Annotated in this window: 51 protein-coding genes and 1 tRNA gene; 25 read left to right on the forward strand and 27 right to left on the reverse strand. The window is 67.9% G+C overall.

Going from position 1 to position 52,533, the window contains the following annotated elements; translation table 11 throughout:
- The 5 genes from V7Q39_RS03505 to V7Q39_RS03525 all read left to right on the forward strand — a co-directional run.
- On the forward strand, window positions 1–4,271 hold a 4,271-nt coding region (locus tag V7Q39_RS03505; RefSeq protein WP_333815015.1), incomplete at its 5' end, for a MupA/Atu3671 family FMN-dependent luciferase-like monooxygenase.
- A complete protein-coding gene (locus tag V7Q39_RS03510) occupies window positions 4,268–4,915 on the forward strand; it encodes a 4'-phosphopantetheinyl transferase family protein (RefSeq protein ID WP_333815017.1) in 648 nt (215 codons plus the stop codon). The genes V7Q39_RS03505 and V7Q39_RS03510, both read left to right, overlap by 4 nt.
- A gap of 2 nt (window positions 4,916–4,917) precedes the next feature.
- Window positions 4,918–5,862, forward strand: a complete 945-nt coding sequence (locus tag V7Q39_RS03515; RefSeq protein ID WP_333815080.1) for a hypothetical protein — start codon at window positions 4,918–4,920, stop codon at window positions 5,860–5,862.
- Window positions 5,863–6,029: 167 nt separating this feature from the next.
- Window positions 6,030–6,638 carry a polysaccharide biosynthesis/export family protein gene (locus tag V7Q39_RS03520; protein WP_333815018.1) on the forward strand — a complete coding sequence of 203 codons (609 nt, stop codon included), beginning with the start codon at window positions 6,030–6,032 and terminating at the stop codon, window positions 6,636–6,638.
- A gap of 6 nt (window positions 6,639–6,644) precedes the next feature.
- Window positions 6,645–7,988: an outer membrane beta-barrel protein gene (locus tag V7Q39_RS03525; protein ID WP_333815019.1), complete on the forward strand. Its 1,344-nt coding sequence runs from the start codon at window positions 6,645–6,647 to the stop codon at window positions 7,986–7,988.
- Between the two features lie 36 nt (window positions 7,989–8,024).
- Here V7Q39_RS03525 and V7Q39_RS03530 read toward each other — a convergent pair whose 3' ends face one another.
- Window positions 8,025–8,984 carry a glycosyltransferase family 2 protein gene (locus tag V7Q39_RS03530; RefSeq protein ID WP_333815021.1) on the reverse strand — a complete coding sequence of 320 codons (960 nt, stop codon included), beginning with the start codon at window positions 8,982–8,984 and terminating at the stop codon, window positions 8,025–8,027.
- Window positions 8,981–9,751, reverse strand: coding sequence for a WecB/TagA/CpsF family glycosyltransferase (locus V7Q39_RS03535; RefSeq protein ID WP_333815022.1), 771 nt, complete (start codon window positions 9,749–9,751; stop codon window positions 8,981–8,983). The genes V7Q39_RS03530 and V7Q39_RS03535 overlap by 4 nt, the downstream gene beginning before the upstream one ends.
- A gap of 179 nt (window positions 9,752–9,930) precedes the next feature.
- On the opposite strand from V7Q39_RS03535, the gene V7Q39_RS03540 reads away from it, so the two are divergent.
- The gene (locus tag V7Q39_RS03540; RefSeq protein ID WP_333815023.1) at window positions 9,931–10,821 is read left to right on the forward strand and encodes a glycosyltransferase family 2 protein; all 891 of its coding nucleotides are present in this window, start codon (window positions 9,931–9,933) and stop codon (window positions 10,819–10,821) included.
- A gap of 2 nt (window positions 10,822–10,823) precedes the next feature.
- On the forward strand, window positions 10,824–12,056 hold the full coding sequence (locus V7Q39_RS03545; RefSeq protein ID WP_333815024.1) for a glycosyltransferase: 1,233 nt from the start codon (window positions 10,824–10,826) through the stop codon (window positions 12,054–12,056).
- Between the two features lie 3 nt (window positions 12,057–12,059).
- Here V7Q39_RS03545 and V7Q39_RS03550 read toward each other — a convergent pair whose 3' ends face one another.
- Complete coding sequence (locus V7Q39_RS03550) at window positions 12,060–13,031, reverse strand: glycosyltransferase family 2 protein (RefSeq protein WP_333815025.1); 972 nt, start codon at window positions 13,029–13,031, stop codon at window positions 12,060–12,062.
- A 180-nt stretch (window positions 13,032–13,211) separates the two neighbouring features.
- On the opposite strand from V7Q39_RS03550, the gene V7Q39_RS03555 reads away from it, so the two are divergent.
- Both V7Q39_RS03555 and V7Q39_RS03560 read left to right on the forward strand, forming a co-directional pair.
- Entirely contained in the window at window positions 13,212–14,708 is a 1,497-nt protein-coding gene (locus tag V7Q39_RS03555) for a hypothetical protein (protein WP_333815026.1), read from the forward strand.
- The gene (locus V7Q39_RS03560; protein ID WP_333815028.1) at window positions 14,705–15,916 is read left to right on the forward strand and encodes a glycosyltransferase family 4 protein; all 1,212 of its coding nucleotides are present in this window, start codon (window positions 14,705–14,707) and stop codon (window positions 15,914–15,916) included. The genes V7Q39_RS03555 and V7Q39_RS03560 overlap by 4 nt, the downstream gene beginning before the upstream one ends.
- Before the next feature lie 7 nt (window positions 15,917–15,923).
- Here the strand turns inward: V7Q39_RS03560 and V7Q39_RS03565 are convergent, their stop codons facing one another.
- Together V7Q39_RS03565 and V7Q39_RS03570 are read right to left on the reverse strand one after the other, a co-directional pair.
- Window positions 15,924–16,763, reverse strand: coding sequence for a 2OG-Fe(II) oxygenase (locus tag V7Q39_RS03565; protein WP_333815029.1), 840 nt, complete (start codon window positions 16,761–16,763; stop codon window positions 15,924–15,926).
- 69 nt (window positions 16,764–16,832) lie between these two features.
- Window positions 16,833–18,653, reverse strand: coding sequence for an ABC transporter ATP-binding protein (locus V7Q39_RS03570; protein ID WP_333815030.1), 1,821 nt, complete (start codon window positions 18,651–18,653; stop codon window positions 16,833–16,835).
- Between the two features lie 443 nt (window positions 18,654–19,096).
- Here V7Q39_RS03570 and V7Q39_RS03575 point away from each other — a divergent pair, with 443 nt between their 5' ends.
- Window positions 19,097–19,297 carry a hypothetical protein gene (locus V7Q39_RS03575; RefSeq protein WP_333815032.1) on the forward strand — a complete coding sequence of 67 codons (201 nt, stop codon included), beginning with the start codon at window positions 19,097–19,099 and terminating at the stop codon, window positions 19,295–19,297.
- Window positions 19,298–19,707: 410 nt separating this feature from the next.
- Here V7Q39_RS03575 and V7Q39_RS03580 read toward each other — a convergent pair whose 3' ends face one another.
- From V7Q39_RS03580 to V7Q39_RS03595, 4 genes are all read right to left on the reverse strand, one after another.
- Window positions 19,708–20,331, reverse strand: coding sequence for a sugar transferase (locus tag V7Q39_RS03580; protein WP_333815033.1), 624 nt, complete (start codon window positions 20,329–20,331; stop codon window positions 19,708–19,710).
- A gap of 617 nt (window positions 20,332–20,948) precedes the next feature.
- On the reverse strand, window positions 20,949–21,527 hold the full coding sequence (locus tag V7Q39_RS03585) for an isopropylmalate isomerase (protein WP_333815034.1): 579 nt from the start codon (window positions 21,525–21,527) through the stop codon (window positions 20,949–20,951).
- A gap of 6 nt (window positions 21,528–21,533) precedes the next feature.
- Window positions 21,534–22,370: a hypothetical protein gene (locus V7Q39_RS03590; protein WP_333815035.1), complete on the reverse strand. Its 837-nt coding sequence runs from the start codon at window positions 22,368–22,370 to the stop codon at window positions 21,534–21,536.
- Window positions 22,367–23,803, reverse strand: coding sequence for a mannose-1-phosphate guanylyltransferase/mannose-6-phosphate isomerase (locus V7Q39_RS03595; RefSeq protein WP_333815037.1), 1,437 nt, complete (start codon window positions 23,801–23,803; stop codon window positions 22,367–22,369). Before V7Q39_RS03595 ends, V7Q39_RS03590 begins: the two co-directional genes overlap by 4 nt.
- Window positions 23,804–24,074: 271 nt before the next feature.
- Here V7Q39_RS03595 and hisB point away from each other — a divergent pair, with 271 nt between their 5' ends.
- From hisB to V7Q39_RS03610, 3 genes are all read left to right on the forward strand, one after another.
- On the forward strand, window positions 24,075–24,662 hold the full coding sequence (hisB, locus tag V7Q39_RS03600; protein ID WP_333815038.1) for an imidazoleglycerol-phosphate dehydratase HisB: 588 nt from the start codon (window positions 24,075–24,077) through the stop codon (window positions 24,660–24,662).
- Between the two features lie 71 nt (window positions 24,663–24,733).
- Complete coding sequence (gene hisH / locus V7Q39_RS03605) at window positions 24,734–25,372, forward strand: imidazole glycerol phosphate synthase subunit HisH (RefSeq protein ID WP_333815039.1); 639 nt, start codon at window positions 24,734–24,736, stop codon at window positions 25,370–25,372.
- Complete coding sequence (locus V7Q39_RS03610) at window positions 25,369–26,277, forward strand: glutaminase (RefSeq protein WP_333815040.1); 909 nt, start codon at window positions 25,369–25,371, stop codon at window positions 26,275–26,277. Before hisH ends, V7Q39_RS03610 begins: the two co-directional genes overlap by 4 nt.
- On the opposite strand, the gene V7Q39_RS03615 is transcribed toward V7Q39_RS03610, so the two are convergent.
- From V7Q39_RS03615 to V7Q39_RS03625, 3 genes are all read right to left on the reverse strand, one after another.
- A complete protein-coding gene (locus V7Q39_RS03615; protein ID WP_333815041.1) occupies window positions 26,274–26,684 on the reverse strand; it encodes a VOC family protein in 411 nt (136 codons plus the stop codon). The genes V7Q39_RS03610 and V7Q39_RS03615 overlap by 4 nt on opposite strands.
- Window positions 26,685–26,715: 31 nt before the next feature.
- Window positions 26,716–27,591 (reverse strand): DMT family transporter, encoded by an 876-nt coding sequence (locus V7Q39_RS03620; protein ID WP_333815042.1) that lies wholly within the window; start codon window positions 27,589–27,591, stop codon window positions 26,716–26,718.
- Between the two features lie 65 nt (window positions 27,592–27,656).
- Window positions 27,657–28,046 (reverse strand): DUF2147 domain-containing protein, encoded by a 390-nt coding sequence (locus V7Q39_RS03625; RefSeq protein WP_333815043.1) that lies wholly within the window; start codon window positions 28,044–28,046, stop codon window positions 27,657–27,659.
- A 141-nt stretch (window positions 28,047–28,187) separates the two neighbouring features.
- Here V7Q39_RS03625 and hisA point away from each other — a divergent pair, with 141 nt between their 5' ends.
- Window positions 28,188–28,907, forward strand: coding sequence for a 1-(5-phosphoribosyl)-5-[(5-phosphoribosylamino)methylideneamino]imidazole-4-carboxamide isomerase (gene hisA, locus V7Q39_RS03630; protein ID WP_333815044.1), 720 nt, complete (start codon window positions 28,188–28,190; stop codon window positions 28,905–28,907).
- Window positions 28,908–29,283: 376 nt separating this feature from the next.
- Here hisA and V7Q39_RS03635 read toward each other — a convergent pair whose 3' ends face one another.
- Window positions 29,284–29,895: an imm11 family protein gene (locus tag V7Q39_RS03635; protein WP_333815045.1), complete on the reverse strand. Its 612-nt coding sequence runs from the start codon at window positions 29,893–29,895 to the stop codon at window positions 29,284–29,286.
- A 229-nt stretch (window positions 29,896–30,124) separates the two neighbouring features.
- On the opposite strand from V7Q39_RS03635, the gene V7Q39_RS03640 reads away from it, so the two are divergent.
- The 3 genes from V7Q39_RS03640 to V7Q39_RS03650 all read left to right on the forward strand — a co-directional run bounded on the left by V7Q39_RS03640 (window position 30,125) and on the right by V7Q39_RS03650 (window position 31,765).
- Entirely contained in the window at window positions 30,125–30,559 is a 435-nt protein-coding gene (locus V7Q39_RS03640) for a DUF2867 domain-containing protein (protein WP_333815046.1), read from the forward strand.
- Between the two features lie 131 nt (window positions 30,560–30,690).
- On the forward strand, window positions 30,691–31,452 hold the full coding sequence (hisF, locus tag V7Q39_RS03645; protein WP_333815047.1) for an imidazole glycerol phosphate synthase subunit HisF: 762 nt from the start codon (window positions 30,691–30,693) through the stop codon (window positions 31,450–31,452).
- A gap of 7 nt (window positions 31,453–31,459) precedes the next feature.
- A complete protein-coding gene (locus V7Q39_RS03650; RefSeq protein ID WP_333815048.1) occupies window positions 31,460–31,765 on the forward strand; it encodes a phosphoribosyl-ATP diphosphatase in 306 nt (101 codons plus the stop codon).
- Window positions 31,766–31,827: 62 nt separating this feature from the next.
- Here V7Q39_RS03650 and V7Q39_RS03655 read toward each other — a convergent pair whose 3' ends face one another.
- Both V7Q39_RS03655 and rlmB read right to left on the reverse strand, forming a co-directional pair.
- A complete protein-coding gene (locus V7Q39_RS03655; protein ID WP_333815049.1) occupies window positions 31,828–32,235 on the reverse strand; it encodes a CoA-binding protein in 408 nt (135 codons plus the stop codon).
- Window positions 32,236–32,391: 156 nt separating this feature from the next.
- Entirely contained in the window at window positions 32,392–33,189 is a 798-nt protein-coding gene (gene rlmB, locus V7Q39_RS03660; RefSeq protein WP_333815051.1) for a 23S rRNA (guanosine(2251)-2'-O)-methyltransferase RlmB, read from the reverse strand.
- A 133-nt stretch (window positions 33,190–33,322) separates the two neighbouring features.
- Here rlmB and V7Q39_RS03665 point away from each other — a divergent pair.
- Window positions 33,323–33,406: transfer RNA gene (locus V7Q39_RS03665), tRNA-Tyr, on the forward strand.
- Window positions 33,407–33,552: 146 nt separating this feature from the next.
- Here V7Q39_RS03665 and map read toward each other — a convergent pair.
- Entirely contained in the window at window positions 33,553–34,305 is a 753-nt protein-coding gene (gene map, locus V7Q39_RS03670; RefSeq protein WP_333815053.1) for a type I methionyl aminopeptidase, read from the reverse strand.
- Window positions 34,306–34,413: 108 nt separating this feature from the next.
- On the opposite strand from map, the gene V7Q39_RS03675 reads away from it, so the two are divergent.
- Window positions 34,414–35,208, forward strand: coding sequence for a dimethylarginine dimethylaminohydrolase family protein (locus V7Q39_RS03675; protein WP_333815054.1), 795 nt, complete (start codon window positions 34,414–34,416; stop codon window positions 35,206–35,208).
- Complete coding sequence (locus tag V7Q39_RS03680; RefSeq protein ID WP_333815055.1) at window positions 35,205–36,179, forward strand: hypothetical protein; 975 nt, start codon at window positions 35,205–35,207, stop codon at window positions 36,177–36,179. The genes V7Q39_RS03675 and V7Q39_RS03680 overlap by 4 nt, the downstream gene beginning before the upstream one ends.
- Window positions 36,180–36,181: 2 nt before the next feature.
- Here the strand turns inward: V7Q39_RS03680 and V7Q39_RS03685 are convergent, their stop codons facing one another.
- The 3 genes from V7Q39_RS03685 to V7Q39_RS03695 form a co-directional block, all read right to left on the reverse strand.
- Entirely contained in the window at window positions 36,182–36,754 is a 573-nt protein-coding gene (locus V7Q39_RS03685; RefSeq protein WP_333815057.1) for a tyrosine-protein phosphatase, read from the reverse strand.
- An 87-nt stretch (window positions 36,755–36,841) separates the two neighbouring features.
- Window positions 36,842–37,441, reverse strand: a complete 600-nt coding sequence (locus V7Q39_RS03690; protein ID WP_333815059.1) for a LysE family translocator — start codon at window positions 37,439–37,441, stop codon at window positions 36,842–36,844.
- A 44-nt stretch (window positions 37,442–37,485) separates the two neighbouring features.
- The gene (locus tag V7Q39_RS03695) at window positions 37,486–38,865 is read right to left on the reverse strand and encodes an HWE histidine kinase domain-containing protein (protein WP_333815060.1); all 1,380 of its coding nucleotides are present in this window, start codon (window positions 38,863–38,865) and stop codon (window positions 37,486–37,488) included.
- 133 nt (window positions 38,866–38,998) lie between these two features.
- On the opposite strand from V7Q39_RS03695, the gene V7Q39_RS03700 reads away from it, so the two are divergent.
- Window positions 38,999–39,451, forward strand: coding sequence for an acyl-CoA thioesterase (locus V7Q39_RS03700; RefSeq protein ID WP_333815061.1), 453 nt, complete (start codon window positions 38,999–39,001; stop codon window positions 39,449–39,451).
- Window positions 39,448–40,458, forward strand: a complete 1,011-nt coding sequence (locus tag V7Q39_RS03705) for a GlxA family transcriptional regulator (RefSeq protein WP_333815062.1) — start codon at window positions 39,448–39,450, stop codon at window positions 40,456–40,458. The genes V7Q39_RS03700 and V7Q39_RS03705 overlap by 4 nt, the downstream gene beginning before the upstream one ends.
- Window positions 40,459–40,514: 56 nt before the next feature.
- Here V7Q39_RS03705 and V7Q39_RS03710 read toward each other — a convergent pair whose 3' ends face one another.
- The 4 genes from V7Q39_RS03710 to V7Q39_RS03725 form a co-directional block, all read right to left on the reverse strand.
- The gene (locus V7Q39_RS03710) at window positions 40,515–42,269 is read right to left on the reverse strand and encodes a monovalent cation:proton antiporter-2 (CPA2) family protein (protein WP_333815063.1); all 1,755 of its coding nucleotides are present in this window, start codon (window positions 42,267–42,269) and stop codon (window positions 40,515–40,517) included.
- Between the two features lie 142 nt (window positions 42,270–42,411).
- Window positions 42,412–42,723 (reverse strand): helix-turn-helix domain-containing protein, encoded by a 312-nt coding sequence (locus V7Q39_RS03715; RefSeq protein ID WP_333815064.1) that lies wholly within the window; start codon window positions 42,721–42,723, stop codon window positions 42,412–42,414.
- Complete coding sequence (locus tag V7Q39_RS03720; protein WP_333815066.1) at window positions 42,707–43,102, reverse strand: type II toxin-antitoxin system RelE/ParE family toxin; 396 nt, start codon at window positions 43,100–43,102, stop codon at window positions 42,707–42,709. Before V7Q39_RS03720 ends, V7Q39_RS03715 begins: the two co-directional genes overlap by 17 nt.
- A gap of 65 nt (window positions 43,103–43,167) precedes the next feature.
- Window positions 43,168–43,581: a VOC family protein gene (locus V7Q39_RS03725; RefSeq protein ID WP_333815068.1), complete on the reverse strand. Its 414-nt coding sequence runs from the start codon at window positions 43,579–43,581 to the stop codon at window positions 43,168–43,170.
- 224 nt (window positions 43,582–43,805) lie between these two features.
- Here V7Q39_RS03725 and V7Q39_RS03730 point away from each other — a divergent pair, with 224 nt between their 5' ends.
- Window positions 43,806–45,095, forward strand: a complete 1,290-nt coding sequence (locus V7Q39_RS03730) for an O-acetylhomoserine aminocarboxypropyltransferase/cysteine synthase family protein (RefSeq protein ID WP_333815069.1) — start codon at window positions 43,806–43,808, stop codon at window positions 45,093–45,095.
- Window positions 45,096–45,109: 14 nt separating this feature from the next.
- Here V7Q39_RS03730 and V7Q39_RS03735 read toward each other — a convergent pair whose 3' ends face one another.
- From V7Q39_RS03735 to V7Q39_RS03745, 3 genes are all read right to left on the reverse strand, one after another.
- Window positions 45,110–45,886: a hypothetical protein gene (locus V7Q39_RS03735; RefSeq protein WP_333815070.1), complete on the reverse strand. Its 777-nt coding sequence runs from the start codon at window positions 45,884–45,886 to the stop codon at window positions 45,110–45,112.
- Window positions 45,886–47,034 carry a hypothetical protein gene (locus tag V7Q39_RS03740; protein WP_333815071.1) on the reverse strand — a complete coding sequence of 383 codons (1,149 nt, stop codon included), beginning with the start codon at window positions 47,032–47,034 and terminating at the stop codon, window positions 45,886–45,888. The genes V7Q39_RS03735 and V7Q39_RS03740 overlap by 1 nt, the downstream gene beginning before the upstream one ends.
- 114 nt (window positions 47,035–47,148) lie before the next feature.
- Entirely contained in the window at window positions 47,149–47,841 is a 693-nt protein-coding gene (locus tag V7Q39_RS03745; protein ID WP_333815073.1) for an SIMPL domain-containing protein, read from the reverse strand.
- Between the two features lie 160 nt (window positions 47,842–48,001).
- Here V7Q39_RS03745 and V7Q39_RS03750 point away from each other — a divergent pair, with 160 nt between their 5' ends.
- Window positions 48,002–50,929 carry a hypothetical protein gene (locus V7Q39_RS03750; protein ID WP_333815074.1) on the forward strand — a complete coding sequence of 976 codons (2,928 nt, stop codon included), beginning with the start codon at window positions 48,002–48,004 and terminating at the stop codon, window positions 50,927–50,929.
- Window positions 50,930–51,082: 153 nt separating this feature from the next.
- On the opposite strand, the gene cobT is transcribed toward V7Q39_RS03750, so the two are convergent.
- Window positions 51,083–52,087 carry a nicotinate-nucleotide--dimethylbenzimidazole phosphoribosyltransferase gene (gene cobT, locus V7Q39_RS03755; RefSeq protein WP_333815076.1) on the reverse strand — a complete coding sequence of 335 codons (1,005 nt, stop codon included), beginning with the start codon at window positions 52,085–52,087 and terminating at the stop codon, window positions 51,083–51,085.
- A 79-nt stretch (window positions 52,088–52,166) separates the two neighbouring features.
- Here cobT and V7Q39_RS03760 point away from each other — a divergent pair.
- Window positions 52,167–52,533: adenosylcobinamide-GDP ribazoletransferase (locus V7Q39_RS03760; protein ID WP_333815078.1), on the forward strand; the 367-nt coding region annotated here is incomplete at its 3' end.

The following is a 52,533-nucleotide window of genomic DNA, read 5'->3' on the forward strand; positions in this document are numbered from 1 at the left end:
TCCACGACGGCCCCCTGCCCGGCTACGCGGGCCTGAACGCCCCGGTCTGGGCGCTTTTGAACGGCGAGACGAGCCATGCGATCACCTGGCATCTGATGACCGCCGGGATCGACGAGGGCGAGGTGCTGGCGACCCGCAGCTTCCCCATCGAGGCCGACGACACCGCCTTCTCCCTGAATGCCCGCTGCTTCGCCGCCGCCGTGGACAGCTTCCCCGAGGTGATCACCGCGATGGAGGCCGGCGGCCACCCGCGCCAGCCGCAGGCCCAGGGTGCGCGCAAGGTCTGGCGCCGGGCCGGCCGCCCCCGCGCGGGCGGGCTCCTGGACTTCACGCAACCGGCGGAAACACTCGCCCGGACCGTCAGAGCGCTTGACCACGGCGGCTATCGCAACCCCCTTGCTGTCGCCAAAGTCGCGGTGCTGGGCCAGCTCTGGGCCGTAGGCCGGGCCGAAGTCATCCCCGGCAACGGCGCTCCCGGAACGGTGCTGGGCCGTGAGCCTGACTACCTCGACGTTGCCTGCGCCACTGGTGCGGTGCGGCTTTCCGGCCTCACCTGCCTCAAGGGCCTGCCCATCGACACCGCCCGCGCCGGGGCGATGCTCGCCTCGCCCACCGAAGCCGAAGCCTCGGCGCTGGACGCCGCCCTCGCCCCTGTGGCCGAGGCCGAACCCCGCCTGCGCGGCCTTCTTCTGAAGCCCGACCCCGCGCTTATCTCCGCAGCTGCCACCGCCCCGGACTGGCAGCAAATCCCGCTCCCCGCCGCAGGAGCCACCTGGCTGGCCCTCGCCGCGCTCCGTGCCCTCGGCCGCAGCGGCGGCGACATCGCCTTCACGTCCGGCCAGGACTCCGCACCCGGCCATGTGCTGCCCTGGGTGCCCGTACGGCTTAACGCCTCCGGCCCCGCGATGGCTGCCGAGGCGCGTGTCGCCAAGGCGTTCGACGATGCCAAGGCTGCAACCGGCCTCGCCGCCGACCTCGCGCTCCGTGAACCCGCCCTCACCGCGCTCACCCCGTCCGGCCTTGCGGTCAGCGAAGGGTCTGGGCCGCTAGCCGGAACCGTGGTGACGCTTGCGGGCAACGCGCTCTGGCATGACGCCACCCAGCTTTTGCCCGCTGAAGCCGCGACCCTCGCCGCCCGGATCACCCGGCTCCTCTCCGAAATGGCCGCGCATCCCGATGCCGATCTCGCCGACCTCAACCCGCTCTCCCAAGCGGAAACCCAAGTCTATGCCAAAGCTCTGCAAGCCACCGCGCGCGACTACGATCGCAGCCTGACCATCCCGGCCGCAATCCTTGCCCAGGCGCAACGGACCCCGGACGCCGTGGCCGTCATCGCGGGCGAGACGAAGCTCACCTATGCCGACCTCGCCGCCCGCGCGGCCCGGATCGCCCATACCCTGCGCAGCATGAATGTCGCGCGCGGCACCCTCGTCGGTCTCGCCTGCCGCCGTTCGACAGACATGGTCGCAGGCGCGCTCGGCATCCAGCTGGCAGGCGCAGCCTATGTCCCGATGGACCCCGCCTACCCCGCCGACCGCCTCGCGCTTTACGCCGAGGATTCCGGTTGCCCCGTCATCGTCACCGAAAGCGCCGTCGCCGAAGCCCTGCCGCAAGGTCCGGCGCGCCTTGTGCTCGACACCGACCCGCGCCTCGCCGCCGCCCCCACAACCCCGCCGGCCGGCCCCGGCGCCGAGGATCCGGCCTATGTGATCTACACCTCCGGCTCCACCGGCAGGCCCAAGGGCGTCGTCGTCACCCACCGCAACGCATTGAACTTCTTCGCGGGCATGGACGATGTGCTCGGCACCGATCCCGGCACCTGGCTCGCCGTCACCTCACTTTCCTTCGACATCTCGATCCTGGAGCTGTTCTGGACGCTGACCAACGGCTTCACCGTCGTCCTCGCCGACGATGCCGCGCGGGTTCGGCCTTCGGGCGGGACATCCAGCGCAGCGGGCGTCAGCGCGCGGGGGATGGAGTTCAGCGTCTACTATTGGGGCAACGACGACCTGCCCGGCCCCGCGAAATACGAGCTTCTGCTTGAAGGCGCGAAATTTGCCGATTCCAACGGCTTCTGCGCCATCTGGACGCCCGAGCGCCACTTCCACGCCTTCGGCGGCCCCTATCCCAACCCCTCCGTCACCGGCGCGGCGGCGGCGGCGATCACGAAAAACATCGGTGTCCGCGCAGGCAGCATCGTCGCGCCGCTGCACCATCCCGCAAGGATCGCCGAGGAATGGGCGATCATCGACAACCTGACCAACGGGCGCGCGGGTCTTGCCTTCGCATCGGGCTGGCAGCCGGACGATTTCGTCCTGCGGCCCGAGAACACGCCCCCCGCCAACCGCCAGGCGCTGTTCGACGCCCTTGATCAGGTGCGACGGCTCTGGCGCGGCGAGGCGGTGGAGTTTCCGCGCAAGGACGGCACCCCCTTCGCCGTGAAAACCCAGCCTCGCCCGGTCTCGCCCGAAGTCCAGGTCTGGGTCACGACCGCGGGCAACCCCGAAACCTGGCGCGACGCGGGCAAGGCCGGGGCGAACGTGCTGACCCACCTTCTGGGCCAGTCCATCGCCGAGGTCGCCGACAAGGTGAAGCTCTACCGCGCCGCGCTGGCTGAGGCCGGGCATGACCCGAAGCGCCACAAGGTCACGCTGATGCTGCACACCTATCTGGCATCGGACCGTGAGGCCGCGCGGGACATCGCGCGCGAGCCGATGAAGGACTATCTGCGCTCGGCAGCAGCGCTGATCAAGCAATATGCCTGGGCCTTCCCGGCCTTCAAGAAGCCGCAGGGCATGGCGAACCCGATGGACATCGACCTCGGCTCGCTGGCACCGGACGAGCTGGAAGCGATCCTCGACTTCGCCTTCCTGCGCTACTTCGACGATTCGGGCCTCTTCGGCACCGTGGAAGATGCGGTGAAGCGGGTCGAAGAGCTGAAGGCCATCGACATCGACGAGATCGCCTGCCTGATCGACTATGGCATCCCGACGCCCGTGGTGCTGGAAGGCCTGAAGCCGGTGGCGGAGGTGCTGCGCATCACGAACGCGGGCGCAGAAGCCGATGCCACGATGGCGGGCCTGATCCAGCGCCATGGTGTCACGCACCTGCAATGCACCCCCTCGATGGCCCGGATGCTGGCCGAAGATGAAGGCGCCCGCGCGGCGCTGAAGGGCCTGAAGCGGATGCTCGTCGGCGGCGAGGCTCTGACGGGCCGTCTGGCGGGCGATCTTGCCGGCCTGATCGGCGCGCCTGTCCTGAACATGTATGGCCCGACCGAGACGACGATCTGGTCCTCGGTCGAGGCGACGACCGGCGCAGAGGGCGTGGTCAACATCGGTCAACCCATTGCAAACACGGCGCTTTATGTGCTGGACGATGCGCAGGCTCCGGTCGCCGATGGCGCAGCGGGAGAGCTGTGGATCGGCGGCGAGGGCGTTGCCCAGGGCTACTTCCAGCGCCCCGACCTGACCGCCGACCGTTTCCACCCCGATCCTTTCGCCGGGCACGGCCGGATGTATCGTACTGGTGACCTCGTCCGCCGCCGCCCGGATGGCAAGCTCGACTATCTCGGCCGCGCCGACTTCCAGGTCAAGATCCGCGGCCACCGGATCGAGCTGGGCGAGATCGAGACGGCGCTGGAAGCCGCAGCGGGCATCCGGCAGGCCGTCGTCATCGCCCGCGAGGATCAGCCCGGCGACGTGCGCCTTGTGGGTTATGTCACCGCCGACGGCCCGGTCGACGAAGCGGCTCTCAAGGTCAGTCTCGCGGCGCATCTGCCCGAGGTCATGGTCCCGGCCCATATCGTGAAGCTCGACGCCTTCCCGCTGACGCCGAACGGCAAGATCGACCGCAAGGCCCTGCCCGCGCCCTTCGCGTCAACCTCCGCTGCGGCGAAACCCGCGGTCGCGCTGGAAGGCGGGATCGAGGAGACCATCGCGGCGGTCTGGGCGAAGGTGCTGGGCGTGCCACAGGTCGGGCGGGCGGACAACTTCTTCACGCTCGGCGGCCATTCGCTTCTGGCGGTGCAGGCGCATCGCGAGATGAAGGCCGCGCTGAACTCCGACCGGCTGGCGATCACCGATATCTTCCGCTTCCCCGTGCTCTCGGCCCTTGCCGCACATCTGGGCAAATCCCTGCCTGCGGCATCGCCGATCGGCACCCCTGCAACCCCACCGGCCCCCGCGGCGGAAACAGCTCCGGACAGCCGGATGGATGCGATGGCCCGCCGCCGGGCGATGCGTGAAGCGCGGGAGAAGGCGCTGGGATGACCAGCGCGCCCGTCGCGGTCGAAGCGGCGCTTCGGTCGCTCTTCCCCGCCGGGGTCGCTGTCGCTGTCGAACCCATCGGCCCGGCCGGCGCCACCCAGCTCTGGCCCGAGGAGCAACCGGCGATGGCAGGTGCCGTCCCCGCCCGGCTGGCGGAATTCGTCGCCGGACGCAGCGCCGCGCGGCAGGTACTGGCCCAACTCGGCCACCCGCCGCAGGCCCTGCCGATGGGTCCGGACCGCGCCGCGATCTGGCCCCGGGGCATCTCCGGCTCCATCGCCCATGCGGCAGGCCTCGCCATCGCGGTTGCCCGGCGTGGCGCACCGGTTGGCGTCGACATCGAGGACGATACCGCCCTTGCGCCCGACCTCTGGCCGATCCTCTGCCGACCCGAGGAACTGCAGCGGCTGGGCGACGACATCGGCAAAGGCGTCAAGCGCCTCTTCTGCGCCAAGGAGGCCGTCTTCAAGGCGCAGGCTCCGGACAGCCGGGCGATGTTCGGGCATGAAACGCTCTCGGTCACTCTTGCCAAGGACCGCTTCGATGCCCAGCTCCTGACCGATGCCGGGGCTTTCCGGGCCGGACAGGTCGTCCCGGGCCGGATCACCGGGACACAGGGGCTGATTCTGGCAGGGGTGGCGGTGTGACGATGACGCGACGGTCGGCACTTCTGGCGGGACTGGCGGCGCTTGTCGGCGGCGGCGGGCTTTATACGCTGTTCTCCCGGCCGCCCTCCGCTGCCACAGTCCGCGCGCGCCTCTCCGGCACGCATCCCGCCCCGACCGGACCGCTGTCGGTCTTCCACCTCGGCCACAGCCTCGTCAACCGCGACATGCCGGCGATGCTGGCCCAGCTCGCCCCGGCGGGCCACCGCTACGACAGCCAGCTCGGCTGGGGCACCACGCTGCAGGCGCATTGGGGCGATGCGGCGATCAACGGATTCGAGGCCGAGAATGCGCATCCCCGCTTCCGCCCCGCGCATGAGGCGGTGGCCAGCGGCGACTACGACGCCATCGTCCTGACCGAAATGGTCGAAATCCGCGCCTCGATCCGCTGGTATGAGAGCCCGGAATACCTGGCCCGCTGGGCGGAAAAGGCCCTGGCCGCGCGGCCCGACGTGCGGCTCTACCTCTATGAGACCTGGCACCAGCTGGACGATCCCGAAGGCTGGCTGACCCGGCTGGACCTCGACCATGAACGCTACTGGCTGCGCCAGGTGCTGGGACCGGCGCTGCGGAAATTGCCCAAGGGGGCGCAAATCCACCTGATCCCGGCAGGCCCGGTGCTGGCCGCCTTCGTCCGCGCGGTCGAGGCGCGGGGCGGCGTAGGCAATGTCCGCGACCGCAGCGATCTCTTCGCCCGCAACGACGACGGATCGCTGGACGTGATCCATCTCAATGACCTCGGGAACTACCTGGTCGCCCTGGTGCATTTCGCCGTGCTTTACCACGCCTCTCCCCTCGGCCTGCCGCATCTCCTGACGAAGGCCGACGGCACCCCGGCCATCGCACCCGGTCCCGAAACGGCACAGCTCATGCAAGAGGTGACGGCCCAGGTCGTCGACGCGCTGGGGTTGTCGGGCATCCGCGCCTGATGTGACAAATCGGCCACCGCGCCCACCAAACGGGCGACGGGGGCCGGGCTCACCCTGATTCGGCCGGTTTCCGGGTGCATTTCCTCTTTCCGAACCGGCGCGAGCCAAATACTCTTGGGTAGTTGCAGTCGCGCCCTGTCTTGACTGGACGCAAGGGAGTATTTTCGATGTCCATCCTTCGCCGCCTGGCCGCCACCCTTCTTCTGCTTCCGCTTCTGGCGGTCTCGTCCTCGGCCCAGGATTACCGGGTCCGTGCGGGCGACGTGCTGCAGATCGAGGTTCTGGAAGACGCCACCCTGAATCGCACGGCGATCGTGCTGCCCGACGGCCAGATCTCGCTGCCGCTGGCCGGGTCGGTGCGGGCCGCCGGTCGCAGCCTGGCCCAGGTGCAGGCCGATCTTGCCAGCCGCCTCGCCCCGAACTTCGCCACCCCGCCCACCGTCTATGTGACGCTCAACGCGCTGGCCGAGCGTACGCCCTCCACCCCGGCAGCGCCGCGTCTGGTGGATATCTACGTCCTCGGCGCCGCGAACACCCCCGGCAAGGTCGACGTCAAGCCGGGTGCCACGCTGTTGCAGGCGCTGGCCCAGGCAGGCGGCGTCTCGCCCTTCGGCGCCAAGAAGCGTATCCAGCTGCGCCGGGTCGACAAGTCCGGGGTGGAAAAGGTCTACAAGTTCGACCTCGACGCCATCGAGCGTGGCGAAGCCGGTGGTGGCGCGACGCGCCTGATGTCCGGCGATGTGATCGTCATCCCGCAGCGCAAACTGTTCGAGTAATCGCCCATGCGCCGCTCCGGCCTCGCCCTTGGCGGTTTCTGTGCCGTCAGCGCAGCCCTGTGTTCCTCTGCCGCGCTGGCGCAGGACGGCGGCGTGCGCATGGTCTTCGGGCTGGAGAACCGGCTGGAAATCTCGCGCAACACCGACCTGTCGGTTCCGGCCACCGGGACCGAAGTCACCGACGTCACCCGCCTGTCCTTCGGCCTCTTCAGCGAGACGCAGATCGACCGGCTGGAGTTTTCCGCCTCGGGCGCCCTGATCGCCGAGAATGCGGCGGGCGGCGGCGGGACGGAATTCGACTTCGGGCGTGGCGCGGCCGAGCTGGCCTACCATCGCGAGGTTCCGGCCGCGGTCTTCGACCTGGGCGGCTACTATCGCAGCGACGACATCGACGCCTTCGACGATGCGTTCGACGACTTCGATGAAACCGGCACCCGCACCGATTTCGGCGCGAATGTCGGGCTGGAGCTGGGGCGGACCTCCGCCATCGGCTTCGCCATCGGGGTGGCATACGACGCGACCGACTACCAGGATGCCTCGGACCCCGACCTCCATGACGTCGAGGGAACCCGCGCCGATGCGGCGGTGATCCTGCACGCCTCGGAAACCGTGACGGGCCGCCTCGGCCTGCGCTATAGCCTGCGCGAGGAAGAAGACCCTGCCGCGACCCGGACCGAAGCGCTGACCAGCTATGCCGGGCTCGACTACGCGATCAGCGACCGGCTCGCTCTGGCCGCCGAGATCGGCTATTCCGAAGTCGAGACCGAGGAATTCGGCGTCACCGACCGGACCACCGGACCCGACCTCCGCCTTGGCCTCACCTACGACATGCCGGTCGGCACGGCGCTGGCGCTGTTCCGCGTCACCACCGACGACGACGAAGGCCAGCGCGAGACCTTCGAGATCGGGCGCGACCTGGAAACCCCGACCAACACCATTTCCGCCCGCCTCGGCATCACCCATGCTGACGAGGCGGGAACCGACCTGATCGGGCGGCTCGCCATCGACCGCCGGCTTCCCGACGGCAGCCTGGGCCTGCGGCTGGAGCGCAGCGTCGTCTTCGACGACGATGACGACGAATCGGAAGTGGTATCGCTGGCCTCCATCAGCTGGACGAAGAACGTGAACGAGATTTCCTCGATTTCGCTCGGCATCACCTACCAGCTCAGCGACGCGCCCTCCGAGCGGATCGAGCAGGTCTCCTTCGGCGCGGGCTACAGCCGCGAACTGACCGCCGACTGGACCCTGAACAGCGGTGTCGGCTACCGCGTGCGCAACGATGCCGACGGCCACGCGGAATCGCCGACGCTCTTCGTCTCGCTCAGCCGCGAGTTCGAGTTCCGGCCCTGATTCGAAGCGCTTGAGGGCGGGGTGCCGATCCCGCCGTCAGGCTTTCCTTCCGCCCCCGAACAGCTGCCGCAGCGCATGTCCGGTCAGGTCGCGCAGGAAATGCGGCGGACCGCCGGGAATCTTCGGCTGCACCAGACGCCGCGCCTGCAGGATCATCGCCCCCGCCAGATGCGCCAGCGTCGCCCCCACCGCCCGTCCCGTCCCGCCCGACTTGCGGAAATAGTGCCAGCGGCTGTCGAACCAGTAACCCGGCACCCGCTTCCAGGTCTTCATCCCCGTCGAGACCGAGCCGATATGCTCCACCCGGCTTTCACGCACGAAATGCGTGGGCCAGCCGGCTTCGGCGGCTCGGCGGCAGAGGTCGGTTTCCTCGAAATACAGGAAGAAGGTCTCGTCGAAGACGCCGACCGTCTGCAGCACCTGGTCACGCATCATCATGCTGGCCCCCGCCAGCCAGTCGACCGGGCCGCTGACCTCCGGCACGCCTATGGTGACGGACCGGCCCGCCAGCAGACGCGAGATCGGCCCGCTCCGCGCCGCGCCCTCGAATTCCGAGGCCGCCGAGGGGAAGCGGAAACAGGTGACATGCACCTCGCCATCCGGCCCGTGGATATAGCTGCCAGCAAAGCCCACTTTCGGATGCGCCTCCAGATAATCCAGCAGCAGCCGGATCGCATCGGGCGCCGGGAAGGCGTCCGAATTGAGAATATAGACATAGTCCGGTCGCACACCCCCCGGCAGGCCCAGCTTGATCCCAACGTTGTTCCCCGCGCCAAAGCCGCCATTCCGCCCCGACTGCACCACCCGGAACCGGGGCCGGTCGCGCAACGCCTCGCTCATCCGCTCGAAGGACCCGTCACCAGAATCGTTGTCGACCACAACGATCCCGCCCGCGATCCCCTCCATCGCGCGCTCCGCCGCATCGGCCGATTTCAGCGTCATCTCCGCCGTGCGCCAGTTCAGGATCACGGTCAGGACGGTCGGGTCGCGGCTCATTTGCGGCTCCCCCGCGCGGTTAGCGCCTGCCCGGCCAGCGAAGGCATGACCAGCGCGCAGTCCAGATAGCGCCGCGCCAGCCGGCGCGGGTTGGTCAGCATCCGCCACAGCCATTCCATCGCGATCCTGCGCACCCAGACCGGCGCGCGGGTCTGGTGGCCCGCGATGAAATCCAGCCCCGCCCCGATCGACAGAAAGCCCAGCTGCGGATGCCGCGCCAGCCCCCGCGCGGCCAGCAGCTCCTGCTTTGGCGCCCCCAGCGCCAGCAGGCAGATCCGCGCGCCCGAGGCGGCGACCTGGTCCAAAAGCGCATCCGCCGCAGCGCTTTCCGGATCGAAACCATAGGGCGGCGCCAGGCAGGCCGCGACCTCCAGCCCCGGATAGTCTGCCTTCAGCCGCTCCGCCGCCAAGGCCAGCACCGTCCCGGTCGAGCCGAGGAAGGCCACCGGCGCCCCCAGCCGCGCCGCCAGCGCCGCCATCGGCGCGATCAGCTCCGACCCCGGCACCAGGCTGACCGGTCGCCCGGCCAGCCGCGACAGCCAGACGATGGGGTTGCCATCCGCGACCACATGGCTGTGCGCCCGGTAGGCCCGCAGGAAAGCCGGGGTCCGCCGCATCTTCACCACATGGTCCAGGTTCAGCGTCGCGATGGCAAAGCCCTTCCCCGCCTTCAACTGCGCCTCGACATCGGCCAGAAGCGCTGCCTCGGTCGGGAAATTCACCACGGAAAGCACGTCGAAATGCGCAAGGCCCGTCCCATCACTCACAATCAATATCCTCCGCCATTCTGTCGTCACAACTGTCTGGCACAGGGCCAGACTGACAGGCGATTGTTCATTCCTCGTCAAGCAGATAGTCTTTGCTTTACAGGGTCCAACAGGGTTTTTTCGTGGCATTGGCGCGGAAGTCGTTCGAAAATCTGCCGGATCAGCCGGTTTGTGCACCGATGCTGTCCATCGTCGTGCCGACCTTCCGGCGCGAGGCCTACCTGCCCCCGCTCTTCGCCGCCGTGGGGGAACAAGTGGCCGCCCTCCCCGATCCAGTGGAACTGGTGCTGGTCGACAATTCCCCCGAAGCCTCGGCCAAAGGCGTGTCCAAACCCGACTTCGTCCGCTACCTTCACGAACCCCGCACCGGCGTGGCCCATGCCCGCAACCGCGGCGTGGCCGAGGCATGGGGCAGCCATGTCATTTTCCTCGACGATGACGAGCTTCCCGCCCCCGGCTGGCTTGCCGCCTTTGCCACCGCCGCCCGCGGGGGCGCCTGTGCAGCCTTCGGCGCGGTGGAACCCCGGTTCGAGACCCCGCCTCCTCCCGCCCTCCACGCGCCTCTCGACCGCATCTTCAGCCGCCGTCTGCCCGCCAGCCCCGGCGCCGAGGTGCAATCGCTCCGCGCCTACCTCGGCTCGGGCAATTCGATGTTCGCCCGCGCCACGCTGGCCCTGGTCGATCCGCCCTTCGACACCTCGTTCAACGCTGGCGGCGAGGATGTCTGGCTCTTCCGCCAGCTCGACGACCTGCATCATATCCCGATGATCTGGTGCCCCGAGGCGTTGGTTCACGAACTCGTCCCGCCCCGCCGGGTGACGATGGATTTCCTGCGGCAACGGCGGTTCAGCGACGGACAACTGCGCTGTCTGGTGGAAAGCGATGCCGGGGGGCTGCGCGCGACAGGCCGGGTCGCACTCTGGATGGCCGTCGGGGCGGCGCAACTGGTCATCTTCGGGCTGGCGGCAATCCTGACCCGGCGCTTCTCCGAATCGCGCGCAATCCGCTTCCAGCTGGCCGCGGTCGGGGGGGCGGGCAAGCTTCTCTGGTGGCGACGGCGCAAGGAATGATCATGGACAACGGCCCCATCGCCTATCTCACCGGCGACTACCCCAAGGTCTCGCACACCTTCATCCTGCGCGAGGTCGAGGCCGTCCGTGCCAGCGGCGTCCCCGTCCTTACCTGCTCGATCCGCCAGCCTGCCGAGGCCGAGTTCAAGGGCCAGGAAGAGCTTCGCGCCCGGGCCGAGACCTTCTACGTCAAATCCGCCGCGAAGAACCCGGCCCGGCTTCTGGCCGCGCATGGCCGGGCCATCCTGCGCAGCCCCGGCGCCTGGGTCCGGACGCTCGCGCTGGCGATCCGGATGCGCTCCCCCGGCCTCAAGGCGCTGATCTGGCAACTCTTCTACTTCCTCGAAGCCGGGGTTCTGGCCGACCACCTGCGTCGCAACCACGTCCGCCACCTGCACAATCATTTCGGCAATTCCAGCTGCTCGGTCGCGGTTCTCGCCGCCGAGCTTGCCGGCATCCCCTTCAGCTTCACCGAACACGGCCCCGCCATCTTCTTCGAGGTCGACCGCTGGTCGCTGCCGGAAAAGATCGCCCGCGCCGCCTTCGTGGTGGCGATCACCCATTTCTGCCGCTCGCAGCTGATGCTGTTCTCCGATCCCCGGCACTGGGACAAGATCACCATCGTCCATTGCGGCGTCGATCCCGCCGCCTACCGGCGCGACCCCGGCGGGTCGGGCAAACGGGTGGCCTTCGTCGGCAGGCTCGACCCGGTGAAGGGCGCGCTCCTTTTGATCGAAGCGATGGCCACCGTCCTCAAAGCCCACCCCGACGCGCGGCTCACCCTCGCCGGTGATGGCCCCGCCCGCGCCGGCGCCGAGGCCCGGGCCAGGGCGCTCGGCATCCAGAACGCCATCCACTTTGCGGGCTTCATGACCCAGGGCCAGGTCGCCGACCTTCTCGCGAATTCCGACCTGCTCGCGCTTCCCTCCTTCGCCGAAGGCCTGCCCGTCGTCTACATGGAGGCGCTGGCCAGCCGCATCCCGGTCGTCGCCAGCCGCGTCGCGGGGGTGCAGGAACTGGTCGAGGATGGCGTCACCGGCTACACCGTCCCGCCCGGCGACGTGGTCACTCTGGCCGACCGGATGATCCGCCTGATGGACGACCCTGCCACCGCGCAGGTGATGGGAGAGGCGGGCCGCAAGGCCGTGGAGGCCGGGTTCGACATCCGCCACGAGGGCGCCTGGCTTGCCGAAATCTTTCTGAACGGCGGGCCGGGCGGGCGGGTCCGCCCCTGATCCCTACTTGTACTCGATCAGCCGCGCCCGCCGCTTCCGCAGCCGGTTCAGGTGGTATTGCAGCACCCCCTGCGCCTCGGGGAACTTCGCCAGCAGCATGAAGACCCCCCGCTCCCAGCCATAACGCCGCGCCAGCCGCAGGGCCTGCAACGGATAGGCCGCAAGGATCAGCGCCGCCCATGGGGTGACGACCATCCCCACCAGCGCCACCAACGGCAGCGCCACCCCCCACAGCAGTGCGCGGCGCGTCTCGGCGACCCAGTGCCGCTCGGGCGGGGCACCATGCATCGCGGCCCCCTCGGCAAAGGCATGGCCGCCCCGCCGCGTGCGCTTCCACCACTGGCCGATCCGCGTCAGCGCGGCGTCATGCAGCGTCATCTCCCGGTCGATGCGCCAGATCTTCCACCCCGCCTGCCGCAGGCGGACGCACAACTCCGGCTCCTCCCCCGCGATAAGCCGCGGGTCATAGCCCCCCACCGCCGCGACCGCCGCCACCCGCATCAGCGCATCGCCCCCGCAGGCGCGCGCCTCGCCCGGCGGCGTATCCCATTCCGCATCGCAAAGCCGGTTCCAGATCGAGGCCTCGGGGTGAACCTCGCGCCGCCGCCCGCAGACGACGCCCACTTCGGGCCGCGCCTCCAGGAAATCCGACGCCGCCTCGATCCAGCCCGGCTGCATCCGGCAATCGCCATCGACGAACTGCACGAACTCCGGTTCACCCAGCTCCCGCAGCCGCGCGAAACCCTCGTTCCGCGCCCGCGCCGCGGTGAAGGGCACCGCCATGTCCAGCGCCACGACCTCGGCCCCCGCCGCCCGCGCCGCTGCCACGCTGCCGTCGGTCGATCCGGAGTCGACATAGACCAGCGGGCGCACCCAGCCGGGGAACGAGGCGAGGCAAGCCACCAGCCGCGCGCCTTCGTTGCGACCGATGATCACCGCGCCGACGCGGGCAGAAGACTGGGCCGGGTCGGTCACGCGCGGGGCTCTGGCAGGGGTTCGGTCATGCCCGACAGAATGCACAATTCCGCCGGGCTTCCAAGGCCCGGCCCTGCGTGGAAAATGTGATGCCCGGGGGCCCTCGCATCCGCACAGCGGCATTTTCCTTGGCCGCGAGACTCGCTACAACAGCAGCGTCTCTTGTACGCGCGGACCTTGATGCCGAACCTTTTCGCCTATCTCGTCCTGTTCAGTTGGCCGCTCGTCGCAGTCGCGCTGTTCCGGCTCATGTCCTTCGAGCGCGCGCTGGTCTGGACCATCATCGCCGGACATCTCCTGCTTCCCTCCGAGACGCAGATCAAGTTCCCGATGATCCCGGTGATCGACCGCTCGACCGTCCCGGCGCTGTCGGCCACCCTCCTGTGTCTCCTGATGGCCCGCAAGACCACGCTGAAGCCCGACCCGATGGCGCGGACCCGGAAGATCGTGCTCCTCGGCCTTCTGGGTCTGGTCGTGCTGACGCCGCTGCTCACCGTCGTGCAGAACACCCAGCCCTTCATCAACGGCAAGGTGCACCTGCCCGGCCTGCGGTTCTACGACGCCTACAACATGATGTCCGGCATCATCTTCCAGATGGTGCCGTTCTGGCTGGGCCTGCGCTACCTGAACACGCGCGAGGGGCACAAGGTCCTGCTCGAAGCCTTCGTGATTGGCGGTTTTCTCTACACCTTCCCCGCCCTTCTGGAGGTCAGGATCAGCCCGCAGCTGCACCGCTGGGTCTACGGCTTCTTCCCGCACAACTTCGTGCAGAGCATCCGCGACGGCGGCTTCCGGCCCACGGTCTTCCTGAATCACGGGCTCATGGTCGGCATCTTCTTCGCGCTTTCCATCGTCTCGGCAATCGTCCTGTACCGCGAGGCCCGGCGCGAGGGGCGGCAAGCCGTGTACTGGCTGGCGGCGGCGATCTGGCTGACCGGAACGCTCTACCTGACGAAGACCCTCGGCGCGCTGGCCCTTGCGGCAATCTTCGCGACGGCGACCATGCTGCTGGGGCGCAGGCTGCAGGTCACGCTCGGGGTCTTCGTCGCCGTGGTGGTGCTCCTCTATCCGATGCTGCGCGGGGCGGGGCTGATCCCGGTCGATACCGTGCACGATATCGCCGCGTCGATCAGCGAGGAACGCGCCTCCTCGCTGAAGTTCCGGCTCGACAACGAAGACGCGCTGCTGGCCCGCGCGAATGAAAAGCCGCTGGCGGGCTGGGGCGGCTGGGGCCGGAACTCCATCTTCGACCCTGACAGCGGCCGGATGACCAGCATCACCGACGGAATCTGGCTGATCTTCATCGGTATCTACGGCTGGTTCGGCTATATCGGCAGGTTTGGGCTGCTGACGGTGCCGATCCTCCTCTTCGCGCTGCGCGGCAGGCTCAACGGGCCCTCGATGATCACCCCCGGGCTGATCATGGTGCTGTCGGTGGCCTTGGTCGATCTTCTGCCAAACGCCGGCCTGGTGAACTATGTCTGGCTGATGGCGGGGGCGATTGCCGGTTTCGTGCTCTGGCGGCAACCCATCGACGGGGCCGAGGCCAGCGTGACGCCTAGCAGCGGCGGCCTTCTGCCCGCGGGCCGGGTGCGGGCCGCCTGGCTGATGGCGGAAGAGCCGGCCACGCCGATCGGGCGGCAGGACCGGCTCGACCGGCGGAGAAGTCGGCGGTGAGCGGCGGGGAAACGGCACCCGCACGGCCGCTGCGAATCGGGCTTGTCACCCCGGCCTGGCCAGGAACCGCTACCGCCAACGGCATCGCCTCGGCGACGGCGCAGCTTGCCGCCGGGCTGGAGGCGCTGGGGCACGAGGTCACGATCCTTGCGCTGCGCATCGACGCGCCCACCACCCATCCGCGCGCGATCCAGTTGCCCGCCCGGCAGATGAGCCTGGCGCAGCGGCTGTTCTTCCGGATCGCCCCCGACCGCGCCATCCGCCAATGGGCGCTTGCCCGGCTGATCGGCGGCGCCAGGCTCGCCGTCGCCCGCCACCAGATCGACGTGCTGATGATGGAGGAATCCTTCGGCTGGGCGGCAGCGGTACGCCGCGCCCTGTCCATCCCGGTGGTGGTGACGCTCCACGGACCGCACTGGCTGCACCGCACCCGGCCCGGCAAGCCCGGTCCCGGCCCCGACGCCCGCCGCGAGGATTGGGAGGCGGCAGGGCTGCAAAAGATCGACGGCATCATCTCGCCCTCGCGCGACGTGCTGGACCGCACCCGCGGGGAATGGGGCCTGCCGCAGGTGCCCACCGCCATCATCGGCAACCCGGTCGCCATCCCGCCGCTCGCAGAACCGGCGGCCAACATTCCGGCGCCGCATCTGTTGTTCGTGGGCCGCTTCGACCGGATCAAGGGCGGGGACGTCCTGGTCGAGGCCTTCGCCCGGATCGCCGCCGCGCATCCCGACTGCCGGCTCACCTTTGTCGGCCCCGACAGCGGCGTGCTGATGCCGGACGGCAGCACCCGTCAGCTTGCCGAAGCGCTCTCTCAGCTGCCCGCCGCCGCCCGCGACCGGGTCGAGATCCTCGGCCATCGCAGCCGCGACGAGATCGCCGAAATCCGCCGCCAGCACCCGATCACGCTGATCACCTCGCGCTATGAAACCTTCGGCGTCGCCTTGATCGAGGCGATGGCGGCAGGCTCGGCCGTGGTCAGCACCCGCGTCGGCGGCTGCGCCGAAATCCTGCGCGAAGGCGAAACCGGGCTGCTGGTCCCGCCCGAGGACCCGGCAGCGCTGGCCGACGCCTGCCTGGGGCTCCTTGCCGATCCTGCCCTTGTCAGTCGCCTGGGCCTTGCGGCGCGCGCCGACGTCGCGGCGCGCTTTGCGCCGGAAAGTGTGGCGCGCGAGGTCGCAGCCTTCCTCGCGCCCCTCTGCAGGTGATCCCGGATCAGATACCCATCCGGCGCAGCCGGTGGCCGATGCGGCGATAGATCACCGGTGGCAGCAGGCTTTCCATCACCCGGTGCCGCGCTTCCAGCCGGTCCTTCTTGTCGATGGTGCCGGGGCGCGGCTTGAACAGCGTCGTGTGCGACACCCGCGTCGAATCCCAGGTTGCCGTGTAGTAATACAGCGCGATCGACATCCGCGGCTCGCCATCCGGATGCTTCACCGGCTCGGGGTTGCCGTGCCAGGTCGAAGACCCGGTGTTGAAGCAGCACATCCGGTTGAAGAGCGGCACGAAGCTCGCGACCTTGGCGGTCATGTCGTCGTTCCACACCTCGAACGACCCGCCGTATTCTTCTTTCCAGTCCTTGTTCAGGTAGATCAGCACGTTCAGCCGCCGTTCCAGGTTCAGCTTGCCGTGGTGGTTGAAGTCGGCGTGGATATCCAGATGTCCGCCGTTGGACACGACATGGATGCCGCCGCCCGCGAAATAGGGGTCGGGGATCAGCCCCTGGATGCCGGTCAGCTCCTCAAGGAAGCCCAGGAAGGCCTTCGAGTTCAGCGAATGGAACAGGGCCCGGGTATACGGACCCAGACGCTCCGGCATATAGGCCGCCTTCAGCTTTTCCTGCGGGCGGTTGAAGAAGGTCTCGGCCGCGGGCAGGCTGCGCAGCTCGTCGCGGACCTTCTCCAGAATCTCGGGCGGCATGAAGTTGTCGAACCCGCCATAGGGATAGGGCTTGCGCCCGCGGTATTCCTCTGCGGCGGCCTTGCCGAACTCACGGGCCTCGTCAGGCGAGATAAGAAGGGTTTCGGGATCAATGGGAAGGGTAGTCACGGACATAATCAACCTCTCTCGTCAGGGTATTGGCCGAACCGGCCGGACAAGCCGCCCGGGTCGGGACTTTGATATTCATAGTGTAGCATGGGCATCCTCCGCCCCGCCTGCGACCATTCGCCGGAATGCCTCGTTCCCGGCCAGAAGCTCGTCATAGCTGCCTTGCGCCAAGAGGCGCCCGCGCTCCATCAGGAAGATCGTATCGCAGGTCTTCACCGTCGTCAGCCGGTGCGCGATCAGGATGATCGTCTTGTCCGCCCGGATGCGGCTCACCGCCTCCATCACCACCCGTTCGGTGATGTTGTCGAGCGCAGAGGTCGCCTCGTCCATGATCAGAAGCGTCGGGTCGCGGTAAAGCGCCCGGGCGATGCCGATCCGCTGGCGTTGCCCGCCCGAAAGCCGCACGCCGCGCTCGCCCACGAACGTGTCATAGCCCTGCGGCAGGTCGGACAGCACGAAGTCATGCAGCGCGGCGATCCGCGCCGCCCGTTCGACCGCGGCCATGTCGACCTCGTCCTTCGGGACGCCGAAGGCAATGTTGCCGACGATGGTATCGTCGGTCAGGTAGATCGACTGCGGCACATAGCCCAGCGTCTTCTGCCAGGACCGGCGGTTCGCATCCGTCACCACCGTGCCGTCGACACGGATTTCACCCGAATCGGGCGCCAGAAGCCCAAGGATCAGGTCGACCAGCGTGGTCTTGCCCGCCCCTGTCCCGCCCACGATCCCCACCGTCGTCCGCGCCGGGATCACCAGATCGACCCCGCGCAGCGTCGGGCGCTCGGCCGAGGCATAGGCGAAGCCGACCTTCGACAGTTCCAGCGCGCGCTCCAGCTTCAGCGGCACCGCGCCGTCGTCGCCGCTGATCGGCAGCGCCGGCGTCGCCGCGATATCCGCGACGATCGTATCCAGGATCGCCGAAGCCCCCCGGATCGACACCAGCGAATGATAGATCGTCTGCAGGGACGGCAAGAGCCGCATCGTCGAGAAGGCGATCACCCCCAGCGTCGGCACGATCTCGGTGACATTGCCGCCGCTCTTCACCAAAAGGATCAGGATCAGCGCCAGCATGGTGCCAAAGGTGATCGCCTCCAGCACGAAGCGCGGCAGTTCGGCCATCACCCCCAGCGTGGTCCCCGACCGCGCCGCCGTCAGGGCCGCAGCCCCGTAGCTTTTCACATAGGTCTCTTCCAGACCCATCAGCTTGACGTCCTTGATCCCGCCCGTCGCCTCCTGCGCAACCAGGAAGCGGTTCTCGAAGGCATCCATCATGACTTCGCCCAGCCGGTGCAGCCGTCCGCGGAAGCGCAGGTAAATCAGCCCGTAGCCCAGACCCAGCACGCCGCCGGAAAATAGCGTGACCAGCGGATCGACCAGCAGCAGGAAGGCCAGGATCGCCAGCACCAGAAGCGCGTTCGACACCAGCTTCAGGCAGGGCTGGATCACCCGCGACACCAGCCCGTCGACCTCGTTCAGCACGTTCTTGCCCAGTTCCGCGCTGTTGCGCTCCAGGAACCAGGGGTAGGGCTGGCTGAGATAGGCCGCCAGAAGGCGGCTCGACACCGTATAGCCGCGCATGGTCGAAAAGCGGATCGAGGCATAGGTCCCCGCTGCCTTCACCGCCAGACCCAGCATGACCACGACCAGCACGACCAGCGCCAGCAAGATCTGGAAGCTGAACCGGCTTTCGATGCCCAGAAGGCTCTTCACATAGACCAGCGTGGCGTTGCGGTCGATGACGTCCGGCGCCGCCAGCACGTTCAGCAGCATCAGCACCGCCGAGATCCCCGCGATCTCGGCCGCCGCGACCAGAAGCATCACGCCGGTCAGAATCCAGAATCGCCGCCGCTCGGTCGCGTCGAAAAGCGTGAAGAGTTGCTGGTAGGTCTTGATCAACGGAGATCCTCGCAAGCGTGGGCGCGGGCAGCTTGCTGCTCTGGCATGACAAAAGAAAGGCAAACGTCGGTCAGTTCCGGGGTGCAAGGCACCTCCGGCCCGCCAGACTTGTGCCATATTGCCGCAACTGCCCGACGCCCCCTGCCATCAGACCGGAAACCCGCCTCACTGCGTCGGGCCGCGTTCTCTATCTGCGCAATAATTTCTTTTCTTTTCAATATGTTGAAAGACTTCTCGCCACGCCGCAGCCCGCGATCCTCTTCCGGTTGAAATCGATCAGACACAATACACGCAGGGGTTAAATCACATTCCCGCGCACTTCCGCCTGGCTGCTCTACCCGCGATACGGGAAAAAGCGACGTAGATTCTCCCAAAGGTGGCCTTAATCTTGCCACGGGCGACCAGCACCCTGACTGCATTCTTCGTCTGTGGGGGTCAAAAACATGCTCGCTGGTCTGGTCCTGATGTCTGCACTGGTCGGCCTGTTGGCCACGGGAACCGCCTTTGCGCTCTCGGCTCCGGCCTGGCTGGCGCTGTCCATCTACCCCGGCGCCTGCAGCCTGACCCTTCTGATGCTGGCGGCGATGCTCCACCTCCGCACGTCCCAGCCCGCCCAGCCCTCGATGCTCCACCCCCAGGCTTGATCTCGGGGCCGAAGCGAATCGACGGCGGCGGCGGTCAGCGGAATCCACACCTGCAAGCTGCAAAAGGTCGGCCAAGTTCCGCCAAACGTTGTCAGAAACGCAAACCGCCAATGGATCGATCACTCTTCTATCTCGACGCATGGCCCCGCGCAGCCTAAGCTGAAATCCAGACGGGGAGAGTTATCTCAAGTTTACTGCTCCGACCGGGGAGACGGGGATGCTGCTGGGGCTGGTACTGATCGCGATGCTTGGCGCCACCAGCGTCACGTCAGTGCTGTTTGCCTATGGCTACCCCTGGTGGATCGCTCTTCTCGCGTATCCGCTGACCGGTTTCTTCATCCTGCTTCCCGGCGTCGCGCTGGTCGCCTGGGTCAAGCACAACCCTCCGAATGCGGGGGCGGGACAGATGCTTACTTCCCAGTCGCCCGCAGGACCACGCCCACAGTCGCCAGCAGGATCTTCAAATCCCTGAAGAACGACAGGTTGCGTTCGTATTCGGCATCGAAATCCGCGCGCTGCGCAAAGGTCGACTGGTTGCGGTCCGAAATCTGCCAGGTTCCCGTCAGGCCGGGGCGCAGGGCATAATAGGCGCTGCCGGGATACAGGTCCTGCTGGTCGACCATCATCGGCCGCGGACCCACAAGGCTCATGTCGCCGATCAGCACGTTCCAGAGCTGCGGCAGTTCGTCCAGCGAGCTTTTGCGCAGGAACTGGCCGAACTCGGTGATGCGGGGGTCGCGGGACAGCTTCTGGAAGGCTTCCCATTCATGCCGGGCGGCCTCGTCCTTGCGAAGATAGTCCTGAAGCCGCTCCTCGGCATTCGGAACCATGGTGCGCAGCTTCCAAAGCCGGAACGTCCGGCCTTCACGGCCCACCCGCTCCTGCGTGAAGAACGGCGCATGTCCGGTAAGCCGCAGCACGGCAACCAGCACCAGAACCACAGGCACGACAAAGGGCGCGGCCATCAGCACAAAGCCGACATCCATCCAGCGCTTCAGCGTTCTGCGATAAAGCGGCTCTTTCCTGGCGCGCACCCATCCGGCGCCGACGGACGCGGAAGGCCGCTCAAAATCATGCCCGTCTATTCCGGAACGAACGTCCATTTGCAACGTCTCCACAAGGGTGCCAATTGCCAAGCGAAATGTTTCAGACCGGCCTAATCCGCCAGCCTGCATCAAAACCCGCACTCGCACACACACTTCGTATCACGACTGTCTTCTACCATTCGGAGGGGCTCGCCGCAATCTGCCCCGCGGTGACAAAATGCTGGGAAAGTGGTTACTTCTCATTGGGTTACACGCTATGGTTGTATCCGCACAAGGTTCCGTCGACAGACCGCACTGCCGTCTTCCCCGGGCGGTCGGGGCCGTTTTTCCGACCGCTTCGATCCCTGCCGCAACACAGGCATGATTTCCTTCGCTTTTTAGGGAAGCCGCAGAATGGCGCCAGGCGAAGGCCAGTCGAGGGAGCCCGCCAAGGCCCGCTATTGGCGGTTCCCTCCACTCGTTCTAAGCACGAAATTATGCGGATTTTCGAAACGGTGAATTTTCCGTTAATGTGAGCCATTCACCACATTCGGCACCGACAGGCCGCGAAATCTGGCCCTCCCGGGCGTTCGCGGCCCCGGATTTTGATTCGTCGCAGGCAAAGATCAGTCCGCGCGCACCGCCCGGCGGCGGCGCAGGGCGACCAGGATCACCAGAAGCGGGCCGGGCAATTCCAGCAGCCAGTTGATCCTGACCCCCAGCGCCGTGCCCGAGATCAGAAGGTCGACATGGTGAAAGCTCGCCGCGCGGATCACCACGAAGACGCAGACGAAGCCCAGCCCCAGAAGCGCCGCCCAGACCCGGCCCAGAATGCCGCGCAGCACCAGTGCCAGAACGCCCAGCGACAGGACCCCGCCGCCCGCGACCGCCAGGATGAACAGCTTCTGCACCGCCCGCCGGTCATCGTACCATCCGGCCAGCTGCGCATGGCAGCGCCCGATCATCGTCAAGAGCGTCTGCAGGTCCAGCTGCTTGTTCACCGCCAGGAACAGCATCACCGCCGCCGCTCCCCCCCAGAACAACCGCTCGCGCCGCGACAGGGGATCTGCCGCCATCGCCCGCGCCGCAGCGACCGTCGCCACGCCGGCCAGCGCATAGACGAAAACCGTCAGCCAGCCCATGAAGGTGTTGTCGCCCAGGCCCGGGCTCCACTGGCTGAAGGCGCAGGTCAGCGTCCGGCCCATCGGCGCTCAGCCCGCCTTCCGGCCGTTCCTCCAGCTGAGGAAGCGCCGCTTCAGCTCGCGCCTCCAGTCCAGCTGAGCCCGCCGGGTCGCCTCATGATCCGGGGGTAAGACGATCCGCTGCACATCCGCCTCGGTCGCCGCCTCCGGCGCGCCTCCGGGATGCCAGGGCAGGAACCATTCCCGATCCGGCCAGACATAGCCGTCGAACCAGGTCCAGGTCTCGGTGCGCTTGTAGATCGCGCTGATCTCCTCGGCCAACGCCTTGTCGACCGGCAAGGGCGGCGTCGGGCGGCCCAGGAAGCGCAGGTTCCGCCGCATCAGCGCTTCGGACTTCGGCGCGACATAGGCCGGCACCCACAGCCGGAAGCCCATCTCGCCCGCCAGCCCCGCCACTGCGCGGAACACCTGCACATGGTCCTCATGGCCATATTCGCCCCAGGGCCCGTGCGCGATCACGTTCTTCATGCCCTTCAGGCTGATCCGCAGCCGGTCCTGCAACAGGCCCAGCTGCGCGCGATAGCGGGCGGGATCGAAGCTCCACATGACCCGCAGCGACGGATGCAGCTTCAGCCCGTGCTCGGTCTCCGCCGGGTTAGGCCAGGAGGCGCTGTCGAAGCTGCCCGCCTCGACCATCTCCAGCCAGTCCAGCGTGGGCAGCGGAAAGGCCGCCATCGCCGCGCGCCGCCCCGCAGTCAGTTCCGGCCCGCATTTCAGCTCGCCGAAGACCAGCACGATCCGCTCCGCCGCCCGCAGCGCCGAACAGGCCCACAGCACTTCGTCATCCGGATGCGCCATGACGATAGCCAGCCGGTCGAACAGTTCGGGCACCGCAGCCGCAGTCACCGCGCCGGCCCGTTCTCATCGCCCCGGGCATAGATGTCCTCGTAGCGGATGATGTCGTCCTCGCCCAGATAGGCGCCGGTCTGCACCTCGATCAGCACCACCGGCACCTTGCCCGGGTTGGTCAGCCGGTGCACCGCGCCCAGGGGCACATAGACCGACTGGTTCTCGCTCAGCAGCTTCACCTCGTCGCCGACCGTGACCTGCGCGGTGCCCGAGACGACGATCCAGTGCTCGGCCCGGTGGACATGGCTTTGCAGGGACAACGCCGCGCCCGGCTTGACCACGATGCGCTTGACCTGGAACCGGTCGGCCAGCGCCAGCGTCTCGAACCAGCCCCAGGGCCGGTGGTCGCGCGGAAACACCTCCGCCTGCCGGACGGACCGGGCCTTCATCTGGCTGACCGCCGCCTTCACCTCCTGCGCCCGTGTCCGGTCGGCGACCAGCACGGCATCGGGCATCGCCACGACCACCAGGTCATTCAGACCGATCCCTACGACATGCTGGCCTTCGACCTCCGACCGCAGAAGGCTGCCCTCGCAGTCGATCGCCGTGACCGCGCCCTGCGCCACCATCCCGCCGCCGTTCTCGCGCCAGACCGCGTTCCAGTCGCCCAGGTCCGACCAGGCGGTGCCCAGGGGCACGACCTCGATGTTCGCCGCCTTCTCCATCACCGCAAAGTCGATGGAGATGTCGCGCACCTCGGCCCAAGGCCCCCCGGCCAGACGCAGGAAGTCGAGATCCGCCCGCGCGCCCGCCACCGCCTCGCCGACCGGCGCCAGCAGGTCCGGCGCATGCTCGCCCACCGCGTCAAGCAGGACCTTGGCCGCAACGAGGAAGATCCCCGCGTTCCACAGATAGCGCCCCTCGGCCAGCATCGCCTCGGCCGCCTCCAGCACCGGCTTCTCGACGAAGCGCTGCACCTTCTGCGCCACGCCCTCGACCGGGGCCGATTGCAGCTCGATCCAGCCATAGCCGGTTTCCGGCCGGTCAGGACGGATGCCGAAGGTCACGATCTGCCCCGCCAGCGCGCGCGGCACCCCCGCCGCCACCGCCGCGCGGAAGGCGTCGATATCCGGGATCGCATGGTCGGTCGGCATGACCAGAAGCAGCGCCTCGGGATGCAGCCCCGCCAGATGCGCCGCCGCCGCCAGGATCGCCGGCCCGGTGTTCTTCGCCGCAGGCTCGATCATGATCGCCGCCGGCTTGATGCCTTCCGCGGCCAGTTGCTCGGCCACGATGAAGCGGAAGTCGGCATTGGTGATCACCAGCGGCGACGCCACCCCCGGCGCCCCCAGCATCCGGCTCGCTGCCGCCTGGAACAATGTCCCCTGCCCCGCCAGCGGCACGAACTGCTTGGGAAAGCTCTTGCGCGACACCGGCCAGAGCCGCGTGCCCGACCCGCCGCAGAGAAGAACCGGAAAAATCTCAGGCATGACCTGACTGAACTCCAAATTTTACCCGGGACTGCCTTGCCCGGACCTCCCGGACTGTCTTGCGGCAAGTCTGGGCCATATCAAGACCAGAATCTGGCCAAAGGGGATACGCCTTTGTTTCCCGATTGCAACGGGGGGATTCCCTCCCCCGGCCGATTGCGACTCCCGGCTGATCCCCGCACTACCGCCTCTGCCGACAGTTGCGCCCCGAACCGCCTTCCCCTTCCGCCCCCCGCATCCTATAAGGCCCGCGTCATCAGGGGAACCGCCCATGCGCCAGGCCACCGTCACCCGCACCACCGCCGAGACAGCGATCTCCGTCACCGTGAATCTCGACGGAACCGGCAAGCATGACTGCCAGACCGGCGTCGGTTTCTTCGACCACATGCTGGACCAGCTGGCCCGCCACAGCCTGATCGACCTCACGGTGCGCGCGACGGGCGACCTGCACATCGACGATCACCACACGGTCGAGGACACCGGCATCGCCCTCGGCCAAGCGCTCGCGCAGGCTCTGGGCGACAAGCGCGGCATCCGCCGCTACGGCCATTTCCGCCTGGCGATGGACGATGCTCAGATCGCCACCGCGCTAGACCTCTCGGCACGGCCTTATCTCATCTGGACCGTCGATTTCCCCATCGGAAAGATCGGCACCTTCGACACCGAGCTCGTCCGCGAATTCTTCCAGGCGCTCTCCACCCACGGCGGCATCACGCTCCATGTCGACAAGCTGCACGGCCTGAACAGCCACCACATCGCCGAGGCCGCGTTCAAATCCGTCGCCCGCGCACTGCGGCAGGCCGTGGAACCCGACCCCCGCCTCGGCGACGCGCTCCCCTCCACCAAGGGCGCGCTCTAGCCTTTCATCTTTGCCAAAATATCCCCGCCGGAGGCCCCCACGCTCTCGGCCCGCGCTACCCGGACAAAGACATGCTCACCGCCCTCGTAGACTACGATTCCGGCAACCTGCACTCCGCCGAGAAAGCCTTCCAGCGCATGGCGGCCGAAGTCGGCGGCGGTGACATTCTCGTCACCTCGCGCCCCGAGGACGTGGCCCGCGCCGACCGCATCGTCCTGCCCGGCGACGGCGCCTTTCCGGCCTGCCGCATGGCCCTCGGGCAACACGGGGGCCTCTTCGAAGCCATCGAGGAGACGGTCATCCGCAAGGGCCGCCCCTTCCTCGGCATCTGCATCGGAATGCAGATGCTGGCCAGCCACGGCCACGAATACCGGCTGACCGAAGGGTTCGGCTGGATTCCGGGCGAAGTGGTGAAGATCGCGCCCGGGGACCGCAGCCTGAAAGTCCCGCATATGGGCTGGAACGATCTGGTCGTCGAACGGCGCCACCCCGTTCTCGACGGCATCGCCACCGGCGATCATGCCTATTTCGTCCACTCCTGGCACTTCCGCACCGCCGACCCGGCCCACCGCCTCGCCTTCTGCGACTACGGCGGCCCGATCACCGCCATCGTCGGTCGCGACAATATTCTCGGCACCCAGTTCCACCCCGAGAAAAGCCAGGCTCCCGGCCTGCGCCTGATCGGCAACTTCCTGCGCTGGACGCCATGAGCGACCGGATCGCGCAGCATCTCGCCGAAATCGCGGCCGAGATGGCATCGCGCACCGACCGCGGCCAAGTGGCCGACTATATCCCCGAGCTTGCCGCCATAGGTCCCGGCCAGTTCGGTATCTCTGTCGCCCTCGCCGATGGCACCCTGCAGTCCGCCGGCGACAGCGCCATCCCCTTCTCGATCCAGTCGATCTCCAAGGTCTTCGGCCTGGCCATCGCGCTCGGCCGCCTCGGCGACCAGCTCTGGACCCGCGTCCGGCGCGAACCCTCGGGTCTTGCTTTCAACTCGATCCTCCAGCTCGAAAGCGAAGGCGGCATCCCGCGCAACCCCTTCATCAACGCAGGCGCCATCGTCACCACCGATGCCGCCCTCGGACGCCGTCCCCCGCGCGAATATCTGGCGGAACTTCTCACCTTCCTGCGCACCGCGGCGGGGGATGAGGACATCCACATCGCCAAATCCGTCGCCCGGTCGGAAACCCTGACCGGCCACCGCAACTTCGCCCTGGCGCATTTCCTGGCCTCGCAGGGCAATCTGACGAACCCGCCCGACCATGTCCTCGGCGCCTATTTCCACCAATGCGCCATCGCCATGACCGTGGAGCAACTGGCCCGCTCCGGCCGCTTCCTGGCCGGTCTCCAGCATCTCATCGCGCCCGAGCGGGTCCGGCGCATCAACGCGCTGATGCTGACTTGCGGCCACTATGACGGCTCGGGCGAATTCGCCTTCCGCGTCGGCCTGCCGGGCAAATCCGGCGTGGGCGGCGGCATCCTCGCCATCGCACCCGGCCGCGCCTCGATCGCCGTCTGGTCGCCCGGCCTGAACGCGCAGGGCAACTCGCAGCTCGGCACCGAGGCGCTGGAGATGCTGGCCCGCCGCACCGGCTGGTCGATCTTCGGCTAGTCCCCGGCCCAGAGTCTCGCTTCCGCAAACTCCACCGAATTGCCCGCCGGATCGCGCACATACAGCGACCGCGCCCCGTTCGGCCAGTCGAACTCGGCCTCCACCGCGACCCCCGCCGCTGTCAACCGCTCGCGCCAGACAGCTATCTCCGCGCGCGTGGCCGCGAAGCACATGTGCCCCGGCCCCCGCGCGCCATGCACCGGCACCGGCAGCGCGGGATTGTGCGACGGAACCTCCGTCGCCTCCGGGTCGAAGACCAGCAGCACCCCGGCGCCAACCCGGAAGAACACATGCCGCCCCGCCACCTCGGCGATCACCGGCAGCCCCAGCAGCCCGCCATAGAACGCCCTCGCCGCGGCAAGGTCGCGGGCGTAGAGCGCGGTTTCCAGGATCGCCTCGGGTCGCATCCCGCCATCCTGCGCCCCCATCCCCGCCCGGTCAACGCCGCCGGAACAGACGCCCGTCGATCACCGCCAGCCCCGCCAGGATCAGCCCCAACCCCGCCAGTTGCCGCAGCTCCAGCCGCTCGCCCAGGACCAGCCAGCCCAGACCCGCCGCCGAGATCGGGATCAGGAACGTCACCAGCGACACCGCCGTCGCCCCCGCCTGCGCCAGGATGCGGAAGAAGATCAGATACGCCAGCGCCGAGGACAGGCTCGCCAGCCCCACCACCGCCAGCACCGGCTCCCAGCCCGGCCAGTCCAGCCCCCAGGGCCGGTCCAGCACCAGCCAGACCGGCAGCATCAGCGCCGAGCTCGCCGTCACCTGCCCGAAGGCCGTGGCCAGGGGCGTCAGCCCCGCCGCCCGGAACCGCCGCCCCCAGACGCTGGCCAGCGCATAGCTCAAGGCCGCCCCCAGACAGGCCACCAGCGCCCAGCGCGTGCCCGCCATCCCGCCATCGGCCAGCATCGCCAGCACACCCGCGAAGCCCAGCACGACACCCACCCCCCGCGCCGGGGTCAGCTTCTCGTCCGCCGTGGCCACATGCGCCACCAGCACGGTGAAGACCGGCGTCATCGCGTTCAGGACCGAGGCCAGCGCCCCGGTGATCTGCCCCTGCGCCAGCACGAACAAGGTGAAGGGCACCGCATTGTTCAGAAGGCCCATCACCAGCAGCGCCGGCCACATCTTCCTTTGCGGCAGCGCCGCCCCCCTGGCCCGCATCACCCCCCACAGGATCAGCGCCGCAAGACCCACCCGGCCCCAGACCACGGTCAGCGCGGGCAGCCCCGCCAAGGCCAGTTCGTTGAACAGAAAGGACCCGCCCCACAACAGGGACAGGGTCCAGAGCAAAAGCCAGTCACTGCCGCGCATCCGTCACCTCCTGCCCGCGCGACCCTGCCCCGGCCCGCGGCGATTGGCGACCCGGAATCTGCGCCTTACTTCACCCGTTTCCAGGTTCCCCCGTCGCGGCAGATGCCCAGCACGCAGCCCCGCACCTTCAGGCTGTCGCCCGACAGCGTCATGTCGCCGTTGTAGGTCTTGTCGCGGTCCGGCGAATAGATCTGCCCGTCGTCGTAGAGCCCGTCCGGGTAGGCCACCATGTCCCAGACGATCCGCTTGCCGACATTGGGACTCTCGATCGCCTTGCCCTCGCCGTTGAAGGCCTTGATCAGCACCCCGCAGAACGCCGGGCCGCAGGGCTTGATCTGCACATGGCCGAAGTTGCCGTTGTCATCCTTCTTGGTCTGCCAGACCCCCTCGACCGGATCGGCCCAGGCCGCGCCCGCCAGCATTGCCAGCCCGGCGGCAAAAGCGAAAACCTTCATCCTTGCGTCCTCCTCCGCAATCTCCTCGGCCCGACTTTGCCCCAGCCGCGAAACCGATCAAGCGTGACGTCGGGTCGCTTTGCCGCTCTTTCCATTCGCCGCAGCCCGTGCCAAAGACCGCGCAACGCACGGAGCCCGGCCATGATCCTCTACCCCGCCATCGACCTGAAGGACGGCCAATGCGTCCGCCTCTTGCGCGGCGAGATGGCGGCGGCCACCGTCTTCGGCGACGACCCCGCCGCCCAGGCGCTGAAGTTCCAGCAGGCGGGCTGCGACTGGCTGCACCTCGTCGACCTGAACGGCGCCTTCGCCGGCCAGCCGGTCAACGCCGCGGCGGTCGAGGCGATCCTGAACGCCGTCAGCGTCCCCGCCCAGCTCGGCGGCGGCATCCGCGACATGGAAACCATCGCGATGTGGCTGGAAAAAGGCCTGTCTCGCGTCATCCTCGGCACCGTTGCCGTGGAAAACCCCACCCTCGTCCGCGAGGCCGCCCGCGCCTTCCCCGGAAAGGTCGCCGTCGGCATCGACGCCCGCAAGGGCCGGGTGGCGACGAAAGGCTGGGCGACGGAAACCGACGTGATGGCCACCGACCTCGCCCGCTCGTTCGAAGATGCCGGAGTCGCCGCGATCATCTACACCGACATCGACCGCGACGGCGCGATGCAAGGCCCGAACATCGAAGCGACCGAAGCCCTCGCCCGCGCCGTGACGATCCCCGTGATCGCCAGCGGAGGTGTCAGCCGGATGGAAGACCTGATCGCCCTTCGAGACACCGGCGTGATCGCCGGCGCCATCTCCGGCCGCGCGCTCTATGACGGCGCGATTGATCTGGGCGCGGCGCTGAAGGCGCTCCGCACCTGACGACGGCTGGCCGAAGCAGCCCCTTTCGCCGGCTGGGCGATCTGCCGGCGCATGGTGCGTCCGGGCTTGCACCACATGAACCGGTTGAGCTGTAGGCTGGGTGCCAACCCACCATTCCGCCCATGCAGCCGCGCAACGGTGGGTTCCACCCTAGCGCTGGCTATTGTCCCGTAGGGTGCGTGATTTCACGCACCATGGTGGGGGCGTACGCCGTGGCAGGGTTTGAAATTTCACGGGTGGGGACGATGGATGGTGCGTGAAATCACGCACCCTACGATGTGCCTTGTTGGCATTGGCCGGATCAGTTCGCAGAATTGGAATGGCGATCTGGTTCAGACCTTCGACTTCACCCAAGTGTGCGAACTGTCCCATGATCCTACTCCGCCCGATAACCAAAGTACTTTACGCCGGAAACACTTGCTGCCTCAAAGGCGTTCTTCACGTCATCGATGAAGTACATGTTGTCGAAGATGTGCTTGTCATGCCAAAGCTTGTGCCCACCGATCTGAGCGAGGCTGAAAACGAGTTCGCCGGGTTTTCCGTTGCGCCAGCTGTGCTGATCGCGCATTGGTTTTGTTGTTTTCTTCCGGTCAACGCTGTCCAGTCGGTTGCAGATGTTCATCAGATACATCCGCCGCGCGGGCGTATTGCCCTTCGCCCAGGTTTCCAGCGGAAAGAACTGGTGCACGCCTGGTTCCAGCCCTTCGATGATATCTTTTACCTTGTCACTGGCCAGCATCACCGAATGCGACAGCATCAGGTCCGGCATCCTCTCAGCGCTCCCCCCCCAACGGAACTTCGTAGGGATATTGTTGGGCTTTAGTGCCCGGCCGAGGCGTTTGTCCCCAGCAGGAAAATCAAAACCGACACTTAAGACGTCCTTTGTACGATCCACATATTCCGTCTTCCGCAGATCGCCATCAGGGAAGTCTGCGCTTAATGTGACTTTGTAGCCTTCATCAAAACCTACCGTCCAGACCTGCGCCATTTCCACCTCAACAGCATTTCAACTTCCCGGCGCAATCGCCAGCGTCGTGATCCCAACTAAAACATCTCGCCGACCAATTGCTATTGCCAGCATCGTCGTGCGCCGCGCAGAAGAACCAGCCTTACACCGACACAGGAAAGCACCGCCAACCGCTGCCTGCAACTCTCTCCCGCGCCCCGCGACCTCGCGCCCCATGTCCCTTCTGCCGGAACGCGCGCATCCTCCCTCCATGCCCATCCGCACCGATACCCTGCCCTCCGCCTCCTCGCTCTGGTCCCTCCACCGGCCCGGCGACTTTCTCGACTGCTATTCCGTCGCCTCCACCCTTTCCCCGCGCGAGGCAGCAACTCGGGGTCTTACGCTTCCGCCTTGGGCGCGCGGTCTCCTCGCCCTCCGCAACACTCTCGTCCGCCCCTTCGGCCTCAAGACAGGAGAGCCCGACCGCCCGATCTTCCCCACCGGCCATGAGACCGATGACGAGATCATCCTCGGTACCGATGACCGCCACCTCGATTTCCGCATCGGACTGATCCGGTCCGGGGGCCGCCTCTACATGTCGACCTGGGTCCACCCCCATAACCTCTGGGGCCGGGCCTATCTGCGGCTGGTGATGCCCTTCCACATCCTGATCTCGCGCGGGGCGGTGGCGCGGATGGCCAACTGACCCGCGGGCAAAGCTTGCCAAAACGTTAATGCCCGTAGCCAAGCCCTTGATTTCAAACCCCCGGCCAAACTGCCCGCGCGCGGGCAGCTTCCCGCTTGCTTTTCTCCCGCGCGCGGGCCATTCCTCCCCCCATGCTCAAGACCCGCATCATCCCCTGCCTCGACGTGGCCGACGGCCGCGTGGTGAAGGGCGTCAATTTCGTCGATCTGGTGGACGCGGGCGACCCGGTCGAGGCCGCCAAGGCCTACGATGCCGCCGGGGCGGATGAGCTCTGCTTCCTCGACATCATGGCGACCGAAGACAACCGCGCCACGATGTACGACCTCGTCACCCGCACCGCAGAGCAGTGCTTCATGCCCCTCACCGTCGGCGGCGGCGTGCGGACACCCGAGGACGTGCGCAAGCTCCTCTTGGCAGGTGCCGACAAGGTCAGCTTCAACTCCGCCGCCGTCGCCCGCCCGGATGTGGTCGCCGAGGCCGCCGACCGCTTCGGCAGCCAGTGCATCGTGGTCGCCATCGACGCCAAGACCGTCTCCCCCGGCAAATGGGAAATCTTCACCCACGGCGGCCGCCGCGCGACCGGGATCGACGCCGTCGACTTCGCCCGCACCGTCGCCGCGAAGGGCGCGGGCGAGATCCTCCTCACCAGCATGGACCGCGACGGCACCCGCGCCGGGTTCAACCTGCCCCTGACCCGCGCCATCGCCGACGCAGTCAGCATCCCCGTCATCGCAAGCGGCGGCGTCGGCACGCTGGACCACCTGGTCGAGGGCATCACCGAAGGCCACGCCAGCGCCGTCCTCGCCGCCTCGATCTTCCATTTCGGCACCTTCACCATCGGTCAGGCCAAGGCCCACATGGCCGCCGCCGGCATCCCCGTTCGACTCTCGTGAGGCTGTCATGAGCCTGGAAAAGCTCGCCGCCACCATCGCCGCCCGCAAGGGGGCCGACCCGGAAACTTCCTGGACGGCGAAGCTCCTCGCCAAGGGTCCGGAGAAATGTGCCGAGAAATTCGGGGAAGAGGCCATCGAGGCCATTATCGAGGCGGTCAAGGGGGACCGCGCGCGGCTCACCTCAGAGGCGGCGGATGTGCTCTACCACCTCCTCGTCATGCTCGCCGCGCGGGACGTGACGCTGGCCGAGGTGCTGGCCGAACTCGACCGCCGCGAGGGTACCTCGGGGATCGAAGAAAAGGCGAAGCGCTGACCGCCGAACATCCCAAATCTTTTCGAAAAGATTTGGGAAAATCCTTCGAAGGATTTTGCCCTTTATAGCCCCAAGCGCGGGACTTCGATGGCCGGACAGCGGTTCATCACCACCTGCACCCCCGCCGCCCGCGCCCGCTCCGCCGCCGCCTCGTCCACCACGCCCAGCTGCATCCAGACCACCTTCGCGCCCAGTCGCACCGCCTCGTCTGCCACCGCCCCCGCCTCTTCGCTGCGGCGGAAGATGTCGACCATGTCGACCGGCCCCGCTTCCTCAAGCGTCGCCACCACCGTTTCGCCCAGGGCGCTTTGCCCGGCCTGGCCCGGATTGACCGGGATCACCCGGTAGCCCCGCCGCTTCAGGAAGGCTGCGACCCCGTGGCTGGGGCGGTCGGGCTTCGGCGACCAGCCGACGACGGCGATGGTCTTCACGCGGGTCAGGATGTCTCGGAGTTCGGCGTCTGTGGTCATGGTCACTCCCGAAAGAAAAAGGGCGCCCGGGTCAGGCCCAGACGCCCAGTCGCGGAACGAGGGACAGTGAAGAGAGTACGGGGTTCCGGTCCCGTGCCTCCTCATTTTCATTTAGATAACGGAAGGCCCGCTTAAAGATGTGTCGCAGAGTTGTGATCACGAACGAATCCCGGCCGTGGCCGCGTAAAGCGACACCGCGGCGGCGTTCGAGACGTTGAGGCTGCCAAAGGCCCCGGCGAAGGGAATGCGCGCCAGCAGATCGCAGGTCTCCCGCGTCTTCTCGCGCAGGCCGGGCCCCTCGGCCCCAAGGACCAGCGCGATGGGCCGCCCCTTTGCTCCCGCCACCGCCTCGGACAGTGCGACCGGCGCCTCGCCATCCAGGCCGATCAGGGTGAAGCCCATGTCCTTCAGCGCCCCCATCGCCTCGGCCAGGTTCGTCACCTTGAGATAGGGCTGCCGCTCCAGCGCACCGCTGGCGGTCTTCGCCAGGGCCCCGGTCTCCGGCGCCGAATGGTGCTTGGGCGCGATGACCGCCCGCGCCCCGAACACCTCGGCCGAGCGCAGGATGGCCCCCACATTGTGCGGGTCCGTCACCCGGTCCAGCAGGACGACCAGCGGCAGCCCTTCGCCCGCCGCACAGACATCCTGGAACCGGCCCCAGTTCAGCGGCCTGACCTCGACCGCGGCCCCCTGATGGACCGAGCCTTCGTCGATCGGCACGTCGAAGCGGCGCGGTTCCACCACTTCGGCGGTCATCCCCGAGGCCGCGACCGCGCCTTCGAGCTTGTCGAGCGCATTCTTGGTGACGACCAGGCGCAGCTTTTCGCGCCGGGGGTTCGCCAGCGCATCGCGAACGGCGTGGAGGCCGAAAAGCCAGACGGTCTCGCGCGCCTCGCGCCGCTCGCCGCGCTCTTTCTCCACCACCCAGGCCGGTTTCTTGCCACCCGCTGCCATGTGCCCGACCCCCTGAAAAACCAGCCCGGACCTTTGCGCAAGGGCCGGTCCCGATGCAAGCCGAAATCTTGCCCGACGCACCCCCGATCCGCCCTTGACGCCCCCGGCCCCCTTGGGTAGACGAACCCCCGGCGGGCGACGAGCTGCAAGGTGCGGCAGGGGACTGTAACTCCCCCGGGGCGACCCACGCCTGGTTCGATTCCAGGGTCGCCCACCATTTCCTCCGGAAATGTGTGCAAGAACAACGCCTTGGGACGGACGCCAAGCCGTTTGCTGTCAGTGGTTTCGCGATGAAACCCGCCAGTTGCGGACACTGAATCCCGCAACCTTGCCGCTTCCGACCCTCGCGGCCACCGCCCGACGTCAACCCGCTGAGGGCCGCGTCACCACCAGCGCCCCGCGATCCGTCGCGACCACGGTATGTTCGTACTGGACCGCCAGCGCGCGCGGGCTGGCAGTCAGCGTCCAGCCGTCGCGCGCCTCGACGGCTCGCTGGCCCCCCAGCGACAGGAACGGCTCCACCGTCAGCACCAGCCCACGATGGATCCGCCGCCGGTCGCGGTTCGGCCAGGTCGCGATCTCCTCGGGATATTCGTGCAGGGCCCGCCCGATGCCGTGGCTGGCAAGATTGCGGATCAGCGAATAGCCCCGCCGCGCCGCAAAGCGGCCGATGGCATTGCCGATCTCGGCCAGGGGGCGGCCGGGGCGGACCTCGGCAATCCCGGCCTGCATCGCGCGCCGCCCGTCGCGGCACAGCCGGTCCACCTCCGGCCGCACCGGGCCCAGCGCAAAGCTTGCGCCGGTGTCGGCGAAGATGCCGTCCTTCACCGCCGAGACGTCGATGTTGACCAGATCGCCCGGCTTCAGCACCCGGTCGCCCGGGATGCCATGCGCGATCTCTTCACCCACGCTGATGCAGGTCGCGCCGGGGAAGCCGTAGCTCGTTTCCGGCGCCGATTGCGCGCCCGCCGCCTCCAGCAGGGTCCGGCCGATCCCGTCCAGCTCGCGCGTGGTCATCCCCGGCTCCATCGCCCGCGCCATGGCCTGCAGCGTATCCGCGACGACCCGCCCGATGGCTTGCAGCCCCGCCAGCTCGTCCTCATGGGTGATCGTCATGCGCCCTCGCTTTCGCCTGCCTGCCTAGCATATCCGGCCCGCCGCACCCATCCCCCTTGCCTGCGACTGCCGGGGATGCGACACCCTTGGCGCAACACGGGGGTCGCCATGTCCTTTTCCACCCAGTTCACCCATGCCATCACGCGCCGCCCGGCCGCCTCGATCACCCGAGGGCTGCGCGCGGTGGATACCGGCAACCCGGATCTTGCGCTGATGCAGGAACATCACGCCGCCTATGTCGCCACGCTGAAAGAGACCGGCGCGACCGTCATCGAGCTTCCGCCGCTCGACGCCTATCCCGACTCGGTCTTCGTCGAGGACACCGCCCTTTGCCTGCCGCAAGGTGCCGTCGTCATGCGGCCCGGCGCGCCCTCCCGCCTGGGCGAGGCCGCCGAGATGGAACCCCATCTGCGCGCGCTTTACGGCCAGGTGGTCGCCATCACCGGCGCGGACAGCTTCATCGAGGGCGGCGACATCCTCGTCACCGAACGCGAGATCCTCGTCGGCCGCTCGGCCCGGACCAATGCCGAAGGCGTCGCCGAACTCGCCCGCCTTGTCGCCCCCTGGGGACATGCCGTCCGCGAGGTGCATACGCCCCCCGGCGTCCTGCATTTCAAGACGGACTGCTCGCTTCTGGACGTGGACACGATCCTGTCGACCACGCGCCTTGCAGCCTCGGGCTGTTTCGAGGGCTACCGGATCATCGACGTGGCCGAGGGCGAGGAGGCCGCCGCCAACACCATCCGCTTCAACGATCTGGTGCTGATGCCCGCCGGTTTCCCGAAGACGCGCGATGCCATCGCCGCCGCGGGCTTCACCGTCCGCGAGATCGGCAATACCGAATGCGCGAAGATCGACGGCGGCATGTCCTGCCTCAGCCTGCGCTTCACCCCCCGGAAATGAGCTTCAATCTCCTCGCCATCGCCCAGTCCGGGCGGCTGGAGCACGAGGCGATCCTGCTGGCAGCCTCGCTCCGCCGCTCCGATCCGGGCTTCGCCGGGACCCTCTTCATCGCCGAACCGCAGCCCGGCCCGAAATGGCGCGACAACCCCCGCATCTCTGACCGCAGCCGCAGGCTGCTCGCCACGCTCGGCGCGACGATCCTGCCCTTCGAGAGCCGCGCCTTCGGCTCGGACTACCCGCAGGGCAACAAGATCGAGGCGCTGGCGGCCCTGCCCGACGCGCCCTTTCTCTTCCTCGACACCGATACGCTGATCACCGGACCTGTCGGCGACATCCCCTTCGACTTCGGCAGACCCTCCGCCTCGATGCGGCGCGAGAACACCTGGCCCAAGGTAGAGCTCTACGGCCCCACCCTGCGCGAAACCTGGGCCGCGCTCTACGACCGCTTCGGCCTGGATTTCGCCAGTTCCTGGGACAGCAGCCACCCGGACGATTACTGGCAGCGCTACCTCTACTTCAACGCGGGCTGGTTCTTCCACCAAAGCCCCCAAGCCTTCGGCAACCGCTTCCTCGCCTGGGCCAAGGAGATCCGCGACAATCCGCCCGAAGCGCTGATCTGCCAGGAGCTTTATCCCTGGCTCGACCAGATCGCCTTGCCGCTCGTCATCCATTCCTTCGGCGGCACCCGCCCCGGTCCTGATCTCGCCCCCCTCGACGGGACGGCAACCTGCCACTACCGGACACTTCCCCTTCTCTACGCCCGCGAAAGCGACCGCGCCGTCGCGCTGCTGGAGAGCATCGCCGCCGACCCCGCCCTCCGCCCCGCCTTGCGGCACTGGGACGCCTTCAAGCGCATGGTGATCCAAGGCGAGGGCGCGAAGGCCCGCGCGCTTTTCGACCGGGGAAACCTGCCCCGCCGCGAACAGGTGATCCGCAACACGCTCAAACGCGAAGGGTTGTGGGTCCGCTGATCTCAGCTGTCGGCAAAGCCGAGAACCGGTTCCAGCCGCTCCCAGCTTTCATCCATCGGCCAAGCCTCCGACAGCCAGGGCACGGCGAAATGTCCGTATCGCAGCGACAGTTGCCGCTCGGCCCGTTCCTCCTCCGCCCCGCTGATCGCCGCCAGATACAGCGCGACCGCCAGCCCGGTGCGATCCGATCCGCGGCGGCAGTGGATCAGTAACGGCTTCGGCATGTCCCGCATCAGCGCGATCAGCCGCGCCGCCTCCTCTGGCCCGATGGCGCGCGAGGACGACATCGCGAAATCCGCATGGACAATCCCCTGGTCGGCGCTGCTGGCGATTTCCTCGTCATACCAGCCCTCTCCCGGGGCCGCTCCGCGCAGGTTCAGGATGCTCCGGACGCCCCGGCTTTTCCGGGCGATCCCGATATCCGCGCCGGAAACCTGCGCCGAGCGGTAAAGCTCGCCCGCCAGCACTTCATGGAAATTGCCGCTGAGATGCAGGCAGGCCAGGTAGCCCACCAGTGCGGCCACAGCCGCTGCCAGGCCGAATCCCAGCCCTCGAATGATCCTGCCTGCCCGCATTGTGCCGCCCCTTTGCCAAGGATGCGGACTTGCGATGCCACGGGCGCCCGGCGCAATAAGCGCCAGTAGCATGGGCAGGGCGATCAGCTAGATGTCCATGACGACCACCGGCCAGAGCGACAGGACCAGAAGTCCCGCCATCCCCCAGTTGAACGCCGTCAGCCGCCCCGGCACCTCCAGCCAGCGCCGCACGGCCTGGCCCGCCCCGGCCCAGACCGACACCGAAGGCAGGTTGACCAGCGAGAAGGCAGCTGCCACCGCCGCATAGGCCCAGACCGAAGGCTCGCTCACATAGGCCGAGACCGCCCCCAGCGCCATCGCCCAGGCCTTGGGGTTCACCCACTGGAATGCCGCCGCCTGCAGGAAGGTCATCGGCCGCGCCCTCGCCCGGCCCTCGCCGGGGCTGCCCGAGCGGGCGATCTTCCAGGCCAGCCACAGCATGTAGGCGACCGAGGCGAGCTTCAGCACCATCAGCGCCGGGGGCCAGGCCCGGAACACCCCGGCCAGCCCCAGCCCTACCAGGAAGACCATCACCGCATGGCCGACCGAGATCCCCAGCATATGCGGCACCGTCCGGCGGAAGCCGAAGTTCACTCCGCTCGCCAGCAGCATCATGTTGTTCGGTCCCGGCGTGACCGAGGTGACGAAGGCGAAGCCCAGCAGGGCAAGGAACAGGTCTTGGGTCATGTGCGCAACTCTCCAGCGTCCCGTCAGGCCAGTCCTGCCTGTGCTCAGGCCAGGACCCCGCTTTTCGGACAGTCGAGCCGCCAGCGCAGACCCTCCGGCGCGTATTCCGTGATGACCCGCCCGGAGGTGGTCGATTCCACCATCGTCGTCATCACCTTCCAGCCGAACCCCCGCCGCAGCGGTTCGGAGACCCGGGGGCCGCGCTCCTCGGCCCAGGTCAGACGGAAGCGGTCCTCCGCTCCCTCCTCTCCGGGGTCGAGCGACCAGTCCAGCTGGATGCGCCCGGTCGGACAGGACAGCGCGCCATATTTCGCGGCATTGGTCGCCAGTTCGTGCATCGCCATCCCCAGCGCCCGGGTGGCAACGGGCGACAGGGCGACCGGCGGGCCGGACAGGGCCAGCCGACCCTCTCCCCCGACGAAGGGCTGAAGCTGCGACCGGATCAGGGCATCCAGCTCCACCGGGCGCCAGCCGTTGCGCACCAGAAGGTCGTTCGACGCCGCCAGCCCGCGCACCCGCTCGCCGAAGCGGGCGATGAAATCCGTCGCATCCTTGGCCGCGGTGTTCCGCGCGATGGCCTGGATCACCCCCAGCATGTTCTTCGAGCGGTGGTTGATCTCGTTGATCAGAAGCGTCGTATGTTCCTGCTGCTCCTTGCGGTCGGTCACGTCGTCGAACAGGATCGCCAGCTGCTTGGGCTCGGTCGACTCCAGCCGGAAGGCATAGACCTCGAACCAGCGGCCCAGAAGCTCGGAATGGTTCTCGAAACGGCTCGGCTCACCCGTCCGCGCGACCCCGCCATAGATTTCGTACCAGCTTTCCTCCAGCTCGGGCGCCGCCTCGCGCAGCCACTGGCCCATGATGGCCTCCGGGAAACCCGTCTTGGTGAAGAAGGCGGGGTTGGCCTCAATCACCCGGTAGTCGCCACGGCCCTCCACGGCCTCAAGATCGTATTCGACGATGCAGAACCCCTGGTCGATGGCGTCGAACAGCTTGCGGTAGCGCTCCTCGCTTTCGCGCCAGCGCCGCTTGGAGCCATAGTTCAGATGCGCCTCGTCGGTGACGTCGATGTTGAAGCCCCGGACCGCCAGCACATTGCCCGCCGCATCGCGTTCGATCGCGCCGCGGTCCAGGATCACGCGGACCGCCCCGTCGGGGCGCACGATCCTGAAAGTATGGCTGTAACTGGAATTGCCTGACGCGAAATAGTCCCGCGTTTCATCCTTGATCCGCTGCCGGTCCTCCGCATGTATCAGGTCCTGGAATGCCGCCTCGGTTTGCGGCGCCCCGGCAAGCCCGTAAAGCCGCAGAAGGTCCGGAGACCAGATCAGCTGCCCCGTCGCGGGGCGCAATTCGTAGGTGCCGATCTGCGATCCCCAGATCAGGTCCGGTGCCTGTTGAAGAATATCGGAGTTCCGCGTCACCTCTGGCCCTCCTTGCATATCTTCACGTCGCGGTTGACCGAAGCAGGTGCGCCTCGCGCTGTCAACATCGCGCTGGGAACCCTTGACGCACCGTGTCAAAATCCGGCAAACTTGTCGCAAAAGGGGAGATCGGATGACCGTCTGCTTCACCACCGACCGGATGCTGCATTTCGGCGATTGCGACATCTCGGGCACCGCCTATTACCCGGCCTATCTCAACATCCTGAACGGCGTGGTCGAGGAATTCTGGGCCCATATCGGCTGGCCCTGGCACGAGATCATCTGGAACGAACGCTGGGGCACGCCCACGGTGCACCTGTCCTGCGATTTCTCGAAACCTTCGTTCTTCGGCGACACGCTGACCTTCCGCCTCACCATTCTGAAGGTCGGCAAATCCTCGGTGCGCCTGCGCCACACCATCCACTGCGGCGAGGAACAGCGCTGGTCGGTGGAACAGGTGCTGGCGGCCTCCTGGCTCGACAAGCACACCTCGATGCCCTGGCCAGAGGCGGTGAAGGCCAAGCTGGAAAGCCTGATGATCCCGCCCGCGCCCGACCGCAGGGCCGTCGGCGCCCCCCCGGCATGAGCGCCGACAGCGCCCCGCTGATCCCCGCGGGCGCCGCCTATTTCCGCCCCGCCCGCGCCGATGCGCCGACCCGCGCCTTCGACTTCCTGATCTGTCCCTCCTTCACCCTCCTCGCCTTCGCTTCCGCGGTGGAGCCGCTGCGCATTGCCAACCAGCTGTCGCAGCGCCCGCTCTATGCCTGGCGTACCGCCACGGCAAACGGCCAGCCCGCCACCAGTTCCTGCGGCCTGACCGTCCAGGTCGACGGCCCCCTCGGCACCCCCGCCCGCGATGCGACGCTGGTCGTCTGCGCCGGCAACCAGCCCGAGAAGGCGATCACCCCCGCCCTCGTCGCCGCCGTCCAGCGCCATCACCGCCACGGCGGCCCGGTCGCGGGCCTCTGCACCGGCCCCTTCGCTTTGGCCAAGGCGGGCCTGCTGACCAACCGCCGCTTCACGCTGCACTGGGAAAACCAGCCCGCCTTCCGCGAGATGTTCCCCGCCCTCACCCCCGCCGAGACCAAGTTCGAGATCGACGACCGCATCCTCACCTGCGGTGGCGGGGCGGCGGCGACCGACCTGATGATCGACATCATCGCCCGCGACCAGGGCGAGGCCTTCGCCACCATGGTCCTCGACATGTGCCTGCGCCGCGTCGCCATCGGCCGCGACCCCGGCCAGCGCTCCTCCCTTTCCGCCGTCGCGCAACTGCGCAACCCCGGCCTCTCGGCCATGGTTGAGCTGATGAAGCGCCACATCGAGGAGCCGCTCTCGATGGAGGCCCTCTCCGCCCGCGTCGGCTATTCCCGCCGCAACGTCGAACGCATCTTCCGCAAGGCGCTCGGCCAGCCGCCCGCGCGGTTCTACCTCGACATGCGGCTCGACCATGCCCGGAACCTGTTGTCCGGCACCGACCTCAGCCTGTCGGAAATCTCCGCCGCCTGCGGCTTCGCCACCCGCTCGCATTTCTCCAAGGCGTTCACCGCTCGCTTCGGCACCGCCCCCAGCCGCTTGCACGCCCGGCTTTAGCAAATCCAGGAATTTTCCAGAAAACTCTTGGGCTTCCCGCGCGGCGGCCAGAGCCCCTAAGTCCGCACCGTGTGCTCCGCATTGCCGATGATAAGCCCGCGGCCCGAATAGATATCCCCCGTCATCTGCAAGGCCAGCCGCTCCGCATCGCGCCGCCGGATGCCTTCGGCGATCTCCTCGATCTCCTCCGGCTCCACCCCCAGCACTTCCAGCGCCTCGCCCCCCAGCGCCAGCGCCGAGTGGAAGACCTCGCGCATGTGGTGGTCGACGCCTTCCTTGATCAGGTCCAGCACATGCTGCCGGTCGAAGGCCCGCGCCAGGACCACCGCATTCGGAAACTCGTGCTTCACCAGCTTGACGATCCGCGTGGTGATCTCCTTCTTGTCCGTCGCGATCACCACCGCCCGTGCCGTCTCTGCGCCCGCCGCCTTCAGGATGTCCAGCCGCGTTCCATCGCCATACCAGACCTTGAAGCCGAAGGTCTCTGCCGCGCGGATCATCTCGGGGTCGTCGTCGATGATGTTGATCGTGCATTTCCGCGCCAGAAGCGGCTGGCAGGCGATCTGACCGAAGCGCCCGAAGCCGATGATCAGCACCTGACCGCTCAACCCCTCCGGCGCCTCCACCCCTTCGGTCGACACCACCGCGGCCGGTTTGAAGCGGTCATGCAGGATCAGCATCACCGGCGTCAGCGCCATCGAGACGATGATGATCGCGTTCAGAATCGCCGCGGTCTCGGTGTTGAGCAACCCCACCCCCAGAGCGGCGGAATAAAGGACGAAGGCGAACTCGCCGCCCTGCGCCATCAGAACCGTCCGCTCCAGCGCCTCGGCATGGCTCGCCCTGTAAAGCCGCGCGACCGCATAGATGATCAGCGATTTCAATACCATGAAGGCTATCACGCTGACCGCGATCAGCCGCCAGCTGGCCGCGATCACCGACAGGTCCAGCGCCATGCCCACCGCGAGGAAGAACAGTCCCAGCAGGATGCCCCGGAACGGCTCCACATCCGCCTCCAGCTGGTGGCGGAAGGTCGATTCCGACAGCAGCACCCCGGCAAGGAACGCCCCCATCGCCAGCGACAGCCCGCCCAGCTGCATCCAGAGCGCCGAGCCCAGCACGACGAGCAGCGCCGCCGCCGTCATCACCTCCCGCGCACGCGAGGCCGCCAGCAGCCGGAACATCGGGTTCAGCAGGTAGACCCCCGCCACGACCAGCACCGCGATCGCCCCAAGGCCGATGGCCACATCCTGCAACCGGCCGAGCAAGGTCACATCTTCGCCCCCCGGGGCCAGGAAGGCGACCAGCGCCAGCAGGGGCACGATGGCCAGGTCCTCCAGAAGCAGGATCGACACGATCCGCTGCCCCTTCGGCGCGGAAATGTCGCCGCGCTCCTGCAACATCTGCATCACGATGGCGGTCGAGGTCAGGGTGAACCCCGCCCCTGCGACCAGCGAGCCGGCATAAGGATAACCCAGCACCACGCCGACCAATCCCAGAAGCGCCACGCACAAGGCGACCTGCAACAGCCCCAGCCCGAAGATGTCGCGCCGCATCGCCCAAAGCTTCGACGGCTCCATCTCCAGCCCGATGATGAACAGGAACATGACGACGCCCAGTTCCGCGACATGCAGGATCGCCATCGGGTCCGAGAAAAGCCCCAGCCCGAACGGCCCGATCACCAGCCCCGCCGCCAGATAGCCCAGCACCGATCCCAGCCCGATGCGCTTGAACACCGGCACCGCGACGACCGCCGCGCCCAGCATCGTCACCACCGAGACCAGATCGACGCCTGCGGTTTCCGTTGCCATGCTATCCCCCATGCAAAGGGGGAAAAAGTCGGGCACCTCGCCCCCAAGCGCAACCGGAATCGTAGGGTGGGCGCCAACCCACCCCTCGCACATGAAACGTGGCCCTGTAGGGTGCGCGCTCGCGCGCACCATCCGCCAGACGTCAAGCTATCGCCCGCAGCCCCTTCCGCGCGACGAGATCCAGAAGCCGCGCCGCAGGGCCGGAGGGCGTCTTCTTACCCTGCTCCCACTGCGCGACCGTGCTGCGCCCCACGTTCAGATAGACGGCAAAGACCGGCTGGCTGACTCGGTTCCGCTCGCGGATCGCGCGGATTTCTTCGGGCGAGTAGCTTTGGACCTTCGGCAAGGCGAGGCTCTCGATCTCGCGCAACGTGGCCTTGTCCATCGCGCCGACTTCATAAAGGCCGGTCGCAAGCTCCACCGCCATTTCCAGGATTTCACTCTTCCGCTTCATCCCGAACCTCTCCAATCTTCTTGAGAAAGCCTTTATCGAGAAGCCCGTCAATCTGCGCATCCGTGACTGACAGAAGGCCAGCGGCAAGCTTCTTCAGGGCTCTACTCTCCAAACTGTCGATGTTCTCTTTCACACCTTTCGCAAAGCCATAAAGAAAGAATATCCGGTCATCATCCGCCTTCCGGAAGCACAGGATCGTCCGATATCCGCCCGACTTGCCTTCACCTTCGCGGGCCAACCGCTTCTTGAAGAGATAACCGCCAAGGTCCGCTTCATACTGTCCGGCAAAGGCCTCCATCGCCGTCTCGACCAGTCGCGCGTCTTCGATCCCTTCCTTCTCAACCCATTTTTTGAACCGTCGCTCCAGGAACACCCGCATCGATATCTATCACCTGGTGATATAGTCTTCAATCACCGGTCTAGGCTTTCAGGGTTAACGAAACCTCACCCGTTGAACACGCTCTCCATCGCCGCGAACCCTTTCACCTCGATCGGGTTGCCGCTCGGGTCGCGGAAGAACATCGTCCATTGCTCCCCCGGTCGCCCCTGGAAGCGCACCTGCGGCGGCAGGACGAAGTCCACTCCGGCGGCGGTCAGCCGGTCCGCCAGGGACTGCCAGTCGGGCAGCAAGAGCACCAGCCCCAGATGCGGCATCGGCACCATGTGATCGCCCACTCTGCCGGTGTCTGTCGTTCTGAACGGCTCGCCGCGGTGCAGGCTGATCTGGTGGCCGAAGAAATCGAAATCGACCCAGCTTTCCGTGCTGCGCCCCTCGCGGCAGCCCAGCACGCCGCCATAGAAGGCGCGGGCTTCGTCGAGATCGGTGACATGATAGGCAAGGTGGAAAGGGGTCAGCATCGCAAAGGCTCCGGAACCGAGGGCAGTGCGATCCAAGCATGGAAGGATCGCCAATCGCAACGGTCCTTCCGCGCGGGCCCGCGGACAGAGATGAAAATTCCGTAAATGCCCGCAAGCAAGCCCTTGATTTCCCTATCTCGGCAAACCTGCCCGCGCGCGGGCAGCCCCCCGTTGCCTCGCACTCCAAAGCCACCTACCCTCGCGCCCAGACTCAGGAGGATCCCATGACCGACCGACCCCTCGGCTTCGACACGCTCGCCATCCATGCCGGCACCGCGCCGGACACCGCCACCGGCGCCCGGCAGGTGCCGATCTACCAGTCGACCGCCTTCGTCTTCCGAGACGCCGACCACGCGGCCAAGCTCTTCAATCTTCAGGAAATCGGCTACATCTATTCCCGCCTGACCAACCCCACCGTCTCGGCGCTGGCGAACCGGGTCTGCGCGCTGGAAGGCGGCGCCGGGGCCATCGCCTGCTCATCGGGCCACGCCGCGCAGATCATGGCGCTCTTCCCGCTGATGCAGCCGGGGCGGAACGTGGTGGCCTCGACCCGGCTCTACGGCGGCACCATCCAGCAGTTCTCGAACACGATCCGCAAGTTCGGCTGGTCGGCCAAATTCGTCGATTTCGACGACCCGAAAGAGATCGAGAAGGCCATCGACGCCGACACCCGCGCGATCTTCTGCGAGACGATCTGCAACCCCGGCGGCGCGATCAGCGACATCGACGCCATCGCCCGCGTTGCCGACCGGGCCGGCATTCCCCTGATCGTCGACAACACCACCGCCTCGCCCTATCTCTGCCGTCCCATCGAACATGGCGCGACCATCGTCGTCCATTCGGCCACCAAATACCTGACCGGCAACGGCACCGTGACCGGCGGGATCGTGGTCGACTCGGGGAAATTCAACTGGTCGGCGGACGACAAGTTCCCTTCGCTCTCGCAGCCCGAACCCGCCTACCACGGCCTCGTCTTCCACCCGACGCTGGGCAACATGGCCTACACCTTCCACTCCATCGCCATCGGCCTGCGCGACCTGGGCATGACGATGAACCCGCAGGGCGCGCATTACACGCTGATGGGGATCGAGACCCTGGCCCTGCGGATGCAGCGCCATGTCGAGAATGCGCAGATCGTCGCGGAATGGCTGGAGCAGGACCCGCGGGTGGGCAGCGTCACCTATCCCGGCCTGAAATCCTCAGCCTACTACCATCTCGCCCAGATGATCACGCCGAAGGGGGCGGGGGCGCTCTTCACCTTCACGATCAAGGGCGGGTATGAGGCCTGCGTCAAGCTCATCGACAATGTGAAGCTCTTCAGCCATGTCGCGAACCTGGGCGACACGCGGTCCCTGATCATCCACCCTGCTTCGACCACGCACCGGCAGCTGTCGGAAGAGGCACAGATCAGGGCCGGGGCCGCGCCGGATTCGGTCAGGCTGTCGATCGGGATCGAGGATGTGCGCGACATCATCGCCGACCTCGACCAGGCGCTGGCCAAGGCCACGGCCTGACGGCAACCCGCCGCTCAGCCTCCGGCGTCGAGCGGCGGGGCCACGAACATGCCTTTGGGCAAGGGGTCGAGCCAGGCGATCTCGGCCACCGCCGATGTCGGGCCGCCCGGCGTCAAGTCGAGGTCGAGCCGCAGCGGGCGGCAGACCTCGCCCACGCCCTCGCCGCCACAGGCAGTGGCGACGGTTTCCAGCAAGGCCTTCAGCGCGGCCTCCGGGGTTTCGCCGCCCGCAGAGCCGCTTTCCTGATCGGCACGCACGGTCTCGCGGTGCAGGACGCGCGTCGCCAGGTCGGGAAGCTTGGCCCCGTCCTCTTTCAGCCGGAAGACCAGCTCCAGCCGGAACATCGCGATCCCCGCGACCGGATCGACGCTGCCCTCGACCACCCGGGCCGCATTCACCGCGCAGTCCTGGGCGATCGCGTCGAGCAGGATCTGGCACAGCCCGTCGCTGACCCGCGGCGCGCGGATATCGGCCAGCACCTGCAGGAAGGCCGCCTCGGGCAGCTTCTCGTCGCCCACCAGCAGATCGGCGAGCCGCGCCTGGCGGACGACCCGCAGGGTCCGGGTCGGCACGAAACGATCCTGCGTCAGATAGGCCTGCACGTCATCCTGGGCCACCAGCCCGCCGGCGGGCGAGATCAGCCAGCTGCGCCGGGCTGGCGCCGCGGGCGCCGAAGCGCTGACCGGAGCCTCCGCCACCGCAGCGGGCCGCGTCTTCCAGTACTGCCAGCCCGCCGCGCCGAAGCCCACGGCCATCAGCAGAACCCCGCTTCCGATCAGCACCCGCAGCATCAGAAGCCCACCCCCTGCCGCAGGGTCTTCAGATCCCCGAAGGCGAAGCTCCTGGCGATGGCCCGGACGCGACCGGCGAAATCCTCGCCCTCGGCGGCTTGGCCCATGATCTCGAAATAGCGGTCCTGCGTCATCCGGATGCGCGAGCCCTGGATGCGGGCATAGACCGCCTTCGGCTCGGCATCGCCCGGCTGGGGGCCGACGACCGAGACCGCCCCGCCGTCGAACCCGGCGCGGGTTTCGTCGGCAAGGACGCCGAAACTGTCGCGGAACCAGGTGTCATAGGCGGCGACGCGGTCCTGCATCACGGCGTACTTCGCTTCGCTCTCGGCCTTGTCGGCACCCGTGCCGGATTTCAGCACCTCGAAGAAGCGGTGGCCGGGGTTCAGCGGATAGGAGGGCGCGATGCCGCATTCGGCCAGCGCCGCGCCCGGCAGGACCTCGACCGGCACCACCGGGTCGAGATTGGCGACGCCGACATGCGTGCCGCCCAGAAGCACCGCCCGCTCCACCCGCGCGCCGGGGGCGAGGTGGATGTTCCAGATCCGGTTGCCCGGCCCGCTTTCCAACACCAGATAGACTGGGGCCCTGGTCTCGGTCACGGCCACGTCATAGGCCTCGAAGGCAAGCGCGGCGGGGGGGGCGACACGGTCCGACCCGCTGTCGCGATAGCTGTTCACCAGCCCCTGCACGGCGGCGGCAAGGTCCTGATCATTATACGTCAGCAGCGGCAGCATCAGCCCGGTGGACGACGCGGTGACATGGCCGACGGCCGTCCCCGCAAGCGGCGGGGTCAGGTGGCAGCCCGAGATCGGGCGGATCATCGTGATCTCGGCCGGAATGTCGCCCGCCACCTGCGTCGTGTGGCCGGACAGGACATCTGTGATGAAGACCGGGCGGTTGCCTGCCATCGCGGCAATCGGTCCATGCACCGTGAGCCCGTCCGTACCATCCTGCAGATAGTCCGAGGCCTTGTCGCCCGCCCCTTTCACCGCGCTGTCGAAAGTGCCGATCCTTCCGCCGTCGAGCATGGTCGCCAGCCTGTCGGGCAGATAGCGCGTAACGGCCTGCGGGCCTTTCACGACCACCGCAAGGCCGGCAAGCATGACGACACCGACGATCACAACGCTGATCGGTCCGCGGATCATGGAAATACTGCTCCTGCCTTTTGTCTGGCGGCGATCTTGCCGCGCGACTTGGGCCAAATCATGACGGAAACCGGCGGAATCCCTGCGAATTCCACCGGTTGTCGCCGTCCGGCCTTAGTCGGCGATTTCCCAGGTGACGGACACGTTCGCCACCAGGCCAAGCTCTCCGCCCACCACCGGCGCCGCCGAAGCCGAGACGGCATCGCGATACATCGGCGCCGGATCGGTCATCGCGCCGGCATCGGAGATCGACAGGATCTTGCCGAGCTTGACCCCCGCCGCCGTTGCCAGCAGTTCGGCCTTGGCGCGGGCATCGGCCACGGCCTCCTTGCGCGCGTCCTTGTAGGCGGGCTCCGGGTCGGCCAGACCGAAGGTCATGCCGTTCAGCGTGTTCGCACCGTCGGCCACCGCGGCGTCCAGCACCGCGCCGGTCGAGTCCAGCGCGCGCACCCGCACCGTCAGCATGTTCGACGCGACATAGCCCGAAATCGTGGGGGTCGAGCTGTCATAGCCGGTCCAGTTCGGGTTGATCGACAGGTTCGAGGTCTGCATGTCCCGCGCCGCGACGCCCGAAGCCGTCAGCCGGGCGATCACCGCCTCGGTGGCCTTGGAATTCTCGGCCAGCGCCTCGGCGGCGGTCTTGCCCTGCGTGGTCACGCCGATCATCAACGTCGCCATGTCGGGGGCGGCCTCGACCGTGCCGGTGCCGGTCACGCTGATGCTGCGGTTGAAATCATCGGCCAGGGCCGTGGTCGCCAGCGGCAGGGCAAGGGCGGTGGACAGGATCAGGGCAGAAAGAACGCGCATGGGTTTCTCCTTTGGGATGCGAGACATTCGTGACTTGTGACGCGCGCCGCAATGGCTTCCTTGGCCGTTTTTCTTTCCTTCGGCGAAAAGCTGCTTTAGTTATGCGGCAACCGGCTGGGGCACGTTCCAGCACTTCCAATATCCGTGCTAGACCCTCGACATGAAACCGACATTTGCACTTGACCTGACGAGCGAGGCCATCGGGCTTCTGCACCGGACGCCGAAGGGGTGGCTCTCGATCGGCGAGACGGCCTTTGACGCCCCCGATCTGGCCGAGGCGCTGGACTATCTGCGCAAGACCGCGCTTGGCCTGTCGCCGATGGGCGTGGCAACCAAGCTGGTCCTGCCGAACAGCCAGATCCTCTATACCGAAATCCACGCGCCCGGTCCCAGCCGCGACGAGAAGCGGCGCCAGATCGCCGCCGCGCTGGAAGGCCGCACGCCCTATGCGGTCGAGGATCTTGTCTTCGACTGGTCGGGCAAGGGCGCCACGGTCAAGGTTGCGGTCATCGCGCGGGAAACGCTGGACCAGGCCGAGGCCTTCGCGGTCGAGCACCGGCTGAACCCGGTCTCCTTCGTCGCAGTCCCGGAAGACGGCGCCTTCGTTGGCGAGCCCTGGTTCGGCCCGACCGCCGCCGCCGCCTCGATCCTGGCCGAGGACGAGACGGTCGAGCGCGACCGCGACCCGGTCAGCATCCTGCGCCGCGAGTTGCCGAAGGCCGAACCGGTGGCCCCGCCACCCGAAGCCGCAGCACCCGAATCTCCCGCCCCGGAACCGGAACCGGCTGCCGAAGTCGCGCCAGCGCCCGAACCGGAGCCTGCGCCCGAGCCTGCCCCGCCCGCTCCCGTCGCCGAGGATGATCCGCTTCCCGGCCTGGAAGAAGCCCTGAACGCCGACCTGCCGGACCCCGAGCCGGTCAAGCCCGAGATCCCGCCCCTTCCCGCCCTCGCCGACGACGGGCTGGAGGACGAACCCGCGCCTCTGGCTGCGGCCGCCGCGCCTGCCGCTCCCACCAGGGACCTGCCACCCGCCAAGGCCGAAGCCGCCCCGCCTCCGCCTGCACCGGAGCCCGAGCCGGAAGAGGCCCCCTTCGCCCATGTGACCGATACCTCGGCCTTCCCCGAGGACGACGTCCCCCCGCCGCCCGTCACGCGCAAGCCGGCCATCGACGACCTAGACGACGATGTCCCCCCGGCTCCGCCCTCGGCGGCGATGATCGCCTTCGCCAGCCGCCGCGCTGCCAGTGCTGGTGCCGATGCAATCCCGAGGCCGATGGAAGGCGTCACCCGCCCCGGCGCTTCCCCCGCCGCCAAGACCGGCGCCATCGCCCGGCCCGCGACCGGCAAGGGCTTTCCGGGCATGGTCACGGCGCCCTCGATCCCGGGCACGCGGGCCAAGCCGAAGCTCAAGACCAGCGACATCCCGCGCCCCGCGACCGGCACGGGCCCGGGTCCGACCACGGTCAAGTCTCCCGCGCGGCCCGGCGGCACCTTCGGCTCGGTCGCCCCGGCCCGGAAACGCACCGGCACGGTCTTCCTGGTCCTGGTGGCGCTGCTGCTGCTGTTCCTCGCGCTGATCGGCATCTGGTCGTCGATGTATCTTGGGGGCAGGACGCCCGCCACCAACGAGACCGCCCTCACCGACACCGTCCCGGGCGTCGATGACGAGATGCTGGCCGACATGCAGGACCCCGAGGGGATGACAGAGCCCCTCCCCGAAGCGGGTGGCCCGACCCTGACGGAAGCCAACGCCGGAGACATGGCGACGGAAAGCCTGCCGGTGAACATGGGGGGCGAGGACCCTGCGGCGGAAACCGCAGCCCTGGACCCCGCGGCCGACACGGCAGCCGAGGGTAATCTGGACCCGGCCACCGATGCCACCGCCCAGCCTGCGACCGAGATCGCCGCGACCGATCCCGCGCCGGAGGCTGCGCCCGAACCGGCCCCGGGCACGGCAGTCACCACCGATGTCTCGGCAGCCTCGGCCCCGGCCGAGGATCAGGACGAGATCTTCCTCTCCGCGATGGATGCCCCGCCCCCCGCTCTCGACGCGCTGGCGTTGCCCAGCTTGGCCGGTGCCTCCGACGCGCTTCCCGATCCGGTGATGCCGCCCCCGGCGCCCGGCACCGTCTACCAGTTCGACGCGCAGGGGCTGCTGAAGCCGACCCCCGCGGGGATCGTCAGTCCCGACGGCGTCTTCCTGATCGCCGGGAAACCGCCCCGGCTTCCGCCCTCCCGCAGCGAGGTCGCAGCCGCCGCCGCCTTGGCGGCCGCCAGCGTTACGGCGCCCGCAATCCAGCCGGATGCTGCCTCGCCCTCCGATGCCTCGCTTGTCACCGCAGGCACCGAACCGGCCGTCGAAGCGCCGTTTCCGCCCGCCGATCCGGCGATGGCGGGCTTCCGCCCGAAAGCGCGGCCCGAGGGGCTGACGCCCGCCACCGCCGACGACGACGCGGCGCTCACCTCCCAGACCGCCAGTGAATTCGCGGGCCTGCGCCCGCTCGCCCGCCCGGCCACCGTGGCCGCCGCTGCTACGGCTGCCGCCCCGGCCGACCTCGGCGCGCAGGGGGCTTCGCTGACCGCGCAGGCCGAGGCGAAGCTGGCAGAAGCCGCCGCGCTGGAGGCCCGGAACCCTTCCATCGTCGCGATCTCGATGCGGCCCGCCGAGCGGCCCCGCGACTTCCGCGCCGCGGTCGAGGCTGCGGTCGCCGCCGCCGTCCGCGAACCCGCCCCGGTCGAGGAAGCCGCCCCCACCGCGGTCGCCGCCGCCGCGCCCGATGCGAAGCCCGAGGAAATCGCCGAACTCGACGAGCCGGAGGCGAAGGCTGCGCCCTCGATCCCGACCAAGGCGAGCGTGGCGAAGCAGGCGACCTATGCGAATGCGATCAACCTGTCGAAGATCAACCTGATCGGCACCTACGGCACCGACTCGCGCCGCTACGCGCTGATCCGGCAGGCGAACGGGAAGTACAAGAAGGTCAAGGTCGGCGACAAGATCGACGGGGGGACGGTGAAGGCGATCACCGACACCGAGGTCCGCTACCAGAAGGGCGGCAGGCTGGTCAGCCTGAAGATGCCGAAGATCTGAGCCTGCCCGCGCGCGGGCAGACTTTGCCAACCAATGAAATCAACGGCTTGCCTGCGGGCGTTTACGATCTGGTAACGCCTTAGGAGCCCGCTCGTCGGGGACTTCGTCCCTTCTCGCTGACCGCGACGAGAAGACGAAGTCGCACGAGGAGCATCACCGCGCCGCGACGCCTGCCTCGGCGAAGGTGGCCATGCCGGAATGGCAGGCGACCGCGCCCTGCACCACGCCGATGGCCAGCGCCGCGCCCGAGCCTTCGCCCAGGCGCAGGCCCAGCGACAGGAGTGGCTCCTTGCCGAGCTTCTCCAGCAGGCGGGCATGGGCACCTTCCGCGCTCTGGTGGCCTGCGATGCAATGGTCCAGCGCGCCGGGGGCAGCCTTTTCCAGCACCGCCGCCGCAGCGGTGGCGATGAAGCCGTCCAGGATCACCGGCACCCGCGCCATCCGCGCGCCGAGGATCGCGCCGGTCATCGCGGCAATCTCGCGCCCGCCCAGGCAGCGCAGGACCTGAAGCGGGTCGGCGAGCAGCGCCTTGTGTCGCTCCAGCCCCGCCGCGACGGCGGCTTCCTTGCGGCGCAACCCCTCGTCATCGACGCCCGTCCCCCGCCCGGCCCAGCCGACCCCGCCGTAAAGCGCCGTGGCGATGGCGGCGGCGGCGGTGGTGTTGCCGATGCCCATCTCTCCGGCAACGAAAAGATCGGCCTTGGGGTCGACCGCCTCATAGCCCGTGCAAAGCGCGGCCACGACCTCAGCCTCGCTCATCGCCGGGCTTTCGGTGAAATCCGCCGTGGGGCGGTCGAGGTCGAGGGAATGGACATCGAGCTTCGCGCCGAAGGCCTTGGCCAGCTGGTTGATCGCCGCCCCGCCATGGGCGAAGTTCGCCACCATCTGCACCGTCACCTCGGCCGGGAAGGCGGAGACGCCCTTGGCGGTCACGCCGTGATTTCCCGCAAAGATCACGATCTGCGGATTGCTCGCGCGAGGCTTCTCGGTGCCCTGCCAGCCCGCCATCCAGATCGCCAGCTTCTCCAGCCGCCCCAGGGCCCCCGGCGGCTTGGTCAACTGGCCGTTGCGCGCCTCGGCCCCGGCAAGTGCTGCGGCGTCAGGGGCCGGAAGCCTTGCAAGGAGGGCATGGACATCGGCAAGCGACTGGAACGGCATCGGCTTCTTCCCGGATTGCACCTTTTCGCGTCCGGGGCTACCCCAGAGGCCAGAGGAACGCCAGCCGGGAACTGCCGCTTTGACCCCAATCCGCGACATCGCCCTTCGGCTTCCCTCCGACCTGCTGTCGGGTTTCGCGCTGCTCACGCGCCTGCCCCTGCCGAACCATCGGGCCACCGGGGCGGCATCGGCCTGGACCTGGCCGCTGGTCGGGGCGGTGCTGGGCGGCATCGGCGCGGCTTTGGCCAGCGGCGCCTTGTGGCTGGGTGTCACGCCGGGGGTGACTGCGGTGCTGGTGCTGGCGCTGGGGGCGATGCTGACCGGGGGCCTGCACGAGGACGGGCTGTCGGACACGGCGGACGGGCTTTACGGCGGCTGGACGAAAGAGCGGCGGCTGGAGATCCTGAAGGACAGCCGGGTCGGCAGCTTCGGAGTGCTGGCCCTGG

This window comes from Tabrizicola sp., assembly GCF_036781545.1.
In the GTDB taxonomy this organism is placed as follows: Bacteria; Pseudomonadota; Alphaproteobacteria; order Rhodobacterales; family Rhodobacteraceae; genus Tabrizicola.

Excerpts from the sequence above, each read along its gene's own strand:
- map (WP_333815053.1), bottom strand. The coding sequence starts at position 34,305 with ATGACGATCACCCATGAGGACGAGCTGGCGGGGCTGCAAGCCATCGGG.
- V7Q39_RS03610 (WP_333815040.1), top strand. The coding sequence starts at position 25,369 with ATGAGCGACCGGATCGCGCAGCATCTCGCCGAAATCGCGGCCGAGATG.
- V7Q39_RS03745 (WP_333815073.1), bottom strand. The coding sequence starts at position 47,841 with ATGCGCGTTCTTTCTGCCCTGATCCTGTCCACCGCCCTTGCCCTGCCG.
- hisB (WP_333815038.1), top strand. The coding sequence starts at position 24,075 with ATGCGCCAGGCCACCGTCACCCGCACCACCGCCGAGACAGCGATCTCC.
- V7Q39_RS03575 (WP_333815032.1), top strand. The coding sequence starts at position 19,097 with ATGCTCGCTGGTCTGGTCCTGATGTCTGCACTGGTCGGCCTGTTGGCC.
- cobT (WP_333815076.1), bottom strand. The coding sequence starts at position 52,087 with ATGCCGTTCCAGTCGCTTGCCGATGTCCATGCCCTCCTTGCAAGGCTT.
- V7Q39_RS03750 (WP_333815074.1), top strand. The coding sequence starts at position 48,002 with ATGAAACCGACATTTGCACTTGACCTGACGAGCGAGGCCATCGGGCTT.
- V7Q39_RS03720 (WP_333815066.1), bottom strand. The coding sequence starts at position 43,102 with ATGCGGGTGTTCCTGGAGCGACGGTTCAAAAAATGGGTTGAGAAGGAA.
- V7Q39_RS03555 (WP_333815026.1), top strand. The coding sequence starts at position 13,212 with ATGCCGAACCTTTTCGCCTATCTCGTCCTGTTCAGTTGGCCGCTCGTC.
- V7Q39_RS03680 (WP_333815055.1), top strand. The coding sequence starts at position 35,205 with ATGAGCTTCAATCTCCTCGCCATCGCCCAGTCCGGGCGGCTGGAGCAC.
- V7Q39_RS03675 (WP_333815054.1), top strand. The coding sequence starts at position 34,414 with ATGTCCTTTTCCACCCAGTTCACCCATGCCATCACGCGCCGCCCGGCC.
- V7Q39_RS03690 (WP_333815059.1), bottom strand. The coding sequence starts at position 37,441 with ATGACCCAAGACCTGTTCCTTGCCCTGCTGGGCTTCGCCTTCGTCACC.
- V7Q39_RS03540 (WP_333815023.1), top strand. The coding sequence starts at position 9,931 with ATGCTGTCCATCGTCGTGCCGACCTTCCGGCGCGAGGCCTACCTGCCC.
- V7Q39_RS03510 (WP_333815017.1), top strand. The coding sequence starts at position 4,268 with ATGACCAGCGCGCCCGTCGCGGTCGAAGCGGCGCTTCGGTCGCTCTTC.
- hisH (WP_333815039.1), top strand. The coding sequence starts at position 24,734 with ATGCTCACCGCCCTCGTAGACTACGATTCCGGCAACCTGCACTCCGCC.
- V7Q39_RS03595 (WP_333815037.1), bottom strand. The coding sequence starts at position 23,803 with ATGCCTGAGATTTTTCCGGTTCTTCTCTGCGGCGGGTCGGGCACGCGG.
- hisA (WP_333815044.1), top strand. The coding sequence starts at position 28,188 with ATGATCCTCTACCCCGCCATCGACCTGAAGGACGGCCAATGCGTCCGC.
- V7Q39_RS03710 (WP_333815063.1), bottom strand. The coding sequence starts at position 42,269 with ATGGCAACGGAAACCGCAGGCGTCGATCTGGTCTCGGTGGTGACGATG.
- V7Q39_RS03620 (WP_333815042.1), bottom strand. The coding sequence starts at position 27,591 with ATGCGCGGCAGTGACTGGCTTTTGCTCTGGACCCTGTCCCTGTTGTGG.
- V7Q39_RS03740 (WP_333815071.1), bottom strand. The coding sequence starts at position 47,034 with ATGATCCGCGGACCGATCAGCGTTGTGATCGTCGGTGTCGTCATGCTT.
- V7Q39_RS03635 (WP_333815045.1), bottom strand. The coding sequence starts at position 29,895 with ATGGCGCAGGTCTGGACGGTAGGTTTTGATGAAGGCTACAAAGTCACA.
- hisF (WP_333815047.1), top strand. The coding sequence starts at position 30,691 with ATGCTCAAGACCCGCATCATCCCCTGCCTCGACGTGGCCGACGGCCGC.
- V7Q39_RS03625 (WP_333815043.1), bottom strand. The coding sequence starts at position 28,046 with ATGAAGGTTTTCGCTTTTGCCGCCGGGCTGGCAATGCTGGCGGGCGCG.
- V7Q39_RS03585 (WP_333815034.1), bottom strand. The coding sequence starts at position 21,527 with ATGGGCCGGACGCTGACCTGCGCCTTCAGCCAGTGGAGCCCGGGCCTG.
- V7Q39_RS03735 (WP_333815070.1), bottom strand. The coding sequence starts at position 45,886 with ATGCTGCGGGTGCTGATCGGAAGCGGGGTTCTGCTGATGGCCGTGGGC.
- V7Q39_RS03725 (WP_333815068.1), bottom strand. The coding sequence starts at position 43,581 with ATGCTGACCCCTTTCCACCTTGCCTATCATGTCACCGATCTCGACGAA.
- V7Q39_RS03515 (WP_333815080.1), top strand. The coding sequence starts at position 4,918 with ATGACGCGACGGTCGGCACTTCTGGCGGGACTGGCGGCGCTTGTCGGC.
- V7Q39_RS03565 (WP_333815029.1), bottom strand. The coding sequence starts at position 16,763 with ATGTCCGTGACTACCCTTCCCATTGATCCCGAAACCCTTCTTATCTCG.
- V7Q39_RS03640 (WP_333815046.1), top strand. The coding sequence starts at position 30,125 with ATGCCCATCCGCACCGATACCCTGCCCTCCGCCTCCTCGCTCTGGTCC.
- V7Q39_RS03525 (WP_333815019.1), top strand. The coding sequence starts at position 6,645 with ATGCGCCGCTCCGGCCTCGCCCTTGGCGGTTTCTGTGCCGTCAGCGCA.
- V7Q39_RS03545 (WP_333815024.1), top strand. The coding sequence starts at position 10,824 with ATGGACAACGGCCCCATCGCCTATCTCACCGGCGACTACCCCAAGGTC.
- V7Q39_RS03655 (WP_333815049.1), bottom strand. The coding sequence starts at position 32,235 with ATGACCACAGACGCCGAACTCCGAGACATCCTGACCCGCGTGAAGACC.
- V7Q39_RS03615 (WP_333815041.1), bottom strand. The coding sequence starts at position 26,684 with ATGCGACCCGAGGCGATCCTGGAAACCGCGCTCTACGCCCGCGACCTT.
- V7Q39_RS03685 (WP_333815057.1), bottom strand. The coding sequence starts at position 36,754 with ATGCGGGCAGGCAGGATCATTCGAGGGCTGGGATTCGGCCTGGCAGCG.
- V7Q39_RS03715 (WP_333815064.1), bottom strand. The coding sequence starts at position 42,723 with ATGAAGCGGAAGAGTGAAATCCTGGAAATGGCGGTGGAGCTTGCGACC.
- V7Q39_RS03650 (WP_333815048.1), top strand. The coding sequence starts at position 31,460 with ATGAGCCTGGAAAAGCTCGCCGCCACCATCGCCGCCCGCAAGGGGGCC.
- V7Q39_RS03730 (WP_333815069.1), top strand. The coding sequence starts at position 43,806 with ATGACCGACCGACCCCTCGGCTTCGACACGCTCGCCATCCATGCCGGC.
- rlmB (WP_333815051.1), bottom strand. The coding sequence starts at position 33,189 with ATGGCAGCGGGTGGCAAGAAACCGGCCTGGGTGGTGGAGAAAGAGCGC.
- V7Q39_RS03530 (WP_333815021.1), bottom strand. The coding sequence starts at position 8,984 with ATGAGCCGCGACCCGACCGTCCTGACCGTGATCCTGAACTGGCGCACG.
- V7Q39_RS03520 (WP_333815018.1), top strand. The coding sequence starts at position 6,030 with ATGTCCATCCTTCGCCGCCTGGCCGCCACCCTTCTTCTGCTTCCGCTT.
- V7Q39_RS03705 (WP_333815062.1), top strand. The coding sequence starts at position 39,448 with ATGAGCGCCGACAGCGCCCCGCTGATCCCCGCGGGCGCCGCCTATTTC.
- V7Q39_RS03700 (WP_333815061.1), top strand. The coding sequence starts at position 38,999 with ATGACCGTCTGCTTCACCACCGACCGGATGCTGCATTTCGGCGATTGC.